Genomic DNA, 57671 nt, shown 5'->3' with positions numbered 1-57671 from the left:
ATTGTCTTTGTCTTGACTACTCCTTCTTTTGCGTCTATTGAATTTAGCAGAACTTTTCCAAGCTCTTCCGTGTCCTTGGCTATCACTTTCAGGAATATATCAGCCTCTCCTGTCACTATATATCCCTCCTTGACATAGCTTATGCCCGTAAGCTCATTGAGAAGCTGCTGCTGGGTCTTGTGCAGCTTCTTTAAAAGGTCAACGTCAACATTCACGAATATAAAGGCAAGCACGGACATTCCAGCATTTTTCCAGTTAACCTCACCTTTGTAACCTTCTATTATTTTCTCTTTTTCAAGCTTTCTTACCCTGAAGTGCACCGTGGAAAGGGGCATTCCAAGCTTCTTTGCGATTGTCGAGTAATTTATAGTCCCTGAATCAATCAGGCTTATTATACTATCGTCAATGCCGTCCATTATTGTATTTTATACAATACTATATAAATAGGTTTCTTATAAAATTGTATATTTTATAAGATTTTATTGCATAAATATTTATACCGCTGGGACAACCATATCTTTAGGTGAATAGATATGGAAGAAAGCAAGATAGTGGAAAAACTGGTTGTCACAAGCGAAGTGATAAAGCATACCATAGACTACTTCAATGACAACGGCTTCGTGCAGCTGCTGCCAGTGATATTGGGAAAAAGCACTGACCCTCTTGGACCTGATCCAAACTCGTCAATATTGAAGACCCCCGAGATAGAATACGGAGGGCAGAGGCTTTACACGATGAACTCAATGATCCTTCACAAGCAGATAGCAATAAAGAAGCTTGACAAGATATTCATACTCTCCCCAAACATAAGGCTGGAAAAGCCTGAAAGGAAATCCAGCGGAAGGCACCTGTTCGAGTTTACGCAGCTTGATTTTGAGATCAGGGACGCAAAGTCAAAGGACGTGATGGCTCTTATGGAGGGGTATCTGGTATACCTGAGCAAGATGCTTAAGTCCGATGAAAAGGCCAAGTCGGCATTCAAGGAGTTGGGTTTGGAGGTGTTTGATTTCAAGCCCCCATTCAAAATCTATTCAACAGGGGAATTGGCAGAGAAGTACGGCGAGGACTGGGAGGCGAAGATGTCAAGGTCATCAACACAGCCCTTCTGGGTAACAGACCACAAAAGGGAGTTCTACGAAAAGGAGGACACGGGCAGGCCAGGGCATTACCTTAACTACGACCTTATATATCCATTAGGGTTTGGAGAGGCATTGTCAGGAGGAGAACGCGAGCATGAATATCCTGTAATAACAAGGAAGATGGGGTCAGATAGGCTAAACATGGATGTTTACAAAGCATACCTGTCAGAAGCCGAAAAAGGTCTTTATCCATCGGCGGGAGCAGGATTCGGAGTAGAAAGGCTGACGAGATTCCTCACGAGGTCAAAGCATGTTGGCGATGTAGAATTGTTCAGGAGGGTGCCAGGAGAAGAGATATCCATATGAAGGAAATTCCTTCACTTGGAAATCTTCAGAACTTCAATCTCAAAGTTCAAGGTATCTCCAGCCAGTGGCGGATTGAAGTTAACAGTCGCATCTGTCGCATTTACTGCTATCACCGTTCCGGAAAGGCCTGTGCTTGATGTAACCACTGTGCCGTTCTTGATTGACTGGTTTGCAAAGTCCGTAAGAGGCACGGATACGATCTCGCTCTGGTTGACCTCGCCATATGCTTCCTGTGGCGTCAAGGTTATGTTTTTGATTTGATGAAGCTTCATCCCTATTACAGCATTGCTGAACCCTGATATCACTTGGTTTGAGCCTGCTGTGAAATTGAAATTACCTTCCTGGAATACAGTGCCGTTTGTAAAGCTGCCCTTGAAGTAGACCTCTACCAAGTCACCAGATTTGACAGTGCTCGCAGAGCTTGATGTAAGCAGATAGGCCGCCACAACAGCTATTATTATTATGACAACAACGATTGAGCCTACAATCAATCCTTTATTTTTCTTTTTTGGCTTGGCTGCAGCACTTTGATTTGCCGCTTGGGCATTTTGGCTGTCAGCGGCATTGCTTGGAGCATTAGCATCATTAACCGTGTTAACCTTATTTTCCTCAACATTATTAACATTCTGTGTATCCGTATCTTCCATCTTTAATCACCTTGTCAAGTTCATAAAAAGCCTGGCTAAATAATATTCTATACGGCATCTCTTTTATATATTTCTATTGTTTTGTTGGAAAACTAGCGATGATCAATGGGGCAAAACAAGATGCTGCTGGCAGGCAGAGCAGGCCTCTGCCTTCAATGCATTCAGTCCTCTTCTCCTTCCGCATACATTGATTCATCAAGCCATTCCGTCAATTCACTGTCCTGGCCCTTCTCCGCAACTACATCGTCCACTGTGTTGCCTTTTACAACAAGGTACTTTATCATTCCCTGCGACATCATGTATGATCCAGGGCACAAGATCCCCTCTTTTACAGCCACCGCATCCGGCTCCAGCCTAAGTATGCTTCCCATAGTCGCCTCTTTGCTTCCAAATCCCTCATTGTCGTGTTCTTCAATGCTGTGGTCCTCGTCGTTGTATATTGCGATGGACTCGGCATCCTGAAGGGGCACTATATTTTTATCCTTGTCATGTGCGATTGCTATCTTCATTGTATCACAAATAATTAGAGGAGAGGATAATTTTTATTACGTTTGGATAACAAATTATAGTGAAGTAAAATTTAATCCCGCATTTTGCAAGCTTCGTGTCCGCACCAAAACAAACCAATATAATTATTGACATAAAAGGTTAAACAGGAAACAGCATTCCGCAGCCGCATTTTGGCAGTACGCCAGGACATGCATTTCCGGGTGTTTATTTGGATGTAGCATCTCAAGAAAAGAAGCTTTTGTTTCCAGATTATGAAAAGGGCAACCTATATAACTTAGCCGCATCGATAGCTGAGGATTTGGGAATAAACAGGGAGGACGCGATACCTTCGGAATCAATCAACTTGGACAAAGGCAAAGTGCTGTTAATCCTCATTGACGGATTTGGCTATAACATAATGAAGGCCGCCGGGATACCAACAGAAGGCGCCGAAAAGTTTTCCACTGTATTCCCCTCAACAACTTCTACCGCACTAACCTCCCTGAATACTGTATCAACTCCCGCGGAGCATGGAGTACTTGGATACACAACCTACACAAAGGAATATGGAATAATCCAGACATTGAATTACACGCTTCCGGAAGTATCGGATCCCAACCTTATAAAGAGGATAAGCGGATTGGACATGAGCTCCATGTTCGGTGTAAAAAGCATAGGCAGGGAACTCAGGGACAAAGGGAGGAGAACGGAAGCGATAGTGCCCGAATCAATATCAAGCAGCAGCATGACAAAGATGCTGTATGGAATTTCAAAGCCTTCGGAGTTCAAAACATTCTGGGATTCGGTATACTTGGCAAAAGAGGCATTGGAAAAGGACTGCACATTCGTGTCATTGTACCTGCCATTTGTAGACTCGCTCGCGCACAAGTATGGCCCTTACGCAGAGCCAACTATGGAAGCGGCAAGGTACATATACAATACCGTTGTAAGCACATTTTCCAGCTATTCAAGCAAATACGATATAGTAATTACTGCGGACCACGGTTTTATTGAGGTTTCAAAGGCCGTATTCCTAGACCAGCAGAAAGATGTCATAGGAATGCTTGACTCCCCTCCTTACGGAGATGCACGTGCAGTATTCATGAAATCACACGAAGACCTAAAGGGAAAGCTTGTAAATAAGTTCAATGACTTCAGGATATTTGATGAGGATGAGATAATAAGCAAAGGGCTGCTTGGATTGAAAGGGGAAAAGCCCAGCAGCAATTCATCGGAATTCATAGGCGTGCCTTTGGACAATAGCGTATACGTTTACAGGTACAAGGGCAACTATTCTGGACATAAGGGCCATCATGGAGCGCTGCTGCAGGATGAGATGGAAATACCTGTAATCAACCTTAGAGAATGAGAAAACAAAAAAACAAAAGGAGCTAAATCACTCCTTGTCCTTTTCTACGTGCACCATGTATGCAGCAACCTCTGTAAGTATGAAACCTATCAGAGCTACTACAAAATATCCTCCTGCCACCCCTATTGTGAGTGCGAAGAATGCGAATCCTGCTACCGTAGCCAGCTTAAGGGTTGAAATCTTGTTGTATCCCCCAAACAGGTATGTGAAGCTATGGAAGAATAATGCTACTCCTGCCACTACCGCGACTGCAGGCAATACCGCCAGCCAGAAACTTGCGCTTCCAGTACTGAGAAGTGTGCTTACGGGCATTACATTTGCTCCTATCAAGTATATCAAATACAGGTAGAACAAGCTCCCTATGAATTCCAGGGCAAATAAATCTCCGCGCACTTTAAAACCATTATGGTTCATCTTGAGACTCGATGTTTTCTTCGACACCATATTTATCACATTATATATATAAATAGAAAAAGATTTAAGTATTGATGAAATACCAATATAACTTGTGATATAAGTTTTGCAAAGCCCAAGCCTGCGATTTCCTACAAAATAGGTCGCGGCGGAAGTTGGGCCGGAATCAAAACTTCTATGAGTGCTGAAGATGTTTTTTAGGAAGCCTGCCAATATGGAAATAAAGCCCGATGATCTCGAAAGCTATAACCTGAAGATGTTTTACACACTGATAAGCCCCATGGAAAAGCAGGCGGATGCAGCAGAAGCATCGATAATCAGCGGAATCGCAGGTTTCAAAGAATCGATTGCCAATTTCTCAAATTCCCGATCAGATCCGGAGATGGAGTACATACCTAATTACAGCATTGAATTTGTAAAGTCCCAGAAAGAGAACTACTGCAAGAGGCTGGAGCGCATTTTAGACAGAAGCTTTGAGGAGGAAGACGGAAGGGACGCATACTACAATCTGCTGCTGAAGGAGCACTTCTATTCCGGCATGCTGGACTCAATATTAAAGCACAACGCAAAATTCAGGCCCGTCGTTATAGGATACGCAAAGGACATAGACAGCTTCAAGAAGGTGTACTCCAACATAGAGAAAAGGATTAACGACCTCAAGAATGTGATAAAGTCGAAATCCAATGAATATGACAGGTACATAGAGATAAGGGACAAGATAGATGCACTGCTGCAGCTCATATCCGACAAGGAATACTTAATGGAAGAGAACGCAAAGATAAAGGAGGAAGTGAGGGAAGTAGAGATGGCAGAAGTAAAAGAAAATTCAATAAAAGAGCTGAATTCAGAGATATCCGAGAAGAGCAACGAAATAGTAGTGCTCCAAGACAGGATTTCCGGTGAGAATTCCAAGATAACCGCGATTTTGTATCCGCTTAAAAGGCTTGCCAGAAAATACGATTATATATCAGGAGAAAAGATAAGCCTGTCTGATTTCTTGGACAATCCCTATATTCTTTCAGATCCTGGAAATTACAGCCTGTTCCTAAAAGAGCTCAATTCCCTGAAGGATATGGTTATGAAAGGAAGGATAGAGGTGAAGAAGAAGGAGTCCTTCGTAGAGCAGATAGAAGAGGTTGTCAATGCAGGCCTTGCCGATAGGATAAAGAATCTGATGAAGGTCAAAGAAGAGCTGTCTGAATTGCAGGGTTCTTTGAATGAAGCAAGGATTGGCGTAAGTACCGAGAAAAGCATAGAAGAAGACAAACATGCAAGGAAAGAGCAGGCAAAGGAGAACGATGGAAAAATTGCCGAGATGGATTTAAAGATTGAGGAGATCTGCAAGGAGCTGGAATTATTGTTCAACAAGTATTATAAATCTTTGATTAAAATAACAATCTAATAATGGCATACGCTAACGGGTTTTGAAATGCAGAAAAAGGAAGCTTTTGAGAAGCCAAGTATAATATGGGGCACTATAATCATAATCGTGTTGGCAGTAATAGTCATAGCATTATTCTCAAATATCCTAAGAACACAGCCAATAGAGTTTGGAGTATCGGAAGGGGTGTCCTACATGGGATTCGGCCGCATAATTTTCACAGGGCAAACCCCACTGAACGCAACCTCAACGCCTGTTGAAGTGGCATTCGTCAACTACGGCGAGGCATCATTCATATTCATATTGATATCAATAGTTATAGCTTTCATAGCACTATTCACAAAGAAGGCATCCATAATCGCCGCTATATCTTCATTTGTCTCTTTTGCGCTGGGAATCGCATCCCTTTACATGTTCTCAAATCTCATAAGCATAAGCGGCGAGCCGGTAGCAGCCGTTGCGATTCCGGGAGCCGGAATATACCTGATGCTGTTTGCAGGGATAATACTTGTATGGGCTTATTACCTGTTCAGCGCATACGATATCAACGCCTTAAAGAAAAGCGCAAAGGAAGCAGCAAAGCCCGCAGAGGTAGAGGCAGCTTCAGAAAACGGGCCAAACAAGGCGGAGGATATCAAAAAGCAGATATCCGAGGAGGTAAGCAAGGAGATGACGTCAAAGAAGGAGACGGAAACCGAAAACAAGATAACCTTGAAGAATTGAACCAGTTTCAATTTTTGTCTTTCCCTAAACTTTTACATTAGCAACTTTTAAATATTATTAAATAGGTAATGATTATTGGATAAACCGCCTGTACAGCACCGCAAATGCTTATTAATTTAGATTAATGAGGTGCAAGCGTATTCAAAAGGTGTTACAATGTCTACAAATCTTTATGCAGAGGAAATAATATCGAATTATGAACACCCCCACAACAAGGGCAAAATGGAAGATGCGGATGCGAGCTTTGAAGAGCACAATCCGGTATGCGGAGACGACATCAAAGTATACTTGAAGATTTCGGAGGCCAAGGTCGACGATGCAAAGTTCGATGGTGAGGGATGCTCGATAAGCACAGCAGGGGCAAGCATGCTCACGGATTACGTAAAGGGTAAGAGCATAGAGGAGCTGAGCGGGATGGGGGTAAAGGACATGATTGACCTGCTTGGAATAGAACCAGGCCCTGCGAGGCTACATTGCGCCACGATATCATTGAAAGCTCTCAAGGAAGCAATATTCTTGTACGAGCATAAGGAGCCGGATGAAAATACAAAGGATCTTTGAAAAACAGGAACAAAGAAAAAAAATAAAGCGGGAACTGCCGCTCCGTGCTTCTTTTTATCTATTTGCACAACGATTACTGCTGTTGATCCCCTCCCAGCTGTTCAAAAGCGTCAAGCACAGGGTTCAAGTACATCAGTGATGGCGCACCTCCCATAAGTATTGCAACGCTCGCAGTTTCCATTATCTCATCCTTTGTTGCACCTGCCTTAAGGTAGTTGTTCATATGGTACGCTATGCACCATTCGCATTTGACATTGATAGCCAGAGCCAAGCTTATCAGTTCCTTTACCTTAGTGGGGAGCTTCCCATCCGATTCCGAAGAAGTTAAAAGCTTCATAAATCCTGCCTGCACATTTGGCTGGTCCGCGCCCAATTCCTTGACTACCCTGTTGACCTCCTTCAACTTTTCATTTGCATCCATTTTACCACTACTAATACTATGAATAATCAATTATTTATTCTATCTGAATATTCACTAATTAATTGGGAATCCACGAGCCCGCCTCTTGCCACAAGCTTTATTAATTTGAACGGTGACAGTGTCCAGATGCAAAGGCAAAGATGATCCATATGGCAAAGCTTACACCTGCGGAAAAAAGGAAAAATACCATAAGAAAGAAAAAAATAAAATTATGGCTTGACAATCTGGCAAGTGGCAAGCTGGATGAAATAAACAAAGAGGTATTCAAGGACAGGGATCCCGAAGAGATAAAAACTTACTTTCTGGAAGTCGATTTCTTTTGGGAAGGGGGAATAAGCTTAGGTATGAGAAAAAAGGGATTGGCATCAGGAGGCTTTGGAGGATACACGGACTTGAGGTTTGCCATGGGAATTGATTTTAAAAGCCCGTGGGATGGCTACAACATCTACAACGGAGTCAGGAGGATAAAGTCGAATTACAGGCTTTCAGACAACGAGATAAGCGAGATGCTCCAAAAAGACAAAGGGATTATGGAAAAGCTATCCGAGGACGCAACAAAAGATGCAATAAAGAAGTACGGATACGGGATGAGAGCGTTCAAAAAGATGATGCTATTGGAATTTTATTGGAATGAAAGCTTTCGCGAGAGCTAAAAACGACTTCAGAGGAAATAGTGGCAAGTCTTAAATATTAAAAGCGGTTTATATAATAAACATTGCAAGGGCCCTTAAAATAATGATTGGCAATCAGAAACATCAGGCAAATGCTGGAGGTAAAAGATAAGGTGCAAAGAGGCTATAAGCATGAAAATGCCCAAGAATAAAACCAAAATAAATGATGGCTTTACCGAAAGGCAATTATTAGATGATACCAATGCAAAAATTGCCGGCTTATCCAGATTAAGTGATAACGATACCGCTAAACTGATTACGGATTACCTTAAGGAAAATTTTGATCCAAGTGAAGCGGATAAGAGGTTATCCGAGATTCTAGACTTTGTCGAGTCTTTAGACCAAAGAGACACTAGATATAGATACTTCCATGCAATATGGAGCACCAAGGCCGTCAAGGAGCTCACCAGCGAAAGGACAATGAAGTTTGCAAATTCAATCGGTGTAAATAATTCCTACGGATACTTCTATGCAATCGAAAATACAAAGGCAGTCAAGGAGCTCACAAGCGAGGAGTTCACCAATAAGAAAACTGCAGATTTCATAAATCTAATAGGTAATTATTCCAATTTTGAATACTTCAATGCGGTTGGGACCACCAAGGCCGTAAAGGAGCTCACTAGCAAAAGAGTTTTTGATTTTGCAAAATTAATCGGCATAAACGTCGATAAATATTTCTATGCAGTGGGCAGCACCAAGGCAGTCGCGGAGCTCACCAGTGAGGAAATTGCCAATAGGAGAATAGCAGATTTCATAAATCTGTCCAATAACAGTTTTGGATATGAATATTTTGGAGCAGTAGGAAAGACGAAAGCCGTCAAGGAGCTCACAAGCGGTGAAGTAATAGACTTTGCAAAGTCTCTCGGAAGCAATATCGATAAATATTTCAGTGCAATAGAAAGCACCAAAGCCGTCAAGGAGCTCACCAGCAAAGAGGTTATCGGCAAAAGGATAGCAGATTTCATCAATCTGATAGGAAGAACTTCCGCTTCGGAATATTTCAATGCGATAGGGTACACAGAGGCAGTCGCGGAGCTCACAAGCGGTGAAGTCGTAAATGAAGGAACGGTAAATTTTATAAAATCCATAGGCAGTTATGGTTCAAATAGATACTTCTATGCGATCGGCATGACTAGAGCCGTAAAGGAACTCACCAGCAAAAGAGTAAGGGACTTTGCAATTTCATTAGGCAACAATAATGTATATGGCTACTTCCGTGCAATGGCCGACTCAAAGGCAGTCGCTGAGCTCACAAGCGGTGAAGTCATCAACGAGACAATAACAAATTTTGTAGATTCGATTGGTGGAGACTCTTCCTATCAATACTTCTATGCGATAGGTATGACAAAGGCAGTCGCGGAGCTCACCAGTGAACGGGTAAGGGACTTTGCAAGGTATGTTGGCTATAATGCTTCCTTCGAATACTTCCGTGCGATAAGAAAGACAAAGGCTGCCAAAGAGCTAACTGATGAAGTATTTCTTTCATGGCTAAAGGATTCATATACCATGAACGATTTTATGGATATCTTAACGGGAATAGCTAATATACTATATTATTCGGATAACCATAATCTTAACAAAGGCCTTACTTTCTTGGAAGATCCAATTATTAGGCTTATCAAATTTGAGAACGCATCTAAAGACCCCAATAGGTTTAAAGCTGAAGTGCTAGGATGGTCAAATCTAATAAAAAACCTCGAAACTATAGAAAATGGTAATCTAGGCAGCATTGACGAAGCAAAATTTGACAGGATAGTGAAACTTTACAGCAGGACGGGAGGGTCCGTAGAGTACCTATCTATTGCATCCAATTTCATCAAAACAAAAGAGGATTTTGAAACCTTGTTCTCAGGAGAAAAAGGGAAAATAGACAATATAATAGTAAATGGGGCAAATTCCTATTTCAATAACCTCAAGGGTTTGCCAAAATCTGTTGAAGGGTGGGGAGGGATAAAGATTCTGAGACTTGTTTGGGAAAACAAGAATATGTTCACCCCTGAATTTTTGGTCGAGTCATTGAAAAGAAGAAGCAACCCGAGTGAACTGCACATCGATGAATTCAAACATATAGATAGCTTATTGCCAGAATTCAACAAACAGTATATTAAGACATATGATCTTCATCAGGAAAAGAAAACTGAAGAGCTCACAAGAGAAGAGACCAGTAAAATAATCTCCGATTCTATAAGCATCATAAAAGGGGTTTTTCCTGAAAATGCGGTTGACGTACCACAGGCACTGGGGCAAATCCAAACCGAACTTGCGTCCCTCAGAAATAGCGTTGGAAGAGGCCTACGCAGCAGGATCGACTATATTGTCGGAAAATCTGATATTGATGACAACCCCGAAAGTGTCAATTTCCAAAAGGCAATATTCCTTGCAAAAGGCCTGAAAAAAATTGAAAAAGACATTAACAACATTGCGGATGAGAACAAAGGCGATGCCCTATACTCATACGGGAGGATCCTAAATGCCGTTGAAGGTGTAATGGCATCCAAATATTACAGGGAGAAGATAGGCGATCAGGAAAATGCATTGGAGGAAGCGAGGAGGTCGTTAATGGAAGGGGCGGAGATGCCAAAAGAGGAAATGGAATTATATATAAAGAAGGCGGACGAGGCGCTGAGCAATATATACCAATACATGACTGATCCTGACATGTTCATCGTGGACTCGCCTGGAAGAAGGATGCTGTTCGGTTTATACCTCAATACAATATCCGAGGATTCGGAAAAGCTTGACAAATCCCTGCCAACTGCAGGAGTACTCACCATAAAGAGCTGGAAAAGGTCACTGGATGATATATTCGGGGGCAGGTACAGCGGAGACTGCACAGCCCCACCGAACGAAAGTGATTATTCGGGAATCCACTTCGATGCAAACTTTAGATGGGTAAAGGATCCTGCGACATTGATACTGAACTTCTACTGGAAGGAGAAGCTTGAGGATGTACCTCAGCCAATAGGAAGGACATACTGCTTTGCGGCGGAGGTTGACGGAAAGCCCATGCTTTTCATAGATTCGCTTGAGTTCCTCTCTTCATTCTATCCAGGGATAGAAGTACAAAAGGCACTTCCAGAAATGATTAAGGATCTTGCAAAGCACTTCAATGTCCCTGTGGTAATCAATACGGGGCGTGTATCAAACAGGGAGTGGGTAAATGATGTGATTGGCAATGCGGGGTTCAACAAAAAAACAATCTCCATCAAGAAGCTTGGAAATGATGTGTTTGCAGAGCATATAGAAACAAGCTTACTAAGGAAAGAGCAGTATTTCGTAGCACCCTGATTAACCGATAACTTAATCTTTTTCTATTTACTATCGATAGTTCTTCTTGGCACTTGTTGTTGGCTGGTGCATTGCCTATATCCAGAGCATATCAATCCAGAGGTATTTCGCAAAATAAGCTAAAAATTTGTACATTTGCAGATAAATATAATGCCATTGTGTCCTATTTGCCAAAATTATAAAACCTTAAAAACCCGCAATAAAATTACATTTTTATATTTTGGTAAATAAATAGAGACTAAGGTAATAAAATGACAGTAAAGAGCAAAAATAAAAATGCCGAAATAGCAAAGATAATCAGAGCCAACACAGAGGACCGGAAATATATAAGCGAAAATAATTATCAAAAAACATACCTGGGAAAGCCCATAGTATTCTATCTTCCATCAATCAAGATTGAGACGGACAAGGACAGAGTGGTGGAAGACAAATTAGACATGTTTCTTCTTAAAGAATTCGGAGGGTATACCGCAGAAAAAGGATTCATATTGGGTTACTGGATGGATGGCAAGAGCGTCGACCATACAAACCACATAAAGTACACAGTTGCGGTAAAAGATAACGAGAAGATCAAAAAGCTGGAATCTTTTATTGCCGATATAGGGAAGTACTTATCAGAGAAAGCGGTATATTTTGAGATGGACAAGAGCTCTTGGCTTATTTACCCCGGAAATGAAAAAAAGAATTAAATCTAGAAAATATAAAATAAGAAAAGGTTTAGGTTTATGGAAAAATACAAAACTATTAAGGATAAATTCAAAAAAGAGATAAGTGAATTAAGAGAAAATAATAAGGATTTTATTCTTACCATGGATTTTGAAAACAATAAATTAATTAATTTTGAAATGAGTTATAAGCCAAAACACAACCAAAAATTTGATCTGTTGAGGCATAATCTCGGGCTGGGATTTGATAGATTCGAATATAAACTCCAAGATAAGCATAATGCCGAATACGGTGTAATATCCCCATATAGCATGGCTAAGAAAAAGCACGAATATTGGTACATATTTCCAGAATACGAAGGATTCAAAGTAAAGATAAAAAAGATAGACGATAAGATTATAAATGATGGGCAATTTGATACTTTGCTGTTTGCATCAAATACCCATATCAGATTGCATCTTCTTTCATCAACTATAAGAAAAGGCAATGTCAATCCCAATAACGTGCCTGCTTATGAATTTTTCCGGAAAACAATCAAGGATGTAAACAAATATTTAAGCTATAATGGAATAAGCCCTAACAAGTTGACTATAGAAATTGAAAGTTTCCCTGTGCCAAGCGATTATTACAAATCCATAAATGGGGAGTTAAGGAAAGAAGTGATAGGTTTTATGACGGGGCGCTTTCCAGAACTAATCGTTATCAGGAAATTAGATAAAAAGAAATTTGGAGTAAAAAATTTATTGAGGAAAGAGAAAAAAGAAAAACATCTGTAGACAGGTAATCGATTTTTTGTGTTAATAGCAGGTATCGGGCGGAAGTAAAATTAATGTATGGTATAATACATACAATCTTATCAATCTTAGTAATGTCAATACAAATATTTTATCTAATCTTTGCAATGCCGCTACAAAGATTATTAAAAATTTATACCTATAACATTATCATAGTGCCTAAGGATATCATTGTAAGAGTTATTGCGGATCAGAACGAATCAATTAATAAACTGCTCTCAGGGCATATAATAAAAAGTTATCTGTCGATAAATGAAAATTTACTTGGAAACGGTATTGTGGGGATAATAACAGGGATAAGAAGGTGCGGCAAGTCGGTACTGGCGGAATTGATATTCTCAGAAGGTAAGTTTTCTTATATAAATTTTGATGATCCTGGGATTTCCATAAAGGCTGAAGATCTAAATCAGGTATTGGAAGCTATGTACTAATTGAATAGCAATACTGAAAATATAATATTTGATGAAATACAGAACATATAAGGATGGGAGAGATTTGTAAATTCAATCTCAATATCTAAAAAAGTTATAATAACAGGCAGCAATGCAAGGCTAATGAACAAAGAGTTAGCTACATATCTTGTTGGCAGGCATATAGATTTTATATTATTCCCATTTAGTTTTAAGGAATTTCTAGATTACAAATCATTTGATATAAAAACGAAAAGATATACGAGTGAATGGCATTCAAAGATCATTGATAGCCTGCAGGAGTACATGCAGATAGGAGGCATTCCATTAGCTCTAGTTGAAGGCAGCAATTACCTATTGCAATTATACTCAGATATAATTCAGAGAGATGTCCCTCATAGATATTCAATCAGTTATCCAAGCGAATTTAAATTGCTCTCAGATTACCTTCTATCCAACTTTTCAAATGAAATAACTTACAACAAGCTAAAAAATATAGTTGGCATGAAAACACCAAACACGATAAGCAAATGGGTAAGTTATATCTCAAATTCCTATCTTATATTTACAAAATGCATAGCAGAAAGCCCACGATATTTAATCGTGGGATGATGTCAGAATTGAAAGGTTCTCAGCAAAGCTCAAAGAGAGCATGAAAGCGCCAAGGAAATTATATGTTACAGATACTGGAATAGCATGTGCTGTAAATTTCAAGAGCAAGGAGGACAAAGGAAGGTTGATGGAAAATGTAGTCGCTGTTGAATTGATGAGGAGAATCAAGTATTGGAATAATAATTATTCATTGTATTATTGGAAGGATGCTTCAGATTTGGAAGTTGATTTCTTGCTTAGAAAAGATGGCAAGACAGATTCTTTGATACAGGTAACTTATGCTTCATCAATTGATGAGATTAAGGAAAGGGAAACCAATTCTTTGGTAAAAGCAAGCACCGAGCAGAATTGTAAAAATTTAATAATAATAACCTGGGATATAGAGGATAAGATAAGCATAAAAGGTAAAAAAATAAAGCTGGTCCCTATATGGAAGTGGCTTACGGAGGACCACAAAAGCGTTGATTTCAGCACTTAAATGCCAATGGACCTGAGGTATGCAATTACATCTTCGGCTACTGAAAGCTTGCTGTACTCACTCTGTATCGTATCTGTGACAACAAGCCCGTCCGCCTTTTCCTTTATCCTCCTATCGCTTTCTCCCGCAAATATCCCATGGATGGCACAGCAGTATATGCTGCCCGCTCCTTTGTCCGAAATCAGGTCTATAGCGCTAACCATCGTATTTCCTGTTGATATCATGTCATCCAATAGAAGTATGTTCTTATCCTCGAATTCAACTTCCGGCAGTCTCATTTCCACGGTATTTGCATCCATCCTTTTTTTGTCTATGTAGTAGGCCTTGCGCCCCAAAAGGTTTGCCATGTCAAGAGATCTGGAATAGCCGCCGTCATCCGGGGATATTACGTAGTCAATGGATTTGCCTTTGAAGAAATTATATATTGGGTTTTTTATCTTAAGGTTTGCAAAGGGCTTGGAGACATAGCTCAAAGTCTGCTCATCATGGAGCTCTATCGCAGCCATCATGTCCGCTGAGTTCGCTATAGACTGTGCCATCACCTTTGACGCGATTGCCTACCCTCTATTGTAAACCCTGTGCTGCCTTGCGTATCCAAAATATGGCATTAATGCAATTAATCTCTTCGGGTTCTGCTCTTTTGCCGCATCAAGCAGGAATAAATAAGACATTATATCGGAATCGGTGTTGGTATTCCCGATAACTACAACGTCTTCTCCATCAAGTGGCGTATCTATCTTGGTGTAGATCTCATTGTCCGGAAATCTTGTCAATTTATAATCAGCCACGCCACAGCCTATATTTTTTGCAATTTTAGAAGCAAGCCCTATTGAAGAGGGCAGTGACAAAATTTTCATGCTTATCAATATAATTGGCAATCCTAATTATAAAGCTTCCTGTATCCCTTTATTTACTGCAAAATATAAAATAAAGTTTAATTTAGAATACTTGATTTTTAAATGTTAATTTTTTATAAAATTCCATCTATTAATATAAGTGATTGAAATGGAGAAAGCAGATGTTCTTGTAATCGGTGGAGGAGGTGCCGGCTATCCTGCCGCTTTTAGGCTAGCCGAGTCAGGGTATAATGTGATAATGGCAGACCCAAAAGGCAAGCTTGGCGGAAACTGCCTTTACATGGGGTGCATACCTTCAAAAACAGTAAGGGAGATGGCGCAGCTTAAGGAAAGGACGGAGAGAGTCTTAAAGCAGAAGATAAGCATCGACTATTCCCTTATACAGGACCATAAAGATTATGTGCAGGAGACGCGTTTCTTGCAGCATTCCAATGACTTGAAGAATTTTAAGAACATAAGGTTCATAGCGGAAAAGGCCGTATTGAAAGATTCGAACCATGCATTGATAGGAGACAACGAAGTCGAAGCAAAATACATTATAATAGGGACAGGCACCACACCAAACAAGGTAGAATTTCCAGGATCAGAATACTGTATAACAAGCGATGACCTGTTCACTTACAAATCAAGTATAAGATCACTGCCATCTGAAATAGCGATAATAGGCGGAGGATATATTGCATTGGAGGTTGCAACAATGTACACTATACTGGGATCAAAAGTGCATATGTTGGTAAGGGGTGGAAATCTATTGGGCAGGGTTGAGCCTTATTTGGTTTCGGGCCTGAATGACAACATGGACAAAGGTATAGACATACAGATGAATTCGCCTCTTGAGAACGTGGAAGAAAAGGAGGGCAGGAAGGTAGTGCATTACTCCGACGGCCAAGGCAACAAGAAGTGGCTTGCTGCTGATATGGTGCTATTGGCAACAGGAAGAAAGCCCGTGCTTCCAGAGGGAATAGAAAAAGCGGGAGTGGAGATTGATGGAAGAGGATTTGTGAAGGTAAACGAATCTATGAAAACCAATATCCAAAACATCTATGCAACAGGGGATGTCAATGGAAAGTCGCCGTATTTCCATTCGGCTGTAAGGCAATCGATAGTTGCTGCCAACAATATAATGGCAAACGGGAAGCCTATCGATTATTTTGATTCAGATGCGGTACCTATTACAATATTCACATTCCCTCCAATATCATATGTGGGAATTACGCCAATCACGGCAAAGGCAAGAGGGATAGATTATCTTGAAGGAATCTATAAGTTCAAGAATGACGCAAAAGCGCAGATGTACGATGAGTTGCCGGGAGAGATAAGGATATTCTTTGAAAAAGGATCATTGAGGGCTATAGGAGCATGGGTCATAGGGATAGACTCGCCATCATTGATAAACGAATTGGGGATTGCCGTTGCAAACGGATTGGGCGCAAGGCAGATCGCGGATTACGCGGACCAGCACCCAACAACAAACGAGGGCATATCTGCTGCGGCAAGGTCAATACTGTAATCTTTAAAAATGCCCGCAAGCGAGAGAAGCGGCAACACCAAGCTGGGATAAGCATGCATCTTGTTTGCTAAAAATCTCAGGATAACTGAAAACAAGATATATAGGTATGTCTTAGGCATACCTTAAAAGACGGCCCTTACAGCTTTTTGAACATCAATATCTCGGTAAGGCTTTTGTTCCTCAGCTCCATTGCATCCTCCAGCCTTCCGTATTCCTCAAACCCAAGCTTTTTGTAAAGGGTATATGCAGATTTATTGCCTTCGAATAACGCAAGGGTTGCTATCTTTACCCAGCCTTTGGCAAGCCTCAGAGCGTCTTCCATCAGGGCCTTGCCCACTCCAAGCCCTCTGTAGTCCTTTCTTATTGCGATTCCAAGCTCGCCGATATGCTTCCTCCCAAGCCCTCCCTTTCTTATGTCAATCAACCCAACAGGGTGGCCGTCAACTATTGCCACTCTCGCGATCTGCTCGTCGCTTTCGACTTTCTTGAGCTTCTTGTTGAACCATTCAACCTCATCCTCATAGCTCTCCTTGGTATAGGACAGTAGTATGCCTATATCGGAGCCGTATGCGCTTTCACCTTTTTCGACTTCATCAAAGTAAGAGAAATAATTGTTTATCATATCTTCTCGGTACTCCGGTTTTATGTCTGTTATCTCTGCCTCCCTTCCATCCTTCAATTTGAAGCTTGTCGGTTCAAAATACATAAAATCAAATATGTTTGAATTTATACAATATTAATATTTTTGTGCAATGTCCATCCGTATAAGTTAAGAACCCTGTAATCTTGCTGCAAGGGCACCAAAGCTTTAATTATTAAAGCAGAGGCAGAACCTTCGAAATGACGTAAATCAGCTCTCCAGCCTTGTTACCTCCTGCTTCAAATCATTCATCGTTATCACCGGGCTCCCATTTATATAATAGATTGTTCCGTTTGGGGCTATGAGGTAGTATATGTCAAGATATCCTTTAGGGTTGTAAGTGAATGTAAGCCCTTTTGACGATATTCCTCCTTTTATCATATCCGCTCCTGTCGAATTATGCGCATAATAATCTATAAACGGGCCTATTGCCATGCCGCTTTGGCCAAGATCCTCGTAATTTTCAATTTCAAAGACTGTTACATTGTGGTCTTTGAAGAAGGTCATATTATTCGCTATTGTCGATGTGCTTTGGGCGCAGGAGCTGCACCAAGTGGTCATAAGCCAGACAAGTATTGGCTTACCTCGGTAATTGCCTATATTCACGGTTGACCCATTCAGCAGAGTGAAGCTTTCATTTGGGGCCTTTTCTCCGGCGGAAAGGATTTCCGCGGACACTTTATGCGAAAACGTGCCTGCCGAATACATGTACAGCAGTACGGCCGCCGCAATTATCACCACGATTGCCATTAGTTTATACAAAGTTTTTACCTTTTTCATTTTATCCGCCTTTTGTCTTTTGCGAAATCTTTAGCTCCCTCTTGCTGCAGTAAAGCAGGGATTTTGCCGTTGACCTTATGCTGTAAAGAAGGAGCAATATGGATGCGATTATCAGGATAGGCTCAAGCACTGCAAAGGTATGGCTTATAGCGCCGGATAGTGTTAGCAAGGCAGATGTTGACAGCCCAAGCATGGCCAAGAGGCTTCCCACTATCGGGGTGCAGCATAGCCCTTGCGCAAAAACCCCTGTTATCACCGCGATCGCAGTCTCGCCCTTTGAATCGTCCAATCTTGTCAATTTATAGGAGTATATCTGCATTGATATTGATATTCCCATCAACACGGATATCAAGGCGAACCCTGCTATATCAGTTATTTCGCCAAGCGCTATAGAGCCGAATATTATAGGGTAGAATAGCCCTCCAATATGGACTAAATAGTAATAAAGGGCACCCATAAGGATTGCAATAGCTATGGTTGATAGGAGATAGCGTTTTTCGCTGTAAACAAATTTCAATGCCGAACCAATCAAAGATCTTCACCTTATGCTGTGCAGCAGCTCATATTCGATATATCCTGGTAGAAGTTCTGCGATGCGAGCTTGAACGCTTCGCTCAGTGTCGGAAACACGTGCACCGTATCTATGATGTCATCTATTGTAAGCTTGAACTTCACCGCCAAAGTGGCTTCGGCTATTAAGTCCGCCGCATTCCTAGAAAGTATGCTGACTCCTAATATGCGCTTGGTTGCATAGTCTATTACAACCTTTATGACACCTCTCTCATCCCCGATTATCGAGGCCTTGGGGATCATCGAAAAAGGTATTGAATTGCAGCTGCACTTTATCCCCTTCCCGTGTGCCTGGTCATCTGTCAATCCGACCATCGCTGCCTCTGGCATCGTGAAGATCGCCTGTGGCACTTCATTAAGATCTATCTCTTTGGTATTCCTTGTGAACATGTTGTCCGTCGCTATCTTACCTTCTTTGCCTGCGAGAGTCTCTAGCATTGGCTCTCCTGTAACATCGCCTGCCGCATATATCCCGGGCACGTTTGTTTCCATTTTGCTGTTTATTTGTATGAACCCTTTTTCATCGGTCTTCAAGCCGATTGCGCCCAAGTTTAGCTTTTCTACATTCGGCTGCCTTCCTGTTGCAAACATTATGCGTTCGGCCTTGAATATTGCCTCCTTGCCGTTTACCGATGCCTTGACAAACTCTTCACCGCCATCTTTCCCAACTTCGTTTATCGCAGTATTGGTGTTTACCGATATGCCGTCATCCTTCAAATAATTGGCAAGCTTGCTTATCAGCACGGGCTCCCATCCAGGTATTATGGTGCCGCTTCTCTGCAGGACCGTGACCTTTGAGCCAAAATGCGAAAACATCTGCGCGAATTCAAGCCCCATCGCCCTGCCCCCTATTATTATCAATGATCTGGGAAGGTCTTTCAATGAAAGAGCTTCTTCGTTGGTCAGTGGATTTATGCTTTCCAATCCTTTTATACTCGGGATGTAAGCCCTTGCTCCAGTTGCTATAAGTATATGGTTGGAATGGTATTCCTTGCCATTGGCGATTACGGTATGAGAGTCCCCTAACGAACCGAATCCATCTACGAAATCAACATTGGCAAGCTTGTCCAGTACCTCCTTGTACTTTTTGGATCTCATCCCGCTTACAAGCTTGTCCTTTTCCGCTACCACTTTTGAGTAATCCACGATTGCATCTGCATCAACGCCGTAATATCTGGATTTCCTTACATCATCGATGAACTCCCCCACCGTGATAAGCCTCTTGCTTGGCACGCACCCAACATTGACGCAAGTGCCACCGAGGAGCGATCCTTCCGTCTCGTTCTTGCCAATCATCAATGTCCTTGCCCCTAATGAATTGGCTTCTATGGCGGCGGAGAATGCAGCAGCTCCTTGCCCTATTATTATGTAATCGTGACATCCTCCCACCTGTAAACAGTGTGGGCTTCCAAGGTGGTTATGATTTGTCGTCATGATGCCACCCATATAGTTCCTGCTTCATAGGCAACTGCCCCCCTTGCGGAAGGTCTTATGTCGTCTCTGCAGGCTTGACTTCCCGAATGCCCTTCGGTAGTTGGACTGATGGAGTTCAAAGCTCTCTTTAGTATATTCTGTGCCGCATTCACATCCCTGTCCATTGACATCCCGCACTTTTCGCAGACGAATGTTCTTTGGGATATCGATATGCTTTGCACATTGCCACATTTGCTGCATGTCATTGATGTGTATTGAGGATTCACTTTCATTGCCACGCAACCAGCGCTTTCAGCCTTGTATTGCAGCAATTGTGTGAAATTTCCCCAAGAAGATTCACTTATCGATTTTGCGTATCTGTGGTTCTTCACCATATTGTTTATCTCTAAATCTTCGTATGCAATGAATGAATAAGAATTCACCAATTCATTTGAAAGCTTGTGTATGCAATCCAATCTTATCCTTGAAATATGCTCTGAGTATCTTGCAAATCTTGTCACTGCCTTTCTTCTGTTGGATGATCCCTTCTCTTTCCTCGATATGTTTTGTTGAAGGACTCTTGAATGTTTCCTCTGGTGTTTTGTTATCTTTGCGTTTTGGAGTATTGTATTTTCCGAAAGCGCGGCATATTGCATTATTCCTAAATCAATACCAACCTTCGGTTTACCGTTTGAAATGAATGGCTTGTCCTCCTTTTCAACAGCAATCGTGATGTACCATTCCTGTGATTTTGTCTTCTTTATATTTAATGTTTTTATTCCTCCTTCAATATTTCTGTGGTTCACGAAATTTATCCTCCCTATTTTTGAAAGTTCAACCTTCTTCTTCTCTATCTTGAAGCCATTGGTTTGAGGATATGTCAAAGATGATACGAACTTCTTGTATCTTGGAAATCCCGCCTTTACCTTCTTTCCTTGCTTCTTCTCCTTGCACCTCAAGAAAAAATGTTTGTATGCATCTGACACCCTTTTTGAGATATTCTGAAGCACCTGAGAATGGATTTCCGCAAATTCCGGTTTTTCCTTCTTTAATTTGGTTATCCAAACGTTCATCCTGAATTCCGTTAAGGTTTTTCCTGTCTCATTATAGTATGACTTTGACTTTTCAAGAAGCAGGTTGTATAGTTCCTTTGAAAGATACATCTGTCTATTCAGAGTTCCCTTCTGTTCCTTTGAAGGATATGCACGATATTTGTATGCAGTTTTCATGACGATCATATTTATTTATACTAATTATTTCTACTGTTGCGGTGGCTTATATCCCACCGCTGAAGCGTGTGGGTTTTACGCCAAATTTGATAATTTTCCATTATCAACGCCTTTGACCAAATTTTTATCATTTACAATTTCGCATGATTTGATATACCTGTCATAAGCCTCTATATGGCTATTTATCGAATCAACCAATACCTTCATGTCTTCGTTTAAGCTGTAGACCTTCTCCTTTCCCCTCTGCTCCCTGTTGACAAACCTGCAATTGAGCAGGCACTGCAGGTTATGCGAAAGATCGGACTGCTCTATGCCAAGGAGTTCTTCAAGCTGGGAAACACACATTGGCCCTCTTTCATTTAGTGTTACCAGTATCCTAAATCTTTTGGGATTGGCTATTGCCCCAAAGAATAGTGAAATGGATTGATCATCAAGTTTATTATATGACATTTTTATCATATGATAAATTTATCATATGTATTATTAAACTTTTCTTTTTCATTTTCATATTGGTTAAAATGAACGTAAGAATTGAGAGCAAATATGATTTTGAAGGTACTTTTGACAATATCACAAATTTTTTAAATTCCAAAGGATTCACAATATTCTGTGTCGTGGATCATGGTAAAAACGCCAAGGATGCCGGATTGGATTTTATAAATTCCAAACTTATCATATTCGGAAATGCCAAAGGTGGGACTATCCTTATGAAGAAAAATGCGGAATTGGGGATAGAACTGCCATTGAAGATATTAATTATTGAGCAGAATAAAAGGTGCTACGTTATATATAAAGACTACGCTCAAATATCTAAAGAGTACAATTTGGATAATAAAGATATTATTGACCAGATTTCCGGTTTATTCCAAAATCTGAAGGGCTCCCTAGAAATGCCTTAAACGGAATTTCGATAAGCTTGCCCTTGAAAGACAGGCACCCAGGCAGAATTTACTTCTGGTTTCAAAATTCAAGAACACAAAATGAAATATTGCATTTACTTATTATCCGAATTGTTTACGGTTGCGGGATGCATATCCTCTGCAAGTGTCTTCTCCAATTGCCTATCATCTATGTGCCTTCCGAAATGCTCCGTCTTGTACCATACATTGGATTTGTCAATGTACTCAAGCTTAAGCGCTTTCATGTCAGCAACCCACTGCATAGCCCAGTAAGCGGGAAGTGTGACAGCCGTAACAACCGCCTTAAGATGCCTGTACTTTATGGTCTCCTTTTCCGGCTTTGTAACCCAAAGGTAGCCTGCCGCATTCATCGTTGCATAGAATGCAACCATAACAGCATTGAAGCCTGCTACTATCTCAACAGGAAGGCTGAGGGCTTTGTCGAGATAAGCATATACACTTATCCCTATTCCTGTAAGGTTTATGACAGAGATGTGGGGCTGGACAGATGAAAAGAATATATGCGCTTTTGTCCTTAGGCTCAATTGGTCGTCATTCATCTCCTTGCGAAGGGTCTGTATCTTTCCCTGCTGCCATCTTGTCCTCTGCCTCATCCATCCTTTCATCGTGGGGGGTGATTCCTCCCTTGTTACCGACCTGATAATGCCGAGCTTTATAGGATCCTCCGAGGAAGCATTTCCGTTAGTATTCAACTTGCCTGCATTCTTCCTAACATTCTCCCTTATCTTGGAATTATTTGCAAATATCTTCATCCCAAGCTCAAAATCCTCAGTCAGGTTATTGGAGTCCCACCCTCCTAGCTTTTGGAGGGTGTCCTTCCTAAAGAAGTTGGTCGTGCCTCCGAAAGGCAAAGGATAGTCCGCCCTTTTAAGGGCTTTAAGATACGTGTTAAACCAGTAGCCATACTCCGCCCTAAGCATAAGGTTCTTCCATCCATCACCCTCGTTTACCATGTCAAGTATTCCTTGGACAACACCGTAATCCTTATTCTGCATCATATACGCAGTCCTTATGAATGCGTCTTTCGATACCATATCTTCAGCATCAAGGATTCCTATAACATCCCCTGTTGCCATCTTCAAGCCGTAGTTAAGAGCTCGTGGCTTTCCTTTTTTATTTACTTCATCTTCAACCACGATGCTTTTGACGTTCTTGAATTTTGAAGCTATCCTGTTGGCTACTTCTATAGTGCTTGTGTCATCCTTCTCCAATAGGATGATCACTTCCAGCTTGCTCTTTGGATAACTGGATTCGTTTATTGCTTTTACGCATGAATATAACGTCTTTTGCTCTTTATATGCAGGCACGAGTATGGTCATTTTATCGAGCTTTCCCCAGTATTCCTTCCTGAATGTGTTAAGTTCCTTCTCAGTAGGGTCATCCGTTGCCTTACTGCTCCTAAGCATTGGATAGAGGTTGTAAGTATTTACCGATGCCCATGCCACATTATATGCTGCTACAATATCGTCTATCGTTGTTATCATGTTAGTCACGTTAAAAATGAGATACAGAATTTTAGTAAAAAATGGGAGCATGAATATAAATATGTTCGTTTTTTGTCTAATAACCAGTATATTAGGTCATTACAAGCTGCAACAAAATCCATCAAAAATAAAAAGTTATTTAAAATTAAAATCCTCATGCAAATTGGTATTTTATGGGATGGCAAGGATGGTTTGCGATAATAGTTGCATTTGCATTTGTGATGCTCCTAATGTACCCTACCCAGATATATTATTACTTGATTGACCAATCTACGGCATTTACGGCGGCAAGGCCCGTATTCTCATTTATGGACGATGCCAACAATATGCTAGGAATAACGAATTTCATGTGCGGCCAGTACAATTATTCCTGCATAGTGAATACGCCAAGAGTGCTATATGAGGAGGGAGGGCAATTCTCAAAATACCTTCTGATGGACAGAAGGATAACAGTTCCAAATAAAACATATAACTTGACAAGCTATATCACGATAAAAAATTTCTCAATCAACCTTTCAAATTCTGACATAGCAATCTGCCTGAACGGCTATTCGAATGGATACTGGCTGCAGGACTGCATAACAAGGAATAAGATGGCAAATTACAACGATTCATATTATATAGACGAGCAGATATGGAACGATAACCAGATGGTAAACAATCACGTAAAGATTATACCGAATACGGAAGGGACTGCCCAGCATTTCGAGCTCCACATCCATATAATAAACGGCACCGGGGCAATATTCAGCGTCACGAACCTCAAAGACGGGCAGACGGAGAACTTCCTTTACTCCAACAGCTACCTAGGGCTTATGCAGAATGGCACAGAGGATACGCCTACCAGCTTATGGACGGAAGTGCATTACAACAGTAGAAGCGGCATACCTAATTCGATAAACTACCAGACCACCAACTATCCAACTTCAAAGTACACATCAATACAGGTGCTGCTTAACGCAAGATCAATCATATGCGAATACTCTACGAATTCAAGCGTAATCGATACGGACGAGGCGTACTGCAAGAGCGTTGGCTCAATACAGGGAGATGAATTCGCAACAAAATAAAAGGCATTAGACAAATAAGCAAATAATCGGGGCAAATCCATGGCAAAGAGCAAAACGGCATTATCGGAAATTCCACTCAAGGAAAGGATCAAAATTTTCTCAAAGACCCTATATGCGATAGACAGGTATTTTGGGCACTGGGAAGGGGTTTCATTCAAGGATACGGACGAGCTTTACGACAGGTATATAAACAAGGTCATTGAGGCCAAGGATCGGCATCGCCTTTTCATGGCAATGTCAAAACTAATCGCGGACCTCAATAATGGGCACTCTATGTACTTCGATGACATATTAGGCTCAAAGCACATAGGATTTTTAGCATTCTACCATGACAGGCTGAGGAAATGGGTAGTACATTGGAGCGTTGTCGCGGGAATCGTGCCTGGAGATACAATAAAGTCCGTTGATGGAATCCCTGTGGAAAGGTTTTACAAGCGTTTGAGCAAGCATATCTATGGCTCAAGCGAAAGGATGAGGCGCAACGATTTATTCTGGCCGATATACTTTCCGGAAAGCTTTAAGGTTGGGCTTGGAAATGGAAAAGCAATAGAAGTAAAAAAGCGGAGTTATCCAAGGGAGCTATTAAAAAGGAAGAGGATAAGCCATTCAAGGATTGATGAGAATATCGGATACTTGCGGATAAAAGACTTCTGTACCGAGGATGGCATTAATTCGGAAGCGGAGGCAATAAAAGCGGTAAAGGGCATGATGGACTGCGAATCGCTGATAATAGACGTAAGGGGCAATAACGGCGGCTCCACACCGAGAAGGCTGATGAGGCTGCTTATGGACAGGGAGTGGGAAGGCGAGATATTCGCTTACACGAAGCAGAATAGCACGAAGGATGTGATAGAAAGCACATATTCAGGAAAGAAGCTGAAATCCCACGAATATGCTTACGAAAGGCAGGAGCATTACAAGCCTTCCGCGAATCATTATAAGGGGCGACTGTTCATGCTTATGGATCACGGAACTATCTCCGCGGCTGAGAACTTCCTTATGCCATTCAAGATGAGCAAGAGAGCCGTGATTATAGGTTCGACCACTGCGGGGACTACTGGAGAGCCTTACCCACTTGAATTTGGCGATATAAGGGTAACAATAGGCGCTTACAGGTGCTGGCTACCTGACGGAAGCGAATTTGAAGGGATTGGCATAAAGCCGGATATCGTTGTATATCCAACACTTAAAGATATAAGAGATGGAAAAGATCCCGTATTGGATAAAGCTATCCGGATAATAAGGGGAAAGTGATATATTGTCTTATTTATAATCCTTTAAATAAAAATAATTTATTAAAACCCATGCTTTGGTTACCTACATTCTTATGTTAGTCGCTTTGCCTTTAATTGATTTATAAAATTTATCAGTTAATATCTACTAAATAGAATTGAAAAAGATTTAATGATAGTAAAGAATTATTAAAGAAAAGGCTTGATACTTATCATTTTAATGTATTGGAAAAATTCATTTAGCATATAGGAAAATCACTTATTAAGAAATAGGACAAAATAAATTTAAAATTAAAAAACATTTAACATTAATTTTTAATACTAACTGATAAATTAATAATAGATAAGATTTTATTTGGTGCATATTGAAAGTTTTGGTGAATATATGGTTAGCAAGGAAAAAAGGATCGAATTTAAAAAGGGTGCTTTCAGAGAAGAGCTTAACAAGGATGCAGAAAAGATAATGAATGTAGCCGAATATGTAAGTATAAATAATAAAGCTTTATTGGATTTTGCAAAGAATAACGCCTTTTCTAAAGTTTCATTGCCAAAATGGGACCTACCTGTTTTCCCTGAAAAGGCGAATAAAGCTACAATTAGTTTCATAATATTAGGTAATACACAGAATTTCGCATTTACTGATTTTATAACAAAGCAAAAATACGTTGCAGAGTACAAAGGTAGTGATTATGTTGGTGCTATGGGTATGTGGGCATCCATTAAAAAGGCTATAGAAAGAGGTGTACCATTGCTTGATGGCGAATTCCTCTCAACTATATCCTACAAAGAATTAGAAGAAATTTACAACTCCAAGTCAAAAATACCAATGCTGCAAGAGAGACTTGATATACTCAATGAAGTAGGAAATGTATTATGCAAGAAATATGATGGTAAATTTTACAATATATTAAAAGGTTATGAATTGGGTAAGGAAATGATGTTTGATAACGGCAAAGGATTTGTTGAATTACTCGTTTCTGATTTTCCATCTTTCAGAGATGAAAGCGATTACAAAGAAATAAAGATAAAATTTGATAAGAGAGCACAACTTACAGCTGCAATGACCTTTGAAAAGTTTTTAGGGCTTGGAAAAAATATATTTAAGCAAGGAGAAGAAGAGAAGCTTTCAGTGTTCGCAGATTACGAGCTGCCAAAGGTACTCAACTCAATAGGTATATTAAATTATAATGAGAGTTTGAGCAATGATATAAACAATGGAGTGCTTCTTAAAAGTGGAAGCAAAGAGGAGGTAGAGCTGCGTGCTGCTACTATACTAGCTGCAGATCGTATTGAGGAAGAAATAAAGCGCTTTAACAAGAGTTCAAAGATAAACCAGCTTGGTATAGACTATCTGCTCTGGTCCGCAGGAAGGCAAATAAAAACTGCAAACCACCATCTTACTATAACCACTGCGTACTGAGTAAAAATAACTTTATTCTCTTGGATGAAGTTGACTTTATCAGTGGAGAGATAACAAAATGTTTAATTTTCATATCTAAACAAAGCTTTCTTCATAAAAATAATATTATTTCTATCATTTTTGATAGAAATAAATCAACTATTTATATATTTATTTGATGCATAAATAATATAATATATAATTGTTGATAAAATGAATCAATTACAATTTATAAAGGAGATAAAGTCATTAAATATCCCTGTTTTTAGTACTAAGGAAGCTTCAATGATTGTGAATAAAGATATCAAATATACATCGCTTTACCTGTCAAGATTGTTAAATAGAGGAGAGATTTCAAGAATTGAAAAAGGCAAGTATTATCTTAAAGATGCTAATCCTTATGCAGTGGCATCCAATATAATATACCCTTCATATGTTAGCATGATGTCTGCGTTCAAGTACTATGGGATAACGACGCAGAACCTGTCGGCAATTGATATATTGACAGATGCAAGGCATAGCAATGGCATTAGCATAGGAGGTTACAATATAATATTTACCAAAATACCAAGAAGGCTTATGTTCGGGTTCTACCGCTCAAAAGAGGATGGCACATTCGTGGCATATGTTGAGAAAGCGATCATAGATGCAATTTTGATAGGCAATTTACCGATTCCGTATATAGAAGAAGCATACGAAAACGCAAAAGAATCAAGGATCCTTGAAAAAGGCAGGCTTTCATCATATATAAAGAGGATAGGCTCAAAGGACCTAAAAGAAAAGATAAATAAAATTGAAAAAGAAGTAAAAGAAATCAAATTTAGGTCATAATATGATAGACGAGACAAAAGAATGGAGGGCCTATGCGGATAGGCTCGGATTCCCTAAAACACAAGATGCCGAAAAAGACTATTTACAGGAGCTTATGCTATATCAAATATTCAATAGGTCAACAAATATAATATTTAGAGGAGGAACGGCAATATCCAAATTGTATGGCTCTGGAAGGTTTTCAGAGGACCTTGATTTCATATTACAAAATCCTACTGAAGTTGAGGTTATCAAAAAATTAATAAATAGGGCAATAAAAGGCATTAACTTACAGTACAACGCAAATTTCAAAGTTGAAAAATACAAGAATATGTTAAAATACACGATTAAAATAAAGGGCCCTTTATATGCAATATCCAATAATCCGCAATCAGTGCAAACATTGGGTTTAGATATGAATCTATTTGAAAGACCTATGATGGATGTTAAGCATATGCCAAGGATGCCTATATATTCTGATATACCTTCCTATATAATCAATTCGCTCGATGTTAACGAGCTGTTGGCGGACAAGATAAAAGCATTGATGGAGAGAACGGAGCCGGTAGCTAGGGATATGTACGATTCGTGGATACTGTGCAGGAAATACGATACCAAGCCAAATCTTGAACTTGTCGGCAAAAAGATGCAACTTTATGGCAGGACAGATAATGAAGAATTTTCATTAGAGAGATTGAAAGAGAAAATAGAGATTGTAGGAAAGGTGTGGGATTCTGAAATGTCCAGGCTGGTAAGGAACCCGCCAGATTACAACGAAGTCAAAAGCTACCTGCTAGCGCTTTTAAAATAATAATGTTTTAAATTAAAATATTAATTAATTATTTAATATTATTTAATAATTATAAAATAATTAAAAGTTAGTAATAATAAGAAATATTAAAGAAAAGGCCTGATACAGTTATCGTTTCGGATATATTGGAAGAGTGCACCAAACATGGAGATAGATTTCTTATTAAGGAAATAGGACAAAACGAATTCATTGATACAGGTAACTTATGCATCGTCAATCGATGAGATTAAAGAAAGGGAAACCAATTCATTGGTAAAAGCCAGCATTGAGCAGAATTGTGGAAATTTAATTATAATAAAATGATATATAGAGGATACAACAAGCATAAAAAGGAAAATAAAGTTAGTCCCAATATGGAAATGGCTAATAGAGGACTATAAAAGTTTGGAATTTCAGTTGTAATCATCTTCAAAATAAAAATAACCTATTAAGATTCATATTGTAACTACTTTTATTTCTATATCAGTTGCTTTGCTTTTAAGGTATTTGTCAAAAGTTAATAAAGGAGCATTTTCCAATTTACTCAATGCTGCGTATAATGCATCATAAATTGTTATTTTATTATCTACCGCAATTTTCATAGCTAAAGAGGCTAATGTAGCTGTATTTACAACGGTTAAGGTATTCCATAAGAGCATCAGATCTGATAATAATTTATATTGATTGATGTTATTTTGGCTTTTTAAGCTGGAATACTTCCATATGACATTTAAAGATTCGGCCAAAGCGATATCTGGTGTATAAATAGGTTCACTTTTCTTTGCTTCTGATACAACTTTTTTCCTTACAAAATCAGATTCAGATTCATTTATAATTAGTTTTACAATTGCAGAGGCATCCAATACCATCATCTGGAATCACGATATTTTCTTATTATTCTAGTGCTATTTAGTGTCACTTTCCTATTTTTTGCTCTTTTAGAGATTTCTGGAAGTAAGGCATATAATTCAAGAGACCTTGTTTTTGCCTCTAAGTAATCCCTAATCTCTTTACTGATATTTATGTTTGCTTTATTCATGGCAATTTTTACTTTTTTAGGCACTCTCACTGTTATAATTGCAGTATCCTCTGTCATTTGCTCACGGTATTATGTATACCAAAAATATATTTATGTATTACGTATGTATACATTAAGTAGATCATCTGCTTATTCTAAATTGGAAGAACAATAGATTTCCAAAATGTTGGAAAATCTTTAATAAAGCCCTTAGTTATTAAAGAAACCTTTAACAAGAACATCAGTTATTAAAGAAAATTGAGAAAATCTTTAATAAATGCAATACTTATTAAAGGAAATACTTAAAAACTTTAATAAAAAAGAAAGATTTTAAAGGTTTTATTTTAAAAGTTAAATGATAAAATGGATATTGAAGAATTTAAAAATCCTTCTGGCAAGCTTCTTCCCGATAGTGCTAATCAATATTATACATTCGTACCTGATAATCTTCCAGTAAAGATAGATTACGATAATGAACTATTGAGATTACTATCGGAGGCCAGCACTTGGCTTGGTAGATTGGATGGTGCGGGAATTGAGCTAAATAAGGTATTGCACAATAATGTAAACCTGTTCATAAGGCCGCAGCTTGAAAACGAGGCTGTTGAAAGCTCAAGGATAGAAGGCACTTTGAGCAACCTTGATGACATGTTCAAGGAGCAGGCAGGCCAAAAGATATTGGACGAAGAGAAAAGGAATGACATATTGGAAGTTAGGAATTATATAAAAGCCCAGGAAATAGGAATAAACCTTATGAACGAGCAAATACCTATAGATTTGCAGCTGATAACCAAACTGCATTCAATACTGCTGCAGCATGTCAGGGGTGAGAAAGCAAAGCCAGGATCTATAAGGGAAGTGCAGAACTATATTTCGCATTATCAAAACGCTATAGGCATAGAGTACGCAACCTACATACCGCCACCTCCAGAGAGGGTAAAAGAGCTGCTTGCCAATATGCTTGATTATATGGATAGCAGCAATGATCCCATATTGGTTAAAATTGCACTTATGCACTACCAATTTGAAGCGATACATCCATTTTTGGATGGCAATGGAAGGATAGGCAGGCTTTTGCTGATACTTTACCTGATAAAGAATAAGGCCTTAAAGCTCCCATTATTATATATGAGCGATTACTTTGAGAAGAACAGAAGTGCATATTATTCGCTTCTCAGGGATATAAGCAAAAATTCAACTTATTCAGAATGGCTAAAATTCTTTTTAATCGGAGCGATATCGCAATCTAAAATAGTATTGGACAAGATAAGCAAATTAAGCCAGTATTATAATGAGAAAGGCAAGGATATAGAAGAAAAGTACAGCAAGTCAACATATGTACTTTTTCAGCAGCTGTTCGCTTCCTATATCATAAGTGCAAATACGACATCACACATACTAAATGTTACCTATCCAACTGCAAAAAGAGCTATTGATAACCTTATCAAGGAAGGTGTAATACAGCCATTAGAAACAGGCAAGGCAAGGAATCAGCTGTTTGTTGCAAAAGGGATAAGGGAGATATATAAAGAACAATATAAATAGTTGCTGTATTTGAATCTGTAAATAATACCCTATCTAATATTGAGTTTGCATTAGGATAGGAGGCGAATAATCCTGCAAAGCTTGCTTTTTTGGCATCTTCTACTGTAGCTGAACTCCTTACTATAACAGGGAATTTCATACCGTAACTGAACCATTTCAGGTATTCATTAAGTTTATCGAAGAACTCTTTTGGCAATTTCCCGTTTTTCTTCCAATACCTATATACTTCTGTGGTTATGGCAAATCCCACTACAGTATTATAATGAGCATGAGAAAGTTTCATAAGGTTATAGGCCTTTCCTCCAACCTCATTTGGTTCAGCATAACTGTTCAAAGGCTTGATGTAGTCTATATTTTCAGAGGCATTAAGCTTGCCCATTTTATCAATCCTTTATTTTTATAAATTACAAATTTATTTACATATACCGTTAGAGAATATAAAAATTCTTCAAGGTTAAAATTAATAAACTTTTATATAATATATTAATGTTCTCTATGAAAAGCCAATACATAATTTCTGAAGGGGCCCTGAATCCCAATATTGTTGGCGGAAAAGGATACTCATTGCTAAAGCTTAAGAAAGAAGGCATAAGAGTACCGGAATTTTTTATACTAAATGCAAACGCATTTGATTCCTATATAAAAGCTAACCAAAGATCTAAAACAAATATAGAATTGCCAAAGGAAATAATTAATGAAGTAATGGAATCATATTCTAAATACATAAAGAAGGGAAAGGTCGCAGTCAGGAGTTCGGCAACGGTGGAGGATTCATCAAAATACAGTTATGCAGGAAAGTTCAAAACGGATCTTTTCGTAACCAAAGGGAATTTGCCAAAATCCGTAAAAGATGTTTACGCATCCCTTTACAGGATAAAAGATTTTGGATACAGCAGCGAACATCCAAAGATGGCAGTAGTGATACAGAAGCAGATAGACTCGGAGAAATCGGGTGTCCTTTTCGTAACCAAAGATGCTGTAATAATAAATGCGATAATAGGCCAAGGAGAGAGGTTTGTCTCCGGAAAGGAAGTTGGAGACTTGTATAAAATAGATTTAACCAAAAAGAAATCAACTCCAGGCATAACCGTGAATTTCCAGTTGTATGCCAACGTCAAAGGACACGATAGGAAGCTGCCTATGGAGGTTTCCTATTCCAGGAAATTGCTCAGCAGCGAGATACACAAGCTTGTAAAAGAAGCCATAAAGATATACAGGATATTCAATTCCCCGCAAGATGTTGAATGGTGCATAAAAGGAAACGATATTTTTATCCTGCAGTCAAGGCCGATAACATCCGATTTGCCTAAGCTTAAGTTTGAGGATAATATGGGCGATATACCTGTATCTGCCGGGATAGGCAAAGGCATTCCGTGGGAAGATATAAGGAACATACCCGAAAGCCCTGTTATAATTATAAAGGAGGAAGTGGAATTAGGCGATATCAAATACTTGGATAATAAGAATGTGGCAGGCATAATCTCAAGGTATGATGGGATGCTGTCCCATGTGAGCATACTCGCAAGGGAGCTTAAAATACCGTACATTACAGGAGTGAATGATTTTGGCAAGCTGCTTAATTCAAAAGAGGTATATATGGATGGCAGCACAGGAGTGATCAAGGTGAAAGGCAATGATGGAAGGCTTGCCCAAATAATGAATACAGCCCCCAGAACATTCAAATGGATCCACAAGGGCATAAAGAACATAGAATACCTTAATGAAGCTAATGGTTTGATTAGGAGATCAGGCAGATTTGCAATATTGTATTTGGATGACGACAGAAGTATCGAAGAGGCATTTAATAAAGGCTTACCGAATCTTATAAAACTATCCGGACCCTCAGATGTTTATACCTCATATTGGCTGCTATTCAGGAGCATCAATGCGAAGGTCGATGGCATAAAGCGTTTCAAGGAAGCATTCGTCAAGGCATTGGACGAAAGAAATTCCGCCAAATTTAGGTCAGCTTACAATGAAGCAAAGAGCAATATGGCCAAGCATTATGAAAGTGCCAAGGCATCATATAGCAATTACAAGAGGTCTAAGGATTTAAGCGAGCTCATCAATACGTATATAGATTCGGTAAAGGCTTACATCTTCTTCAATGCCATAAGGAACTCCGCATTTGATTATGCGGAATACATCTTTGGCAGGGAGATGAGTGCTAGATCCGGCTTAATATCCGATGCGGAGTTGTACAATGGTTTTAGCGATACGGGCAAAGGCAAGCTAATAGGCCTTAGGAAGGAGCTAATCTCAATGCTCGATGATATAAGCAATGCAGCGGATGAAAACGCAGATTATTCAATGATGGATCTCGAAGAGCAGGCAGCGTCGGAATTAAAGAAAAAAATAGGGAATAAAAAGTACGGGGAGATAACAAAATCTAATTTTGGTTGAAAGCCCTTAGAAGGAAATTCGCGACGAAATTCTGCTAGGCGGAGCATACCTCGTCCGAAATTCCGGGGTGCTCCAAATATCTATAATTATATATGAAAAATAAATGTAAATATGCTATTTCAGACAGCTAAATAAAATTTTGTAAATAATAAACAAAGAGATTTAAATGAGTTTTATAAATGTAACTATTATGTAACTAATTAATACATATTTATATTTAAATATGCATATATATAAATATTAGTGATTAATATGTCAGAAAATGAAACAATGGAAAAATTAACACATTCTCCTACATTAAACACAGTTCTGATGGTAGAATCCGTTATAAAAAACTCAGAAAATTCAATTATTACAATACCAGAAATAAAGCGTTTACTGCCAAAACAGGTAAATCATAGAACCCTTATGGTTATCCTTGAATATCTTGAAGAAAGTGGAAAGATTTTAGTAACGATAAAAGGAATAACATGGATACACAATTCGAATAAGAAACTACAGGATTCTATTAAAAATGGCCCTGAATTATGAAACCTATAAAGGTTATTCTTTCTCCTGAAGCAGAGGCAGCTTATAAAGAACTTAATAAACTGGCAAAAAATTCCAAAATAGATAAAAGCATACTTAATTCAATAAAAAAGAAAATAGATTTGATTAAAATAAACCCCCATTATGGAGATCCTATAGCCAAGAAACTTATACCTAAAGAGTATGCTATAAAATATGATATTACAAATTTATTTCGCATTGAGCTATCTAATTTTTGGCGTATGCTATATACTCTTACAGATGATCAAACAGAAGTAATTGTAATTGCATTTATACTTGATATAATAGATCATGATGAATATGATAAAAAGTTTGGGTATAATAGGAAATAAGGATTTGTAATCTACATTTGATTCTTTAAAGTATATTTCTGATAAGAAAATGAGTGGTAAATCAAGATTAATATCGGATGCTGGATGACATAAGCAATGCTGCAGATGAAGATACTAATTTTAAATCTTCATTATCTGTTGGCTTTTGCCCCAGAGTCAAAATAAATGATAGATCCTTTAGTTATTTTTCATTATTGTTCATTATAATTGCTGAACTTTTTATACAAAATGCTTGATGGTAGCTGCAAAGCCCGCTTTATCCATATGTCACAAGCCAATAATGATAAGCCTTTATGGAATTAGCAAAAAGGCATCCTGCTGCAATAGATATGTACTTGCATAGCCCAGCTTAACCTTTATAAGTACTAAGATAAAGCTTTATAGGCCGCAATGCCGCCTACCCTATGCCTGCTTAAGGAATTGCACCGGAAGCTAAAGTACAACCGGAATCATGTATTGTATATAGCATAGAGGATAAAATTGGAAGCTTGTTGCCAAGCGTATTTGAAAGGGAGATTTGCAGCAGTTATCAGGTTTGAAGATTGGAACAATAGCCAATGCTTCATTTAGTGTGCTACAAAATGCTATATGTTAAATTACTTGAATAAGCAATTACTAAAATTTATTATATAAAAAAATAATGATATATATTAAAGCATTATGTTTCAATATATTGCAGCGAGATTATGAAAGAACATCCAGAAGGATGGAACTTTACAAAATCAACTTCATCTACACCTGCAGTCACTTATTATCTGTTGACATCTCCACAGAATCTTTATTCTTCCTTATATGATAATACAGGTATCTCAATGAGTAGTAGACCGTTAGACATATCCATGCAAGGAACGGCAGGGCAGTATAACGGGCAACTTGGAGAGCTTCCTCTTGGTTCATCAAATGAAGGAATAAGAAAGGCAATAATGCAATCACCATTAACACTATATACAAATACAACTCAAACTTCCTCATCTGGTGTTACACCCTTGCAATATTTAGGAGATATCGTCTCCACAGTAGGTAGCCTCGTAAGACCATTCACCACAATACTTAATCCTGGAACTCCAGGTGGTGCTCCATTGGCAGGAGGCTCCTTCCCTTCTAATTATCCTTTTAAACGAACAAATATAAATAAGTTAATAAGAATTATTCAACTTGTATACTTAAATTAATAAAAGAATGAAAGACTAAAGTATAGCTAAACAGCAGGCTTTATGTAGATAATCTTTGATTAAAGCAAGTTTGTCTTTTCTGGTGCAGACTATACGCTGCTTTTTTAAATTATAAATATAAAAAGGTGAAAAGTCCTAATCTATTAGTATACATAAGTGTTTATGAATGTAATTTCCTAAATTTAGGTGACAAACATGGGAATATTAGGAAAGATTATAGGAATTATAATGGTTATGGTAATCGTGTTTTCAATAGTCTATTATTATGATAAACTAATGACTTGTAGTTTAGTTAATAGTGTAAGTCCGGGTGTTGGCAAAGCGTTAGGATGCTCTACACCAACAACAACCAACTCAACAAGTAAAACAGCACCTCCTTCACAAATAATAAATAATTTATTAGGCAATAACCCTAATGCAGAATATAAATCTCAATATGCTTTTGCTGAGAACATAACAAAGAAATATAATGAAACAATAAAGAAATTGATACTTTTCACTGGAAATTCCTCAAATAAAGCAATAGAAATGAGTGCAGAAGAAGAATTTTCAGTTCAAGGGTCAAGTGTTTATGTTATAAAATATGGTGGTTTCTATGTTCCAACATATGAAAATATTTCAGATGAGTATTTTAATGGTTCAAGTTATTTACCATCACTTCTTGGTAAAGTCGTTTATGTTGAATTTGTAGATTCTAATTATAATAACAGTACATTACAAATTCCATATAAAGTCCAATCAGAAACAATAGATAGAGCAGATGTATCGTGGTATTTAACTCAAGCAACCGGAATACCAAATTCTACTGCAATAAACATTCTTGATGCAAACAATACAATATTTAATAAAGGCATCTCTGGAGTAATTGGTATATATTATAATGGCACAGAAATTCTGTTCCCTGCTCGTTAATTATTATTTTGGATTTTTATCATACTCATAAAATACATATCCATTAACAGAAGATGATGATGGATATAATGCTGTTATTGTATATCCATTTTGAAACGGATTTTCAAGACTTGACCCATCATCGGCTATAAGCGGGTTGTTGGTGAAACGATCTGGGCTATTATAAAGATTATAATAAGTGTAATTTACTGGTTGGTCTCCAGGTACTTCATCATAAGACGGTGTATCTATAATTTTTGTTTCGGTATATTCTACAGGCGAATCGGTTACTATAAATGTGGATGATTCGCTTTTAACGTTGAACCAGTCCACGTTTAATATGGAGTGACCTTTGCCAGTTATGTTAAGGTCAAGATCTGGATCATAACAACTAACGTTATAAACATTATCTTTTATTCCAGAACCCGCATTTTCTAAGGAGCTATTTAATGTGCTATATGAAGCATTATAATATCCGCCATCGCAATAGCCGCTATAATTAGCATTTCCTCCGACATATATAGGTATGTAATAACTATAATTTAATACTATGTTTTGTGGGGAAAATACGTATAGAGTTGAATTTAATGTTTGATAAGCGGTATTTGGGGTTGGCGGTGTTGCGCTGTTTGGGGTTTCTAGTATTGATGAGGGCGGAGGATATACCTCGTGGTAAGACATTCCCTGATAGAAATGAACGCCAAAATTACATATTGCACCTGAATGGCAATCTTCATCAGTCAGATTCAATGAAGAGGAAAATAAAATTATATCTGATATGATAAACGATATATTGTTGCCAAAAATAAAAAATAAGATCGAATTTAAATAAAATTTCTCTTTTTTATTCTTACTTTATGAGAATTAGATTGAATTAAGAGGATATACCAAAATGATTTAAAAATTATCTCTAAAAATCTATCTAAATGATATAGAAGTATATCATAAAAATTCTTCTAGAGGTACCTGATTCTTATTTTTCTCATATTTATTTATAAATTTATAACACACTTTGTGAAATTTTTTAATTTTTTCATTTACATCTAATCTGTATTTTCCATTAGTAAATGTAATAAATTCCTTAAAATCTTCGTCCATTATTAGTTTATCCAATATATTTTTTATACGACCTATTAAACTTTTTTGACCCTCCTGTGAATAATAATTATACATAGAAGGTAAGAGTTCTTTTAGAAGGTCGTATGGTTTAAAGTCATAACCAGTTTTTGTCGTAAAGTGTTGAATTATATCTTCTAAAATTATTTCTTCATTATCATCCACTGTGAATGGGATAAAACTTCTAGGAAAATCATTCGGAATTTTTAGATTACTAAATATTTCATTTAGCTCCTCCATTTTAAATTTACAAGAGTTTTGTGAAAAGTATACAGAGTTATTACCTAATATGAGTAATGGAAATCTATCTATAGAATCTTCTAAACTTATATTAAGTTTTTGCTCCTTATCCGTCATTCCAATATACGATATATCAAAGTCAAATTCATTAGAAGCTAACTCTATTGTATGGCTACGTTTTATATCATCCTTAGTAAGAAGTTTGTATCTATCAAGTTGATCTTTTGATGCACTACCATATTTGCATTCAAAAAATAATAAATACTCGTTATTTTTATTTATTTCTATATCGGGAGCAACTTCCTTTGCAGAAGAATTCTGTTTGTTTTGAGGTAATATAAATCTTGGTTCTAACATATCTAAATGAAAACCCTTATCATAAAGAACGTGTGGAAATTTTGGGGTTTTAGTTGATAGGTCGACTATCAAATTTATAATAATAGTACTTTTAGATAAATTGTTCATCATCATAACCCTTTAATTTTATTTGTGAATCAAAAAAAAGTTGAAGATTTGTAAATAATCTAACTATAACGTTACCACAACTATTTTCAGATAAAAATATGCGCATATAATTTGGAGTTATCTCTAAGGTAAACTTATCAAAAGTATGCAAATCCACAGCTAAAACCCTTACGAAATCCTTTTCTAAATATTGTGGAATTCCCCAAAGTCTAAATGGTTTCTTAGTAGAAAAAATCCTATCTATAAATAAGTTAAGATCTTCTATTTCTTTATTAAATTCTATTAAACTATACATACCATCAATTTTTATTCCACTTTCATTTCCGCTAAATTTTATCCTATACTCATTTTCTAGTCTATTTATAATATTAAAATATTTATTTTTTACAGAATCTAATGTATTAAAATGATTAATTATTGAATCTCCCTTGTTTAATGTAAAACTACCCTTATAACCAATTGATTCTTTAACAAAGCCAGAATCAGAATTAAATGTTTGCTTAATCTGTGTTAAAGTTACATTAGATATTAATGGATTTCCCTTTTGCCTTAAACTATCTAGGACTTCTTTTGCTCCGCCACCAAATAGAAGCATAGAAAATTCTTTAACACTGTTTTCTTCATTTTTCTCTTTTTTTGTTAAGAATTCGTTCCTAAATTTTATATTAAATCCTTCACTCTTTCCAAAACCTACTTTTTTTTCAAGAAAATTGGAGGAATACCAACAAAAATCAAGCTTACTTTTATTATGATTAACTAGATCATTTATAATTTTTTTTGTATTATTAGAATCTATATTCGTATGTAAATACCAAAACCTGGGATCTGAACAATCCAAATAACTTATTCCCTGATTATTACTTATTTTTGTTTTTATCAATTTTAAATTCCGATCTTTTGTTGGAATAAGATTTATATTTTCAGGCCAAATAACATCTTCAGGTTTTGGATTATTAGATTCAATTATATAAGTTTTGATTTTTTTATCATTTGTTTTCTGAGATTTATTATCGTAATTTTCGATTTCATCTGTATATTTTACTAAATAATTTTGCATTTCTTCTTTCATTTCTTTAAGAGTCTCTACTTTACTCAACCCAAAATTCACCAAAACCATCTTTTTATTAATTTATATATAATCATATTCTTATTAGTTATTATTATTATAATTCTTAAGTTGTTGAATTCTTAAATGTTTATTTTCTGATACTAAAATCCATAGTTATTGGTAGACTTATTAAAACGTATAAATCGTATATTGGATAAAGAGGATATATTAAAATATCTTAATGAAGTTCAGAATGGATAGAGATATATTAGTTCATGATTCAGATGAGGAAAGAAAAAGGATGTTTAAAGCTGAAACCAATCATTCTTGGACAGTCATAAAGATAATTTTATAGGATTTACTTAGCATAAATATTAAAAATACAGATAAAATAATTAAAAGTTAATTTTCTTATTTTGCACATAAATTAAGTAAATTAGTCACTCTTTCAGGTAAAATCCCCTTATTATCATATATAAATTTAATAAGTTCATCTCTGTTTAATATATGAAAATTTTTATTTTCTTTCAAAAATTCATCCAATTCTGTATTGTTTAGTTCTTTTTTGTCATTATAATAATGACTTCCTTCAGAAAATAAATAATATTCATTTTTATCAGTATAATCCTTTAAATTTATTCCTGATTTACCTGTTTTTACCTGAATAAATGCGCGTTTTGTTTTTCCATTATCCTCTTTTACAGATTGTATTCATATTTTGGGGTATTTGGTCCTCTTGTTGATGGTATTATATAATAGCCACATTTCTTTTGTAAATAAATCCCTATTATATCTTCATAATCCCATGTTGAAATTAATTTTGATATATCCATACCTTTTAATTCAAGATTATATTTACTAAGATTTTCGCCATTATTTTTAGACCATAAATATTCAGATAATATTTTAGTTTCTTCTTCTTCTGCTTGTATCATGTATTTCTTTTTTCCACGACCAAGGCTCTTTATTACCTCTAAAGGAATATTATCTATTTCTTCACCGATTTTAATCCAATTACATTTCTTTACATTATGTATATCAAATCCAGTACCTTCTATATAATGCCATACACCATCTGTTATTTTACCTAGCCAATAATTTCTATCTTCTGTTCTAGCCCAACATAGATCATTTTTTTAACTAAATCATGAAATGGTATTATTACATTTTCTAAATCATTTTTAAATTTTCCGTGAAATTTATTTTTTCCATATCCTTTTTTTACTTCCTCTTTATAGATTTCCCAATCTAAAGGATACTCACGTACACCATAACCAATAGCTACATATCCCTCTTTTATGCAATACTCAGAAGAGCTAGTATACCATTTTCTGTCTCTTCTATCTTCTTTATCTTTATCTTCTTCATCTTCTTTATCTAATTTTATCTTATTTACCCAAACTTGTATACCATTATTTTGATCTTTTGATCGATTTTCATTATTGTCCATATAAATCAATTTATATTATTATCATCATATATAAATAGTTATTCTTTTACCTATGCTTTCAGGATATTCAAACTTTTAAAGAACTAATATGGAATTTTAATGGCTATTTCATAACTATTAATATCTCAATATAAATTCTATTACTCTAGAATGCTCTAATTCTATTGGTATGAGATTTTGAGTTAGTTTTCCTTCTTTTATAAGAAATTCGCAGGTTTTTCAAGGATTCTATATTAATCCTTTGTTTTATGCTCTTTACAATCTAATACGAATTCTTAATTTTTATCTGCTCTTTCAAAATAGAGAACCATTTTTGGATTTTCATCATAACAATCATCTTCATTGTAAACTACCAAAGTCAAAGACATTAATACATCAGCTGACATCTCAATCTTTATAGATTTTAATACTATTGGTCCCTGAAATTTGGTATATAACTCAGTAAGTGAATCATACCTTGTTAGTCTGATCCCGTTAGTTTTATTAACTAGATCATCTACAGTTTCGGTTACAATGATACCGTCTTTATTAAAAATTATCTCTTGGGTTCTCTCTTTTAATCCATTCATTTAAACGCATTTATATAAAATAATTAAAAAGAATTTAAATGTTTCTTTTAATAAAAATTTTTTAATAATGCTCATTGAGCAGGTATACAAAAATGGTACAACGGGACAATCTATTTAAGTTTATTTAAATAATACCTTATGAAAAATGCGTTTTAGCTCAACGCTATATAAGAAAGGCTATTGGTGGATATATTTGTTATTATAAATACGTTTGAAGAAGTTAAAACTCAATATAAAGATTTCTTTGAAAAAACTTTATATAGTTTAGGTAATATGATCTTGAGCTTATAATAGATGCAAATATTGTATTGCACGAGTGTTTAGCGCTTGTAAAGAAAAACAGTTCAGTACTTATAAGTTTATCAGAATCCTTTTTTACGATGACTTTATCTATCAGGTTATTAGATGAACTGAATAACAAAATGTTTATTTTTTATTACTTAGTAAATTTTATTAATTTTGTCTATTTATGTTAATTTAACTTAGTAATTTAATGTAACTGTTAAATTAAGGGGTAAACCTAGTGTAATTGAAAATCCTTTAGCTCCTAGCTTTTTTGCAATTTTTTCGACCGATCCTATTACGTTGGTATCTATTTTAAATAATGATTCAATAGCCTTATCTACATTGGTTTCTATCAATGATAGTAATAGAGCACTTATTTTTCTATATGAAAACATTTCATAGTGCATTTCATAGTCTATTTCTTTTGCTTTTTCTTGTCTTAGCTTTCGTTCAACATCCTTTATGAGTTTTAATCTAAATAATTTTAAATTATCAAAAACCAAATTTAAATCTTCCATATTTTCAGCATTCTGAATCTCTTTATTTATACAATCCAATTCTTGATCTTGAGTTTTTAAACTGTACTCTATAATATTATTTATTTCATTATTTAAACTTTTATATAATTCACTATATCTATTAGGTATACAATCTTCCATTTTAACACCACGTATAATTAGTTTAAGATATTTTAAATATATTACGTTTTATCTTATATAATTATGAACTTTCGTTTTATTGCATACTAAACAAAATATCAAAATATTAATATACCAAATTTTTCTAATTTTTCCATTACTATTTTAGTATATATAAATAATATTATATCTAAAAATAATATACTAAGACAATCTATTTAAGTTTATTTAAATAATACTTTATGAAAAATGCGTTTTAGCTCAACATTATATAAGAAAGGCTATTGGTGTAGATATATGAATAATAAATCTAATTTAAAGTATAATGTGGAAAAATTTAATTTGAATAATAATAATAATAATAATAATAATAATAATAATATTATAATTAATATACTAAATAAATTAACATTCTTTCAAAGCGTAAACTATTTACAGAATATTAGATTGATAACATCAATAAATAAAAAGATTGACAGATACTATATAAAGGAATCACAAATATTATTATCTAATGAATCTACAGTATCTGCGGAGCTAAGAATGGGGCTGTAAATATGGAAAAGGACGAGAAATATGTGGAGCTACTATGGCATGATAAGTATAAAAAAATGGAAATTAGCCATATGACTCCGATCGATTACCCAAATCTACCGTTTCAGGTAGTTGAAACAGTCAACAAACCAAGATCCAAGGGTGGTGTAAATGCATCCCTATTTCCTGAGGATAAATGGCCAGAAAACTATCCTAAGGACTGGAGGAATAAACTTATCTGGGGAGATAACAAGCTCGTGATGTCTTCACTCTTAAAACAGGGATGGGCGGGAAAGATAAATCTGATTTATATAGACCCACCATTCTACACAGGTTCAAATTTTTCCTTTAAAACCAAAGTTGATGATTCAGAAATTGAAAAAGAACCATCAATAATTGAAAAGAGGGCTTATAATGATACCTGGAGTGGGGGAATCGCATCATACTTGAAGTACATGTATAACAGGTTATCCTTAATGAAAGAGTTATTAGTAGAAAATGGCACAATATGGATCCATCTAGATGAACACATCGGACATTACGTTAAGGTTATGATGGATGAGATTTTTGGATATGATAATTACATTAATCAAATTGTGTGGAGAAAAACAAACAGCCCTAAAGCTCAATCAATTGGGTTTGGGAATCAATATGATATGATTTTCATTTATGGTAAAAATAAACAATTAATCAATATTAATCCTGTTTATAAAACCCCTAATGAAGATTATCTGAGGAGTTTTGTTTATGATGACGGTGACGGGAAAGGTCCATACCAAACTACTGCACTGATTGCTGGAGGGACACAAAGGACAGTTGGACGCAAAGTGTTTGAATTTAGGGGCATAACCGCGCCTTGGTTATATTCTCAAGAAAATTTAGAAATGTTCTGGAATGAAGGAAAAATCTACAAAACAAAAAACGGAGGATATAGATTAAAGGTATACTTAAAAGATACACATGGTCAAATAGTTTCGGACATCTGGGTGGATAAAGAAGTAAATCCGCTACAAGGCCAATCGCAAGAATTTTTACAATTCGACACTCAAAAGCCCGAGTCGTTACTTAAAAGGATAATTCTATCTTCCTCTAGTCCTGGAGATTTAGTAGCAGACTTCTTCTGCGGTTCTGGCACAACTCTTGCAGTTGCAGAAAAATTAGGAAGAAGATGGATAGGCTCAGATCTATCTAAATATGCTATTCAGGTTACAAGAAAGAGGTTACTTGATATTCATAATTCAAAGGATTTAATGGATGAGAAGAAAGACAAATATGGCAAACCTGCAAGACCATTTGAGCTCTGGAACATTGGAAACTATGAGCTTGCATACTGGAAGGAAAATCCGCAGGATTACTTATCATTTATGATTAAACTGTATGAGGCAAATCCTCTCAATGGATTCCGCTATATACATGCTTCGAAAGGTCCAAGAGCTGTTCACATAGGTTCAAGTAATTCACCAGTTTCAATGGACGAGATCAGGAATTTTATCACAGAGTGCATAAATAACAACTTTAAGGAAGCAGATGTTCTAGGATGGGAATGGAACTATGAAGTTAATGATTTAGCAAAAAAATTAGCAGAAAAAGAAGGATTAGACCTTAGATTGATTCAGATACCAAATGTGAATGAGTTAAAATCTGTTTTAGCAGATAGTGACTTTGATCTTAAACTTTTAAAGATACCTGACCAAGTAATTAAGAAAAATCTTATTCCATCAGTAAAATTCAATGAACTTGCTTACTTAGGAATTTCAAAGGTTATATCGGATAAAGAGTTAACTTTGAAAATCGAAGATTTCAATCTTAATCCTAGCCCAGATGTTCTAGAAGCACTTAAAAATTTAAAAGATTCAAGACAACTTATTGACTATTGGGCTGTTGATTGGGATTTTAAAGGGGATACATTCCATAATCAATGGCAAAGCTACAGAACAAAGAAAGATCTAAAAGTCGAATATGAAGCAAACCACAAATACGAAGAAAAAGGAGAATACCAAGTAATGGTAAAAGTTGTGGATGTCTTTGGTAATGATACCAATAAAATTATAAAGGTGAAAATATGAACCCATCAGATATCTTATTACCACAGGACAGAGATGAAAGCAAAGCGTATCTAGTAAATAAATTAAGACCCGCTATTAAAGTATGGAGAGATTCTGGATATCCAAATGTAACAAATACTACTAAAAGACTTCTAAATTTCTGGTTTAATGAGGATCATATAATAAACAATGAAAAATTTGAATTTTGGTATGCCCAAAGAGAATCTATTGAAACTTTAATCTATATTTACGAAGTTATGAAAATAAGGAAGTTTTTAGATCTGATGGCAAATTTTGGGGATAAACCACAAGTATTTGATCCAAGTACAGACATCTATCCACTCTATGGATTTAAAATGGCTACAGGTTCTGGAAAAACGTATGTTATGGCATTATCTATTGTATGGCAATACTTTAATCATAAGTTTGAAAGTAATGATGATTATACATCAAAATTTCTTTTGATTGCAGGTGAAAAAAATGTCATCTATGATCGTCTTAAAAGAGATTACGAAAATGGTAAAATTTTTCATGAAATACCATTAATTCCACCCGAATGGATAGATGAATTTAATATTAAGGTTATCTTAAAAGAAGATCCTATAAATGATATACCCGATTCAGTGCTATTTCTTACAAATGTTCAGCAACTACAGGATAAAGCTAATAGGAAAAAGGAAGCAGATGAATTTATTGATAAAGTTTTAGATTTAAAGGAAGTTAATAGAACAAACATTGCCCAAGATAACAGAATAAAAGAAGTGCTTGAGAAAATACCTAATATAATGATACTAAAGGATGAAGCCCACCATATATATAATTACGAAAAGAAATGGAAACAGATACTAATAGATCTCCATAGAGCTTTAAAGTCAGAGTATGGAAAAGGCTTTAATATGGAACTAGACTTTTCAGCTACTCCAAGAGCTGAAAATGGAGTTCTATTTCCTTGGCTAATAGTTGATTTCACATTAAAGGAAGCTATAGAAATGAATATAGTAAAAAGGCCTTTGAAAGGTATAGTTCAAAATGCTACTGAGGTAACATCAACTAATGTTGTTGAACGTTATAAGGCATGGATTGATGCAGGTATAAGAAGATGGCAGGAATATAATGAGGCATTAGCAAAACTAAATAAGAAGCCAATATTATTTTTCCAATGTCCCGATAATAAACAAGCGGATCAATTAAAGGAATATCTTGAAACATTACCTCAATTCTCTAAAAAAGTTCTATTAATTCATACAGACAGTACTGGAGAAGTAGCAAAATCTGATATCGAAGAGGCAAGAAAATCTGCCCAATCTATTGATAGCGATAATAACAATTATAGAGTTATAGTAAGTACTATGATGCTAAATGAAGGTTGGGATGTACGTAATGTAAATGTTATAGTTGGTTTAAGATCTTATACATCAGAAAGAAATGTACTTCCAGAGCAAGTAATAGGAAGAGGTCTTAGAAAGATGTTTCCAGATGAAAATGCTAGCATAAAGGACTTTATAAATATATTAGAAGTTATAGGATCCCCAGGTCTTATGCAAATTATAGAGGAATTAGAAAAGGATGAAAATATAAAATTTGGAACTACAAAATTAGAAAATCCAATTAATATAGTAGCAATATCTGTTGATTTAGATAAAAAGAACTTAGATATAGAAATTCCAATTCTTACTCCATCAATTATAGTTAGAGAATTTGAAATTAACGAAGGTATACTAGATAAAATACCTTCACTTTCTATAAAACTTGAAAATAAGATTTTCAAAACAAATTATAAAGCTTTTGATATGGTAACTGGAGCAGTTCAAGTTGAGAGAAGTTGGGATTTACCGGTGCCACAAGATGTAAAAAGTGTAATAGCATATTACACAGGTAAAATATTAAATGAAATCAAACTTACCAATATGTTTGCTGATTTATACCCAATTGTAAAAGAGTATATAGAAAAGAAATTGTTTGATCAAGAGGTTAATATAAATGACCCAAGAGTTTTATTTCAGATAAGCCAGCCAGAAGTAGAAGAAAAAATAATAAAAGCATTTGGAGAAAGCATGAAGAATCTTGCGTTTATTAATAGAGAGGTAGATAAATCTGATAGGATTTTAATATCAGAAACATCACCTTTTCCATGGACTAAAGATGTATATCAAGCTAATAAATGCATTTTTAATTATGTGCCCTGTGATAATAATCTTGAGGTCAATTTTTCGCGTTTTCTAGATTCTACAGAAGACGTTATTGCATTTTCAAAAATTGTTCAAAAAATAGGATTTTCTATAGAGTATAGGGATTCTGAAGGAAACCTAAGGCATTATATTCCTGATTTTATTATAAAAATGCAGAATAAGTATGTTATTGCAGAGACAAAAGGGGAAGAGGATATAGATGTAAAATTTAAGGATAAGAGAGCTATATTATGGTGTGAAGATGCTGAAAGAGTTACCGGAGACAAATGGGTATATGTTAGGATTAATGAAAATGGATTTGATAAATATCATTTTGACAATTTTGAAAATATGATTCAATTCTTTACATCTAAATATGCTAAAGACTTAGATCTTAAATAATTAATTCCTCTTGCTTAAATTATTAATTTTTATATTTTATTTAGATCTTTTTTAAAATATGTGATAAAAATAAATTGATGAATATATGGGAAAATATGTAAATAAGGATAATTTAATTAATTTAGAAATTATAATTATGCCGATACTTATTATATTTATAGCGGTTGCTGTATGGATTAAATTATTTAACAATAGCATTATAAGTATCCTAATTAGCTTAGTAGCTATCCTTCTAGGCTTTTATTCATTCATAATTTCTATTAAAAATGATAAAATTAATTTAGAATCATACTATTTTTATTCTCCATGTAAAAATTTTGACATAGAAGGTGCAACCACTCCATATTTAATGGTTTTTAGTATCAAAAATTATAGTAAAAAAGAAAATGTTACAAATTGTCAAATAATAATTGATAAAATTGAATTTTTTGGGGATAAAATCCAAAAATTCACAAAAAATTTAAGAGAATCACCAGATTATAATTATACCAATCCAAGATGTTCAATATTAGGCAATGGCATAAGTTTTGATTCGGTTAGCTCAGATATTTTACAGGATAATGGAATATTAAGATTTGATGCTTTTGTTATTGCAAAAGTGAGAACAATTAAAGAAAATAATATTTTTTATCCAGTGAAAAATTTGTCATATCAAATTACTAATTATTTTAAATTTGATAATGATTATAACAATGATCCCAATAAAGTTACAAAAATTTACTATAAGATAATATCAAATAATTTTAAACAAATTGACTTTGATATTTATATCTCATTGAAAGAGATAAATGATATGGAAAAAGGAATTAAAGAAAATAATGGAAAAATGCCAACTTTAAAAGGCAACATAAATAATAAAAGTGTTGAATTTAAGTTTTCGAAATCCGCTTTACAAATGAATTAATAAAATTATTTTGATTATATGAAAATCTTAGTTTCGGTAATCCCAAATTCAAGAAAGTCAGAAGTAATAAAGATATCTGATTCTTCATTTAAAGTAAAAGTGGATGCTCCTCCTGTTGAAGGTAAAGCGAATTCAAGGCTTATAACTATACTATCTGATTACTTCAATGTACCTAAATCATCCATAACTATAGTGAAAGGAAGTTTAAGCAAAAGAAAGGTAATAGAGATAGATGATAATATATTGAATAAATAGAATATTATTAATTAATGAAATGGTATTCTAGCTAGATAGCTATATCCTAAATAGGCTTAATGGAAAATATTGATAAATAAATTAGATAAAAAGTATTAATAAAATTTAATTATAAAAATTTAATTATATTTAAAGTGATAATATGCTACACGAAATTGAGATAAGTGTCACCAATATAAATTTAGAAGAGGCTAAAGAAAGACTGCAAGAATTAGAAGCCAATTATGTAGGGACTTACAATTACAAGATTTTAAACATTGAAATAGAAAATAGAGGAAACATAGAAAGCGAAGAATATTATACCAAATGGGCACGTGTAAGGAGCGATGGAAAGAAAACGACCCTTACTTTGAAGGAGCAGTACGGAACAGATATAAACAAAAGATTAGAGTATGAAGTAGAAACGAGCGATTTCATAACAACCGCTAAAATAATACTTAAAATGTTGCCTGATGCAAAGTATAGTTATATAGAAAAAAGCAGAATTGATTATCGTTATAAAGAAAATAATCTGGATATAGTTATAGATAAATGGCCTAAGTTGCCTTACAAGATGGAGGTAGAGGGTCCTTCAGAGGAGAGTATAAAAGAATTTTATAAAAGATTAAATTTGAAATCTGGAACATTAGCACCAAGCATTGCGGTATCCAATGAAGAGTATTATAAAATGTTTAATATAGATTATAAGGAAATGATTAATGAGTATAACGAAAAGTTTGAGAAAATGCTAGAGGAACTTCAATGATAAAAACTTTATTCTTATTAATTATATTTTATCTTATTCGAATAATGGCTTCCTGTCCTTTACAAATGCATTATGCTGCAATTCAAGGAGTGCCTGCTTTATCTGATCGTAATTATTCATCACTATGGGGCCGTACCATGCAACAGGCTCTTTCAATGGCCTTCCGCTCATGAACATCAGCTCCCCTTTGCCGCTTACAGATATGGAGTTTCCAGCTTCGCTGAATATAATAGCTTGGCCTTTGCTGTATACGCTGTTGCCAACTTTTGCATATCCTTCAAACACGTATATTATAGCCCTGTATAATTCCTTTATGCTGAAAGCTATCCTGTCATCATTAAGCTTTACGTGCATATAGGTGACATCTTGCGTGCCTCCGTCATATGCGCCATAGTCATTTCCAAACCTTCCGGCTATAAGCTTTATCTCACTGCTTCCCAATCTTATTGAAGGCACATCTTTGCCTTTTATTGATCTGTATACAGGAGTTGACATCTTCCTGTTTGCAGGCAGGTTTATCCATAACTGGAATCCGACCATGTCTGGATATATCTTATTTTTCTCCTCGATATATTTTGGCATTTCCTCGTGGAATATGCCGCTTCCAGCACTCATCCACTGTAGGTCTCCAGGATATATGGTTCCTTGGTTATCCTCGCTGTCCCTGTGGTCCACCTTGCCTTTTATCACATAAGTTACAGTCTCTATTCCCCTGTGCGGATGCCAGGGGAAACCTTCTATGTAATCTTTTATATCTGATGAGCCAAAGTTGTCTAGCAGAAGGAAAGGATCAGTAAGATCAGGTATATTTGAGAATACCCTGAACAGCTTTACTCCTGCACCATCATGCGTACTCTTTCCGGGTATTACCTTTTCGATGACTTTTTCCAATTTATAGCACCTTTTAACTTTTAATCCATATATAATTAGAGGTTCTAGATTTTTAACCCAACTAATTACAAGAAATTTATCAAGGTATAAAATTTACAATAATTAGGAACATTGAATAAGTTATTATTAAGATAATAAGCTTTTTGAATATTATATACGATATAAATTATTTAATGTTTTATATAAAAATATATGTTCCTTAGGTTGGGGATAAATCAAATTAGAAAATTATAGTTATCCCTAAAAATCATTTCAGTATATTTAACTAATATTAAATTTGAAATTGAAAAGTGTCTTTTATTAAATATTAAATGAAAAGAAAGACTTTAAGACAAAAGTCAACTGTAATCAGCCATTAATAAATAAATGTCACATAAAATAAAAATTATCATAAGATGAGTTAATGGTTTTTTAGTAGAACCCTAATAAAATTAAGTAATAAAGTAAAAGTATATGGTCCAAAATAGTATAGTAAAATATTTTATTTGACTGTAAAAGATGATCAATAACTTTTGTCCCAAAGTCAAAAATAACCAAACATTTTTATATTTATAAAAATTAAAAGGTACTTGGTAAATAATATGGATCAGAATAAGGAACTTAATGAAGATGAAGTGAAAGAAATTGAAACCCCAGATTTTGATAATAACGAATGGTCAAGGAAAAAAGTAAAAACCTCAGATATTCTATTAGATCCTGAAAATCCGAGACTTAATCTTAAACCTGATGCAAGCCAAAGTGATATAATACGGGAACTTTTTAAACAGGAAGAGATAATAGAGTTAATAGAATCTATAATTGAGAATTCTGGTTTCTATCCTAGTGAAAATATTATAGTAATTAAAGAGGAGAATAATAAATACAAAGTTCTTGAAGGGAATAGGAGAGTATGCGCTGCAAAATGCATGCTTAATCCAGATCTTGCACCAAGTAAATACCAATTGCAAATTAAAGAACTTAATTCAGATATCAATTTAGATAAAATAGAATATTTTAATGTTATAATTGGACCAAACAGAGAATCAATTCAAAAGATTATAACTGCAAGACATACACAGTATCAGATAAAGAAATGGTCTTACATTTCGAAATGGAGAAGAGATTACATCCAATTCCAGAAGATTAAAAATATCACTAAAATGAGTAAAATATTGGGTGAAGACCCTAAATTAATTGAGAATAATCTAAAAAACTACTCTTTTATTAGATATATATTAGATCTATCAGATTGGACAGATCAAGAAAGGTATAAATTATCTAATAATAATCTTAAGGTTTCAGTTCTTCCTTACCATATGTCATCTGAAATCCAGGAGATGTTAAGTATAAATTTTGATAATGAATTTAACCTCCAAACTAAAATGGATAAAAATGAATTTAGATATGTTATGATTGAATTAACACGTTCAATGTTTTTAGGTAAGGATCCAACTATAACTACTCGTACAAATAAAACACAAATTAAAGAGCTTATTGAAAAATGGATTGAAGCATATAATCAAACTAAAATTGGACAAAGATCAGGGCAACTTATGGATTTAAAAATTAAAAGAGATAATAACAATAATATTGAATTACTTAATAAAAAATTGCCAGAAAAAGGAAAGAAACCTGAAAGCCAACCAAAATATTTTAGTAATCTTACTGTTAGCAAGAGTTTAAATAATAGTAAACTAGAACATATAGCAAAGGAGATATCGAGTATAGATGTTAAGAATTATCCACTAGCCACATTAATTTTAACAAGAACCTTAATAGAAAATTCTTTAATTTATAGGATTGAAGATAAGGGATTATGGAAAGATTTTTTAAAATCAAATGCTTTGAGGGGTATTGCTAGATTATATAATTTAGATGATATTGTTAAATATAGTATAAATAATGTTCAAAAATTATTTACAAATGAAGCGTATAGAAAAAATGCCAAAGAGGCTATGGAAAAAATACAGCAGAGTAAAGATGGGATACGTAAATATTTAAATGATATGGTACATGAATCCTTTATAAATCCTTCACCTGAACATGTTCAATTAATAGCAGATAGTGTAAGAATATTAATACAAAAGATATTACTTAAAGAAGATTAAATACTGTATATTTTTTAAGGGATACAATAATATGAAGAATTTAACACCGTTAAGGTTTCCAGGTAATAAAAGATGGCTGGTTAATTATGTAGAAAATTTTATAACTTACCATAAATTGGATAGAAGTATTGCAGAACCATATGGTGGAAGTGCTTCCATATCTATTAGTTTATTAGAAATGGGTATTGTTAATAAAGCTTACATCAATGATAAGGATTTTATGATTTATGCATTTTGGTATTCAGTATTTAATTTGAATCAGGAGTTTATAGAAAAAATAGAAGAAATGTCGACAAATATTACAATAGAAAAATATTATGAATTTAAAAAATTTTATAAAATATTTATGAATTCAAAAGTAAAATATGGAGATAAAGACATGCTCAAATATGCATCCACTTTTTTATTTTTAAATAGAACTTCTTATTCAGGAATAATTAAAGGAGGGCCACTTGGAGGTAGAAACCAAGAATCTAAATACAAAATATATTGTAGATTTAGAGATAGTAATATAGTTAATAAAATAAAATATTTATATAAATTTAAAAAACAGGTAGTTTTGTCAAATTTAGATGGACTTAGGTTTATAAAAAATTTTTCTAATAAACATAGCAATAGCTTATTGTATATAGATCCACCATATTTTAAAGCTGGAAAAGATTTATATAGTTTTTATTTTAACCGGGAAGATCATAAAAAACTTGCTACTTTACTTTCTAATAAGATTATTAGCCCTTGGCTTGTATCTTATGATAATAATGAATTTATTAAAAATTTATACTCTAATAAAGGAGTATTTAATGATAAAGTTTTATCTAACCAAAATATTTATTTGCCCAAGCAATATCTAATTTCATCACATAAAAGAGTAGTGTATGAAATTTTATTTTCAAACAAAAAAATTCCTCCTTTATAATTTCTATATTAATAAGAATTTTCTATCTTTAATTATTCAAATAAAACGATAAGGTGGTTACTTAATTAAAGCTTACTGATAAATCCTAAAGTAGATAAAATATAATTTTTTAAAAGATTTAATTATATATCTTTAAAAACCCTATTAAAATAAATTCATTTAATAAAAAAGACATCCAATTTATTAAATTAAATAATATATAATTCTAATAACTTATTAGTTAATCTAATATTATATTAGAAACTAATAAACTTTGCATTTATTTTGATTTTAAAGGCTTTGCTAAGCTTAATGATTAATTATATAGTAATGGTTTAAATCGTTTGATATAGGCGATTTAAACGCAAATCTTTTCCCTCGAAAATGGATTTTTTAAATTATCGTTGATATATTTTATGCAGGCCAAGGCAATTATTTAAATTTCATTATTATGGAATTCACAAAATATTTTTCATAATTTTGAGCCGAAAACTGCTTCTCGAGGAAGGATCCCATTTTTGCAGGTACTTTTAGCAAACAATATGACTTGTTTAACCAAAATGGCATATTTTCCATAAATTTGAAAGAACAACTTTTGTTTGCTTTAATTTTTATTTCATTTTTATGGAATCTTAAATTTAGATCAATTGCTTTACAGATTTTTCATATATATGGAATATTTTGAACCTAAATTTTTATTTTATAATAATTCTTAAATATTATTAGTTATTCTAACTATATTTTAGTTTTATAATGGTTTAAGCATTTTAAACATGATAAACTATTAAATTCCAATAATATTTTAGTTATTCTAATAATATCTTATATTATCATTCTGAATTCTTTTTTGCATAAATAAGGCCAATAAAGAGTTCCTTATTATCCGCTAACTTATTAAAGGTCTGTTTTGGATTGTTATTTTTTACTTCAAATCCTGCATCAATTAATTTTTTCTTTAGATTCAAATATCCATAATGATATTCAATTTGTATCTGCTCGAATTTTTTAAGATCTGAATTATTGGCATTGAGCAAAACACTATATTCGCAGCCTTCACAATCAATTTTTAAAATAGCTGGAGATTTAATATTAAATCTATTTATAATACCTTTTAGTGTTGTTAAATTTATTTTAGTTTCCTTATTAAATTCCTTTAAATCAGTACCTCCAAAGTTTTGGTAATCCGTTTTTATATTAATACCGCCCTCTTTATCACTGCAGCCTTCATTAAGTAGCGTTATCCTCTTATTTAATTTATTTAATTTTATATTATTACTAGCTACTTTATATGAATACGGATATGGCTCGAAAGCATAAACATGCTTTGCCCCATTCAATGCAAAATATATAGCACTATCACCTATATTGGCCCCTATATCAATTACATCCTTACCTTTAACATTTAGCCATTTATATTGCTCCTCTAAAAATTGCTCTCTCACCATACCTATAGTGTTGCTAAGTTGCTTATCTGAATCATAAAATAAATGCACAGGTTTGCTTTTAAATTTAAATTTTATTATCTTTTTATTCTTATCAATCTGTATTGCTTTATCTAGACCTGCTTGTTGGAGAATGGAATTTTGTGCCTGTATTGTTTCCCACCACGAAAAATAATCATTTGGATTGGTTATTTTAACTTTTATTCCATTACGTAGCTCCATTATAAAATTTGCATTCTTTAACCCTGTTCTGAAAGCAAGAACTGTTGGCCAATTTTTAACTATTGATCGTACTTTTAGAAGATCTTTTATCTTATTTACTTTATTTAGCTTAATTAAACTATAGTCAGAACTTCTAATATTGCTTTTTGGATCAAAATTCAGTTTCATAAACTCACTAAGATATTAAAACAATTTAACATCTGTATCTTATTTAACGATAAATTATAAAAGATGTGCATAAAAATGATAAATTTTATATTAATTAATTTTGTCCAATTTATAAATTCAAATAATTTACTAAGCAACTAGCTAATTAATTTATAATTAAAACCCTATTTTATATGAGCAAAAAATATTTAAATGTCTTAATTGTTGAATAATTTATACTATCTCTATTTTAGAATCATCAATAAAAGCAAATTTATTATCTCTTGTTAAAAGCTTTTCACCTTTAGAAATGGCAATTCCAATGATTAAGACATCATTTTCATTTATTTGTTCACCTTTAGCCATTAGTTCTCTATATACATCAGCTGCCTTCTCTGATGCCCTCTTATCAAAACTATACACTGAAAAGACTTTTAATATAGAATTTGCTGTAGTACGCTTAATCTCTTTGGGGTGCCTTAGTAATTCATAAGCCTTTATAGATGTTATATTCATTTCTTCATGATCCTCCTCGTATTGCTTTATTTTTTTCTCAATACTTTCGACTCCATATAATAAATCTATAATTATACTTGTATCTAGAATTACCAAATTACCACTTTTCGAAAGTTCTACTTACGTTATTCTCTCTCTTTTTCTATGGCTTTTTTTTTAGTTTTAATAACTTTTTATCGTTTTTTAGCAACCCTGCTAAAGAGGATGCCTTTGGCCTTTTTTGCTCTTTAGATTTTAAAAGCATTTTTATAACGTCTGAGAAACTTTTATTCTTTTTATTTTTTGATAATAATCTATAAACCTCATTTGATACCATTATTTGCTTAGCCATACTAACACCAAATATATACATATCTATATCTGTATATACTTTTGTTTTGTTTAATCTTATTAAGAAGCGTAATTTCATAGTTATTTACAAGTAGAAAATTGGTACATAGTATATCAGAGTGCCATTAACCTCCTTTTTTGAGAATTCATCCAGAGTTATAACCAATGCCATCTTAGGCTTATATACCTCCAGGAAACTGTAAAAGCTTTTTCCTATTGCCTTGGAACCACCAAGTTTTACTTCTACAGGTATAACCTCATTATTATATTCTATTACAAAGTCCATTTCGGCTCCAGCCTTTGTCCTCCAGTATCTAACCTTTTTCCCCAGTCTTACAAGCTCTCCGAAAACAAAGTTTTCCGCTAACTTTCCGATATCATCCCTTTTTTCGTAAGGCAATAGGTTATCTAGCACTGCATTCCTTAGCCCAAGATCAAAAAAATATACCTTTGGGGTTTTCTTTATTGAGCTGGACATGTTATTATAGTATGGATAAACCCTGCTTGCAATATAGGTGTTTTCTATTATCTCTAAATACGAATTTGCCTTGTAAAAACTAAGCCCGGAATCATTGGCTACATTGGAGATTGTCAGCATCTGAGAATCGTTGAACGAAAGGATCCTTAAAAAATTCTCAAACTCCTTTGTATCTTCAATTTTGAAAAATGATATTATGTCCTTCTCTATGTAAAGGTTCACCAGATTCAAGAGCAAGGATTTTTTCATGTCAAAATTATCTGCTTTTACAACCTCTGGGTACCCTCCATAAACAACATATTCCTTCCACATCTTAAGTAGATCCTCTGAAAATGCTGTGTGCAATACCTCTTCGCCATTCTCAATAAAGTTTATTAGGGAGTCATTTCTTTCCTTGAATATATTGTATAATCCAGTATCTTTTGAACGGATAAATTCTCCAAAGCTGAATGTATAGAGATCAAATATTATGGCTCTCCCAACTAAAAACCCAAGCACTTTCTGCCGTATTTCAAGCGAAGACGATCCGGATGCAAATATCTTAACCTCCCCTTTAAACGTATCGTATATTATCTTTAATATTTCACCGGCATTATCGAGCCTTTGTACTTCGTCAAGGAAAAGTGTAATTTTATTGCCATCTGCAATTTTTCTCACATAATCTATCGGTGATTCGGAAATGTTGCTCCTATTGCTTGGTATATCAAAATTTACAAATTCTTTTTTATCTTTTATTTTATCTGAAATTAGCTTCATCAGCGTTGTTTTTCCAGCTTGCCTTGGCCCTCTTATTATTATAATTTCATCTCTGCTTAT

The 57671-nt window shown here is 35.0% G+C and carries 60 protein-coding genes and 1 pseudogene (2 of these 61 only partly in view); 32 read left to right on the top strand and 29 right to left on the bottom strand.

Annotated elements, in window-relative coordinates:
* Positions 1 to 416, bottom strand: the 5' portion of a protein-coding gene (locus Mia14_RS02465) for an Lrp/AsnC family transcriptional regulator (protein ID WP_088820053.1). It extends 13 nt beyond the left edge of the window; the window shows 416 of its 429 coding nt (coding positions 1-416); it begins with the start codon at positions 414 to 416; its stop codon lies beyond the left edge, outside the window.
* Positions 417 to 533: 117 nt separating this feature from the next.
* Here Mia14_RS02465 and Mia14_RS02460 point away from each other — a divergent pair, with 117 nt between their 5' ends.
* On the top strand, positions 534 to 1445 hold the full coding sequence (locus Mia14_RS02460; RefSeq protein ID WP_088820052.1) for an asparagine synthetase A: 912 nt from the start codon (positions 534 to 536) through the stop codon (positions 1443 to 1445).
* Between the two features lie 11 nt (positions 1446 to 1456).
* Here the strand turns inward: Mia14_RS02460 and Mia14_RS02455 are convergent, their stop codons facing one another.
* A complete protein-coding gene (locus tag Mia14_RS02455; RefSeq protein WP_088820050.1) occupies positions 1457 to 2092 on the bottom strand; it encodes an FKBP-type peptidyl-prolyl cis-trans isomerase in 636 nt (211 codons plus the stop codon).
* A 161-nt stretch (positions 2093 to 2253) separates the two neighbouring features.
* Positions 2254 to 2601, bottom strand: coding sequence for a NifB/NifX family molybdenum-iron cluster-binding protein (locus Mia14_RS02450; RefSeq protein ID WP_088820049.1), 348 nt, complete (start codon positions 2599 to 2601; stop codon positions 2254 to 2256).
* Between the two features lie 209 nt (positions 2602 to 2810).
* On the opposite strand from Mia14_RS02450, the gene Mia14_RS02445 reads away from it, so the two are divergent.
* Entirely contained in the window at positions 2811 to 3950 is a 1140-nt protein-coding gene (locus tag Mia14_RS02445; protein ID WP_088820048.1) for an alkaline phosphatase family protein, read from the top strand.
* 27 nt (positions 3951 to 3977) lie between these two features.
* Here Mia14_RS02445 and Mia14_RS02440 read toward each other — a convergent pair whose 3' ends face one another.
* On the bottom strand, positions 3978 to 4394 hold the full coding sequence (locus Mia14_RS02440) for a hypothetical protein (protein ID WP_124216886.1): 417 nt from the start codon (positions 4392 to 4394) through the stop codon (positions 3978 to 3980).
* Between the two features lie 160 nt (positions 4395 to 4554).
* Here Mia14_RS02440 and Mia14_RS02435 point away from each other — a divergent pair, with 160 nt between their 5' ends.
* The 3 genes from Mia14_RS02435 to sufU all read left to right on the top strand — a co-directional run bounded on the left by Mia14_RS02435 (position 4555) and on the right by sufU (position 7029).
* Positions 4555 to 5766, top strand: a complete 1212-nt coding sequence (locus Mia14_RS02435; RefSeq protein ID WP_124216885.1) for a coiled-coil domain-containing protein — start codon at positions 4555 to 4557, stop codon at positions 5764 to 5766.
* A gap of 27 nt (positions 5767 to 5793) precedes the next feature.
* Positions 5794 to 6468: a hypothetical protein gene (locus Mia14_RS02430; RefSeq protein ID WP_088820042.1), complete on the top strand. Its 675-nt coding sequence runs from the start codon at positions 5794 to 5796 to the stop codon at positions 6466 to 6468.
* A gap of 156 nt (positions 6469 to 6624) precedes the next feature.
* Entirely contained in the window at positions 6625 to 7029 is a 405-nt protein-coding gene (gene sufU, locus Mia14_RS02425) for a Fe-S cluster assembly sulfur transfer protein SufU (protein ID WP_088820041.1), read from the top strand.
* A 73-nt stretch (positions 7030 to 7102) separates the two neighbouring features.
* On the opposite strand, the gene Mia14_RS02420 is transcribed toward sufU, so the two are convergent.
* Positions 7103 to 7450, bottom strand: a complete 348-nt coding sequence (locus Mia14_RS02420) for a carboxymuconolactone decarboxylase family protein (RefSeq protein WP_088820039.1) — start codon at positions 7448 to 7450, stop codon at positions 7103 to 7105.
* Positions 7451 to 7599: 149 nt separating this feature from the next.
* On the opposite strand from Mia14_RS02420, the gene Mia14_RS02415 reads away from it, so the two are divergent.
* From Mia14_RS02415 to Mia14_RS02385, 6 genes and pseudogenes are all read left to right on the top strand, one after another.
* Positions 7600 to 8103: a hypothetical protein gene (locus Mia14_RS02415; RefSeq protein ID WP_088820038.1), complete on the top strand. Its 504-nt coding sequence runs from the start codon at positions 7600 to 7602 to the stop codon at positions 8101 to 8103.
* 150 nt (positions 8104 to 8253) lie between these two features.
* The gene (locus Mia14_RS02410; RefSeq protein ID WP_088820035.1) at positions 8254 to 11409 is read left to right on the top strand and encodes a hypothetical protein; all 3156 of its coding nucleotides are present in this window, start codon (positions 8254 to 8256) and stop codon (positions 11407 to 11409) included.
* Positions 11410 to 11660: 251 nt separating this feature from the next.
* Positions 11661 to 12098 carry a hypothetical protein gene (locus tag Mia14_RS02405; protein WP_088820033.1) on the top strand — a complete coding sequence of 146 codons (438 nt, stop codon included), beginning with the start codon at positions 11661 to 11663 and terminating at the stop codon, positions 12096 to 12098.
* Positions 12099 to 12134: 36 nt separating this feature from the next.
* The gene (locus tag Mia14_RS02400; RefSeq protein ID WP_088820031.1) at positions 12135 to 12851 is read left to right on the top strand and encodes a hypothetical protein; all 717 of its coding nucleotides are present in this window, start codon (positions 12135 to 12137) and stop codon (positions 12849 to 12851) included.
* Between the two features lie 53 nt (positions 12852 to 12904).
* Positions 12905 to 13891: pseudogene (locus Mia14_RS05190) on the top strand (ATP-binding protein).
* A 40-nt stretch (positions 13892 to 13931) separates the two neighbouring features.
* A complete protein-coding gene (locus Mia14_RS02385) occupies positions 13932 to 14369 on the top strand; it encodes a DUF4143 domain-containing protein (RefSeq protein ID WP_088820026.1) in 438 nt (145 codons plus the stop codon).
* On the opposite strand, the gene prs is transcribed toward Mia14_RS02385, so the two are convergent.
* On the bottom strand, positions 14366 to 14923 hold the full coding sequence (prs, locus tag Mia14_RS02380) for a ribose-phosphate diphosphokinase (protein ID WP_338025068.1): 558 nt from the start codon (positions 14921 to 14923) through the stop codon (positions 14366 to 14368). The genes Mia14_RS02385 and prs overlap by 4 nt on opposite strands.
* Before the next feature lie 3 nt (positions 14924 to 14926).
* Positions 14927 to 15226, bottom strand: coding sequence for a ribose-phosphate pyrophosphokinase-like domain-containing protein (locus tag Mia14_RS02375; RefSeq protein ID WP_124216882.1), 300 nt, complete (start codon positions 15224 to 15226; stop codon positions 14927 to 14929).
* A gap of 148 nt (positions 15227 to 15374) precedes the next feature.
* On the opposite strand from Mia14_RS02375, the gene Mia14_RS02370 reads away from it, so the two are divergent.
* Complete coding sequence (locus tag Mia14_RS02370) at positions 15375 to 16736, top strand: dihydrolipoyl dehydrogenase (RefSeq protein WP_088820021.1); 1362 nt, start codon at positions 15375 to 15377, stop codon at positions 16734 to 16736.
* A gap of 136 nt (positions 16737 to 16872) precedes the next feature.
* Here Mia14_RS02370 and Mia14_RS02365 read toward each other — a convergent pair whose 3' ends face one another.
* The 6 genes from Mia14_RS02365 to Mia14_RS02340 form a co-directional block, all read right to left on the bottom strand.
* Positions 16873 to 17442 carry a GNAT family N-acetyltransferase gene (locus Mia14_RS02365; protein WP_088820019.1) on the bottom strand — a complete coding sequence of 190 codons (570 nt, stop codon included), beginning with the start codon at positions 17440 to 17442 and terminating at the stop codon, positions 16873 to 16875.
* 144 nt (positions 17443 to 17586) lie between these two features.
* Positions 17587 to 18156, bottom strand: a complete 570-nt coding sequence (locus tag Mia14_RS02360; protein WP_088820017.1) for a peroxiredoxin family protein — start codon at positions 18154 to 18156, stop codon at positions 17587 to 17589.
* A gap of 1 nt (position 18157) precedes the next feature.
* Positions 18158 to 18688: a hypothetical protein gene (locus Mia14_RS02355; RefSeq protein ID WP_088820015.1), complete on the bottom strand. Its 531-nt coding sequence runs from the start codon at positions 18686 to 18688 to the stop codon at positions 18158 to 18160.
* An 11-nt stretch (positions 18689 to 18699) separates the two neighbouring features.
* Positions 18700 to 20160 carry a mercury(II) reductase gene (merA, locus tag Mia14_RS02350; RefSeq protein WP_088820013.1) on the bottom strand — a complete coding sequence of 487 codons (1461 nt, stop codon included), beginning with the start codon at positions 20158 to 20160 and terminating at the stop codon, positions 18700 to 18702.
* Entirely contained in the window at positions 20157 to 21368 is a 1212-nt protein-coding gene (locus Mia14_RS02345; RefSeq protein WP_198539396.1) for an RNA-guided endonuclease InsQ/TnpB family protein, read from the bottom strand. The genes merA and Mia14_RS02345 overlap by 4 nt, the downstream gene beginning before the upstream one ends.
* Before the next feature lie 75 nt (positions 21369 to 21443).
* The gene (locus Mia14_RS02340; protein WP_157891436.1) at positions 21444 to 21818 is read right to left on the bottom strand and encodes an ArsR/SmtB family transcription factor; all 375 of its coding nucleotides are present in this window, start codon (positions 21816 to 21818) and stop codon (positions 21444 to 21446) included.
* A gap of 68 nt (positions 21819 to 21886) precedes the next feature.
* On the opposite strand from Mia14_RS02340, the gene Mia14_RS02335 reads away from it, so the two are divergent.
* Complete coding sequence (locus Mia14_RS02335; protein WP_157891435.1) at positions 21887 to 22267, top strand: DUF302 domain-containing protein; 381 nt, start codon at positions 21887 to 21889, stop codon at positions 22265 to 22267.
* Positions 22268 to 22362: 95 nt separating this feature from the next.
* Here Mia14_RS02335 and Mia14_RS02330 read toward each other — a convergent pair whose 3' ends face one another.
* Positions 22363 to 23772: a glycosyltransferase gene (locus Mia14_RS02330; RefSeq protein WP_157891434.1), complete on the bottom strand. Its 1410-nt coding sequence runs from the start codon at positions 23770 to 23772 to the stop codon at positions 22363 to 22365.
* Between the two features lie 173 nt (positions 23773 to 23945).
* Here Mia14_RS02330 and Mia14_RS02325 point away from each other — a divergent pair, with 173 nt between their 5' ends.
* From Mia14_RS02325 to Mia14_RS02305, 5 genes are all read left to right on the top strand, one after another.
* A complete protein-coding gene (locus tag Mia14_RS02325; protein WP_088820004.1) occupies positions 23946 to 24842 on the top strand; it encodes a hypothetical protein in 897 nt (298 codons plus the stop codon).
* A gap of 39 nt (positions 24843 to 24881) precedes the next feature.
* Positions 24882 to 26096 (top strand): S41 family peptidase, encoded by a 1215-nt coding sequence (locus Mia14_RS02320; protein ID WP_088820002.1) that lies wholly within the window; start codon positions 24882 to 24884, stop codon positions 26094 to 26096.
* 363 nt (positions 26097 to 26459) lie between these two features.
* Positions 26460 to 27494 carry a queuosine salvage family protein gene (locus Mia14_RS02315; RefSeq protein WP_088820001.1) on the top strand — a complete coding sequence of 345 codons (1035 nt, stop codon included), beginning with the start codon at positions 26460 to 26462 and terminating at the stop codon, positions 27492 to 27494.
* A 192-nt stretch (positions 27495 to 27686) separates the two neighbouring features.
* On the top strand, positions 27687 to 28304 hold the full coding sequence (locus Mia14_RS02310) for a type IV toxin-antitoxin system AbiEi family antitoxin domain-containing protein (protein WP_088819999.1): 618 nt from the start codon (positions 27687 to 27689) through the stop codon (positions 28302 to 28304).
* Position 28305: 1 nt separating this feature from the next.
* A complete protein-coding gene (locus Mia14_RS02305) occupies positions 28306 to 29094 on the top strand; it encodes a nucleotidyl transferase AbiEii/AbiGii toxin family protein (protein ID WP_088819997.1) in 789 nt (262 codons plus the stop codon).
* 434 nt (positions 29095 to 29528) lie between these two features.
* Here Mia14_RS02305 and Mia14_RS02300 read toward each other — a convergent pair whose 3' ends face one another.
* Both Mia14_RS02300 and Mia14_RS02295 read right to left on the bottom strand, forming a co-directional pair.
* Positions 29529 to 29945, bottom strand: a complete 417-nt coding sequence (locus tag Mia14_RS02300) for a type II toxin-antitoxin system VapC family toxin (protein WP_088819996.1) — start codon at positions 29943 to 29945, stop codon at positions 29529 to 29531.
* Entirely contained in the window at positions 29942 to 30169 is a 228-nt protein-coding gene (locus tag Mia14_RS02295; RefSeq protein WP_088819994.1) for a hypothetical protein, read from the bottom strand. The genes Mia14_RS02300 and Mia14_RS02295 overlap by 4 nt, the downstream gene beginning before the upstream one ends.
* A gap of 285 nt (positions 30170 to 30454) precedes the next feature.
* Here Mia14_RS02295 and Mia14_RS02290 point away from each other — a divergent pair, with 285 nt between their 5' ends.
* Positions 30455 to 31636 (top strand): Fic family protein, encoded by a 1182-nt coding sequence (locus Mia14_RS02290; RefSeq protein ID WP_088819992.1) that lies wholly within the window; start codon positions 30455 to 30457, stop codon positions 31634 to 31636.
* On the opposite strand, the gene Mia14_RS02285 is transcribed toward Mia14_RS02290, so the two are convergent.
* Positions 31536 to 32015, bottom strand: coding sequence for a PEP/pyruvate-binding domain-containing protein (locus Mia14_RS02285; RefSeq protein WP_088819990.1), 480 nt, complete (start codon positions 32013 to 32015; stop codon positions 31536 to 31538). The genes Mia14_RS02290 and Mia14_RS02285 overlap by 101 nt on opposite strands.
* A gap of 116 nt (positions 32016 to 32131) precedes the next feature.
* Between Mia14_RS02285 and Mia14_RS02280 the strand changes: the two genes are divergently transcribed.
* The 5 genes from Mia14_RS02280 to Mia14_RS02260 all read left to right on the top strand — a co-directional run bounded on the left by Mia14_RS02280 (position 32132) and on the right by Mia14_RS02260 (position 37004).
* Entirely contained in the window at positions 32132 to 34039 is a 1908-nt protein-coding gene (locus tag Mia14_RS02280) for a PEP/pyruvate-binding domain-containing protein (protein WP_198539395.1), read from the top strand.
* A 252-nt stretch (positions 34040 to 34291) separates the two neighbouring features.
* Positions 34292 to 34570, top strand: coding sequence for a hypothetical protein (locus Mia14_RS02275; RefSeq protein ID WP_088819987.1), 279 nt, complete (start codon positions 34292 to 34294; stop codon positions 34568 to 34570).
* Positions 34567 to 34920, top strand: a complete 354-nt coding sequence (locus Mia14_RS02270) for a type II toxin-antitoxin system RelE/ParE family toxin (protein WP_088819985.1) — start codon at positions 34567 to 34569, stop codon at positions 34918 to 34920. Before Mia14_RS02275 ends, Mia14_RS02270 begins: the two co-directional genes overlap by 4 nt.
* A 686-nt stretch (positions 34921 to 35606) precedes the next feature.
* Positions 35607 to 36092, top strand: a complete 486-nt coding sequence (locus Mia14_RS02265; RefSeq protein WP_124216881.1) for a hypothetical protein — start codon at positions 35607 to 35609, stop codon at positions 36090 to 36092.
* 195 nt (positions 36093 to 36287) lie between these two features.
* The gene (locus Mia14_RS02260) at positions 36288 to 37004 is read left to right on the top strand and encodes a hypothetical protein (protein WP_088819982.1); all 717 of its coding nucleotides are present in this window, start codon (positions 36288 to 36290) and stop codon (positions 37002 to 37004) included.
* A 3-nt stretch (positions 37005 to 37007) separates the two neighbouring features.
* Here Mia14_RS02260 and Mia14_RS02255 read toward each other — a convergent pair whose 3' ends face one another.
* From Mia14_RS02255 to Mia14_RS02225, 7 genes are all read right to left on the bottom strand, one after another.
* Entirely contained in the window at positions 37008 to 37664 is a 657-nt protein-coding gene (locus Mia14_RS02255) for a hypothetical protein (RefSeq protein WP_088819980.1), read from the bottom strand.
* Between the two features lie 261 nt (positions 37665 to 37925).
* Entirely contained in the window at positions 37926 to 38810 is an 885-nt protein-coding gene (locus Mia14_RS02250; RefSeq protein WP_198539393.1) for a hypothetical protein, read from the bottom strand.
* Positions 38788 to 39900 (bottom strand): hypothetical protein, encoded by a 1113-nt coding sequence (locus Mia14_RS02245; RefSeq protein ID WP_124216879.1) that lies wholly within the window; start codon positions 39898 to 39900, stop codon positions 38788 to 38790. Before Mia14_RS02245 ends, Mia14_RS02250 begins: the two co-directional genes overlap by 23 nt.
* Positions 39901 to 40550: 650 nt before the next feature.
* Positions 40551 to 40787: a hypothetical protein gene (locus Mia14_RS02240; protein ID WP_088819974.1), complete on the bottom strand. Its 237-nt coding sequence runs from the start codon at positions 40785 to 40787 to the stop codon at positions 40551 to 40553.
* Positions 40788 to 40939: 152 nt separating this feature from the next.
* Positions 40940 to 41302 (bottom strand): hypothetical protein, encoded by a 363-nt coding sequence (locus Mia14_RS02235; protein ID WP_088819972.1) that lies wholly within the window; start codon positions 41300 to 41302, stop codon positions 40940 to 40942.
* A gap of 275 nt (positions 41303 to 41577) precedes the next feature.
* On the bottom strand, positions 41578 to 41871 hold the full coding sequence (locus Mia14_RS02230; protein WP_088819970.1) for a hypothetical protein: 294 nt from the start codon (positions 41869 to 41871) through the stop codon (positions 41578 to 41580).
* Between the two features lie 482 nt (positions 41872 to 42353).
* Positions 42354 to 42815, bottom strand: a complete 462-nt coding sequence (locus Mia14_RS02225; protein ID WP_088819968.1) for a hypothetical protein — start codon at positions 42813 to 42815, stop codon at positions 42354 to 42356.
* Between the two features lie 276 nt (positions 42816 to 43091).
* Between Mia14_RS02225 and Mia14_RS02220 the strand changes: the two genes are divergently transcribed.
* The 6 genes from Mia14_RS02220 to Mia14_RS02190 all read left to right on the top strand — a co-directional run bounded on the left by Mia14_RS02220 (position 43092) and on the right by Mia14_RS02190 (position 49847).
* On the top strand, positions 43092 to 43349 hold the full coding sequence (locus tag Mia14_RS02220) for a hypothetical protein (RefSeq protein ID WP_088819967.1): 258 nt from the start codon (positions 43092 to 43094) through the stop codon (positions 43347 to 43349).
* A 2-nt stretch (positions 43350 to 43351) separates the two neighbouring features.
* On the top strand, positions 43352 to 45394 hold the full coding sequence (locus Mia14_RS05055; RefSeq protein ID WP_124216878.1) for a site-specific DNA-methyltransferase: 2043 nt from the start codon (positions 43352 to 43354) through the stop codon (positions 45392 to 45394).
* Positions 45391 to 47943 carry a DEAD/DEAH box helicase family protein gene (locus Mia14_RS02205; RefSeq protein ID WP_088819965.1) on the top strand — a complete coding sequence of 851 codons (2553 nt, stop codon included), beginning with the start codon at positions 45391 to 45393 and terminating at the stop codon, positions 47941 to 47943. The genes Mia14_RS05055 and Mia14_RS02205 overlap by 4 nt, the downstream gene beginning before the upstream one ends.
* An 85-nt stretch (positions 47944 to 48028) precedes the next feature.
* Complete coding sequence (locus Mia14_RS02200; RefSeq protein WP_088819963.1) at positions 48029 to 48847, top strand: hypothetical protein; 819 nt, start codon at positions 48029 to 48031, stop codon at positions 48845 to 48847.
* 18 nt (positions 48848 to 48865) lie between these two features.
* On the top strand, positions 48866 to 49102 hold the full coding sequence (locus Mia14_RS02195) for a DUF167 domain-containing protein (protein WP_088819961.1): 237 nt from the start codon (positions 48866 to 48868) through the stop codon (positions 49100 to 49102).
* Positions 49103 to 49244: 142 nt separating this feature from the next.
* Complete coding sequence (locus Mia14_RS02190) at positions 49245 to 49847, top strand: CYTH domain-containing protein (protein ID WP_088819959.1); 603 nt, start codon at positions 49245 to 49247, stop codon at positions 49845 to 49847.
* Between the two features lie 33 nt (positions 49848 to 49880).
* Here the strand turns inward: Mia14_RS02190 and Mia14_RS02185 are convergent, their stop codons facing one another.
* Positions 49881 to 50738: a pirin family protein gene (locus Mia14_RS02185; RefSeq protein WP_088819957.1), complete on the bottom strand. Its 858-nt coding sequence runs from the start codon at positions 50736 to 50738 to the stop codon at positions 49881 to 49883.
* 581 nt (positions 50739 to 51319) lie between these two features.
* Between Mia14_RS02185 and Mia14_RS02180 the strand changes: the two genes are divergently transcribed.
* Positions 51320 to 52825, top strand: coding sequence for a ParB N-terminal domain-containing protein (locus Mia14_RS02180; RefSeq protein WP_088819955.1), 1506 nt, complete (start codon positions 51320 to 51322; stop codon positions 52823 to 52825).
* 31 nt (positions 52826 to 52856) lie between these two features.
* The gene (locus Mia14_RS02175) at positions 52857 to 53741 is read left to right on the top strand and encodes a DNA adenine methylase (RefSeq protein ID WP_088819953.1); all 885 of its coding nucleotides are present in this window, start codon (positions 52857 to 52859) and stop codon (positions 53739 to 53741) included.
* An 809-nt stretch (positions 53742 to 54550) separates the two neighbouring features.
* Here the strand turns inward: Mia14_RS02175 and Mia14_RS02170 are convergent.
* The 4 genes from Mia14_RS02170 to Mia14_RS02155 all read right to left on the bottom strand — a co-directional run.
* Complete coding sequence (locus tag Mia14_RS02170; RefSeq protein ID WP_088819952.1) at positions 54551 to 55552, bottom strand: FkbM family methyltransferase; 1002 nt, start codon at positions 55550 to 55552, stop codon at positions 54551 to 54553.
* Positions 55553 to 55765: 213 nt separating this feature from the next.
* Entirely contained in the window at positions 55766 to 56143 is a 378-nt protein-coding gene (locus Mia14_RS02165; protein ID WP_088819950.1) for a PIN domain-containing protein, read from the bottom strand.
* A gap of 46 nt (positions 56144 to 56189) precedes the next feature.
* Positions 56190 to 56378, bottom strand: a complete 189-nt coding sequence (locus Mia14_RS02160; protein ID WP_157891433.1) for an antitoxin VapB family protein — start codon at positions 56376 to 56378, stop codon at positions 56190 to 56192.
* A gap of 84 nt (positions 56379 to 56462) precedes the next feature.
* Positions 56463 to 57671 carry the 3' portion of an ATP-binding protein gene (locus tag Mia14_RS02155; protein WP_088819947.1) on the bottom strand. It continues 57 nt past the right edge of the window, so the window shows 1209 of its 1266 coding nt (coding positions 58-1266); its start codon lies off the right edge, out of view — the gene reads right to left on this strand; it ends in the stop codon at positions 56463 to 56465.

Source organism: Candidatus Mancarchaeum acidiphilum, assembly GCF_002214165.1.
In the GTDB taxonomy this organism is placed as follows: domain Archaea; phylum Micrarchaeota; class Micrarchaeia; order Micrarchaeales; family Micrarchaeaceae; genus Mancarchaeum; species Mancarchaeum acidiphilum.
The sequence above is the reverse complement of the archived record's forward strand: the minus strand, read 5'-3'. Positions and strand labels throughout refer to the sequence as shown.

Coding starts and splice junctions, on each gene's coding strand:
- Mia14_RS02460 (WP_088820052.1), top strand. CDS start 534: ATGGAAGAAAGCAAGATAGTGGAAAAACTGGTTGTCACAAGCGAAGTG.
- Mia14_RS02455 (WP_088820050.1), bottom strand. CDS start 2,092: ATGGAAGATACGGATACACAGAATGTTAATAATGTTGAGGAAAATAAG.
- Mia14_RS02450 (WP_088820049.1), bottom strand. CDS start 2,601: ATGAAGATAGCAATCGCACATGACAAGGATAAAAATATAGTGCCCCTT.
- Mia14_RS02440 (WP_124216886.1), bottom strand. CDS start 4,394: ATGGTGTCGAAGAAAACATCGAGTCTCAAGATGAACCATAATGGTTTT.
- Mia14_RS02435 (WP_124216885.1), top strand. CDS start 4,555: ATGTTTTTTAGGAAGCCTGCCAATATGGAAATAAAGCCCGATGATCTC.
- Mia14_RS02430 (WP_088820042.1), top strand. CDS start 5,794: ATGCAGAAAAAGGAAGCTTTTGAGAAGCCAAGTATAATATGGGGCACT.
- sufU (WP_088820041.1), top strand. CDS start 6,625: ATGTCTACAAATCTTTATGCAGAGGAAATAATATCGAATTATGAACAC.
- Mia14_RS02420 (WP_088820039.1), bottom strand. CDS start 7,450: ATGGATGCAAATGAAAAGTTGAAGGAGGTCAACAGGGTAGTCAAGGAA.
- Mia14_RS02415 (WP_088820038.1), top strand. CDS start 7,600: ATGGCAAAGCTTACACCTGCGGAAAAAAGGAAAAATACCATAAGAAAG.
- Mia14_RS02410 (WP_088820035.1), top strand. CDS start 8,254: ATGAAAATGCCCAAGAATAAAACCAAAATAAATGATGGCTTTACCGAA.
- Mia14_RS02405 (WP_088820033.1), top strand. CDS start 11,661: ATGACAGTAAAGAGCAAAAATAAAAATGCCGAAATAGCAAAGATAATC.
- Mia14_RS02400 (WP_088820031.1), top strand. CDS start 12,135: ATGGAAAAATACAAAACTATTAAGGATAAATTCAAAAAAGAGATAAGT.
- Mia14_RS02385 (WP_088820026.1), top strand. CDS start 13,932: ATGAAAGCGCCAAGGAAATTATATGTTACAGATACTGGAATAGCATGT.
- Mia14_RS02375 (WP_124216882.1), bottom strand. CDS start 15,226: ATGAAAATTTTGTCACTGCCCTCTTCAATAGGGCTTGCTTCTAAAATT.
- Mia14_RS02370 (WP_088820021.1), top strand. CDS start 15,375: ATGGAGAAAGCAGATGTTCTTGTAATCGGTGGAGGAGGTGCCGGCTAT.
- Mia14_RS02365 (WP_088820019.1), bottom strand. CDS start 17,442: ATGTATTTTGAACCGACAAGCTTCAAATTGAAGGATGGAAGGGAGGCA.
- Mia14_RS02360 (WP_088820017.1), bottom strand. CDS start 18,156: ATGAAAAAGGTAAAAACTTTGTATAAACTAATGGCAATCGTGGTGATA.
- merA (WP_088820013.1), bottom strand. CDS start 20,160: ATGACGACAAATCATAACCACCTTGGAAGCCCACACTGTTTACAGGTG.
- Mia14_RS02345 (WP_198539396.1), bottom strand. CDS start 21,368: ATGAAAACTGCATACAAATATCGTGCATATCCTTCAAAGGAACAGAAG.
- Mia14_RS02340 (WP_157891436.1), bottom strand. CDS start 21,818: ATGTCATATAATAAACTTGATGATCAATCCATTTCACTATTCTTTGGG.
- Mia14_RS02335 (WP_157891435.1), top strand. CDS start 21,887: ATGAACGTAAGAATTGAGAGCAAATATGATTTTGAAGGTACTTTTGAC.
- Mia14_RS02330 (WP_157891434.1), bottom strand. CDS start 23,772: ATGATAACAACGATAGACGATATTGTAGCAGCATATAATGTGGCATGG.
- Mia14_RS02325 (WP_088820004.1), top strand. CDS start 23,946: ATGGGATGGCAAGGATGGTTTGCGATAATAGTTGCATTTGCATTTGTG.
- Mia14_RS02320 (WP_088820002.1), top strand. CDS start 24,882: ATGGCAAAGAGCAAAACGGCATTATCGGAAATTCCACTCAAGGAAAGG.
- Mia14_RS02315 (WP_088820001.1), top strand. CDS start 26,460: ATGGTTAGCAAGGAAAAAAGGATCGAATTTAAAAAGGGTGCTTTCAGA.
- Mia14_RS02310 (WP_088819999.1), top strand. CDS start 27,687: ATGAATCAATTACAATTTATAAAGGAGATAAAGTCATTAAATATCCCT.
- Mia14_RS02305 (WP_088819997.1), top strand. CDS start 28,306: ATGATAGACGAGACAAAAGAATGGAGGGCCTATGCGGATAGGCTCGGA.
- Mia14_RS02300 (WP_088819996.1), bottom strand. CDS start 29,945: ATGATGGTATTGGATGCCTCTGCAATTGTAAAACTAATTATAAATGAA.
- Mia14_RS02295 (WP_088819994.1), bottom strand. CDS start 30,169: ATGACAGAGGATACTGCAATTATAACAGTGAGAGTGCCTAAAAAAGTA.
- Mia14_RS02290 (WP_088819992.1), top strand. CDS start 30,455: ATGGATATTGAAGAATTTAAAAATCCTTCTGGCAAGCTTCTTCCCGAT.
- Mia14_RS02285 (WP_088819990.1), bottom strand. CDS start 32,015: ATGGGCAAGCTTAATGCCTCTGAAAATATAGACTACATCAAGCCTTTG.
- Mia14_RS02280 (WP_198539395.1), top strand. CDS start 32,132: ATGAAAAGCCAATACATAATTTCTGAAGGGGCCCTGAATCCCAATATT.
- Mia14_RS02275 (WP_088819987.1), top strand. CDS start 34,292: ATGTCAGAAAATGAAACAATGGAAAAATTAACACATTCTCCTACATTA.
- Mia14_RS02270 (WP_088819985.1), top strand. CDS start 34,567: ATGAAACCTATAAAGGTTATTCTTTCTCCTGAAGCAGAGGCAGCTTAT.
- Mia14_RS02265 (WP_124216881.1), top strand. CDS start 35,607: ATGAAAGAACATCCAGAAGGATGGAACTTTACAAAATCAACTTCATCT.
- Mia14_RS02260 (WP_088819982.1), top strand. CDS start 36,288: ATGGGAATATTAGGAAAGATTATAGGAATTATAATGGTTATGGTAATC.
- Mia14_RS02255 (WP_088819980.1), bottom strand. CDS start 37,664: ATGTCTTACCACGAGGTATATCCTCCGCCCTCATCAATACTAGAAACC.
- Mia14_RS02250 (WP_198539393.1), bottom strand. CDS start 38,810: ATGATGATGAACAATTTATCTAAAAGTACTATTATTATAAATTTGATA.
- Mia14_RS02240 (WP_088819974.1), bottom strand. CDS start 40,787: ATGATACAAGCAGAAGAAGAAGAAACTAAAATATTATCTGAATATTTA.
- Mia14_RS02235 (WP_088819972.1), bottom strand. CDS start 41,302: ATGGACAATAATGAAAATCGATCAAAAGATCAAAATAATGGTATACAA.
- Mia14_RS02230 (WP_088819970.1), bottom strand. CDS start 41,871: ATGAATGGATTAAAAGAGAGAACCCAAGAGATAATTTTTAATAAAGAC.
- Mia14_RS02225 (WP_088819968.1), bottom strand. CDS start 42,815: ATGGAAGATTGTATACCTAATAGATATAGTGAATTATATAAAAGTTTA.
- Mia14_RS02220 (WP_088819967.1), top strand. CDS start 43,092: ATGAATAATAAATCTAATTTAAAGTATAATGTGGAAAAATTTAATTTG.
- Mia14_RS05055 (WP_124216878.1), top strand. CDS start 43,352: ATGGAAAAGGACGAGAAATATGTGGAGCTACTATGGCATGATAAGTAT.
- Mia14_RS02205 (WP_088819965.1), top strand. CDS start 45,391: ATGAACCCATCAGATATCTTATTACCACAGGACAGAGATGAAAGCAAA.
- Mia14_RS02200 (WP_088819963.1), top strand. CDS start 48,029: ATGGGAAAATATGTAAATAAGGATAATTTAATTAATTTAGAAATTATA.
- Mia14_RS02195 (WP_088819961.1), top strand. CDS start 48,866: ATGAAAATCTTAGTTTCGGTAATCCCAAATTCAAGAAAGTCAGAAGTA.
- Mia14_RS02190 (WP_088819959.1), top strand. CDS start 49,245: ATGCTACACGAAATTGAGATAAGTGTCACCAATATAAATTTAGAAGAG.
- Mia14_RS02180 (WP_088819955.1), top strand. CDS start 51,320: ATGGATCAGAATAAGGAACTTAATGAAGATGAAGTGAAAGAAATTGAA.
- Mia14_RS02175 (WP_088819953.1), top strand. CDS start 52,857: ATGAAGAATTTAACACCGTTAAGGTTTCCAGGTAATAAAAGATGGCTG.
- Mia14_RS02170 (WP_088819952.1), bottom strand. CDS start 55,552: ATGAAACTGAATTTTGATCCAAAAAGCAATATTAGAAGTTCTGACTAT.
- Mia14_RS02160 (WP_157891433.1), bottom strand. CDS start 56,378: ATGGCTAAGCAAATAATGGTATCAAATGAGGTTTATAGATTATTATCA.